Origin of the sequence: Enterococcus sp., from assembly GCF_032555305.1 — a bacterium.
GTDB lineage: Bacteria > Bacillota > Bacilli > Lactobacillales > Enterococcaceae > Enterococcus_A.
Genome location: NZ_JAWGOQ010000027.1, coordinates 1 through 57,671, shown reverse-complemented (window position 1 = coordinate 57,671; position 57,671 = coordinate 1). Strand labels below are relative to the sequence as shown.

General features: G+C 40.8%; 59 protein-coding genes, 4 tRNA genes and 1 other annotated feature (1 of these 64 running past the window's edge). Of the genes, 56 read left to right on the top strand and 7 right to left on the bottom strand.

What is annotated here, in order from left to right; genetic code table 11:
- The 7 genes from E6139_RS17405 to E6139_RS17375 all read left to right on the top strand — a co-directional run.
- A protein-coding gene (locus E6139_RS17405; protein WP_316404676.1) for a beta-galactosidase crosses the window boundary here: on the top strand, positions 1-1,373 show its 3' portion. The gene continues 406 nt to the left of window position 1, outside the view; only the last 1,373 of its 1,779 coding nucleotides appear in the window; its start codon lies beyond the left edge, outside the window; it ends in the stop codon at positions 1,371-1,373.
- Positions 1,374-1,375: 2 nt separating this feature from the next.
- On the top strand, positions 1,376-1,855 hold the full coding sequence (locus E6139_RS17400; RefSeq protein ID WP_316404674.1) for a PTS system mannose/fructose/N-acetylgalactosamine-transporter subunit IIB: 480 nt from the start codon (positions 1,376-1,378) through the stop codon (positions 1,853-1,855).
- Positions 1,856-1,867: 12 nt separating this feature from the next.
- Entirely contained in the window at positions 1,868-2,764 is an 897-nt protein-coding gene (locus tag E6139_RS17395) for a PTS mannose/fructose/sorbose/N-acetylgalactosamine transporter subunit IIC (RefSeq protein ID WP_216410372.1), read from the top strand.
- Positions 2,751-3,560: a PTS system mannose/fructose/sorbose family transporter subunit IID gene (locus E6139_RS17390; protein WP_316404671.1), complete on the top strand. Its 810-nt coding sequence runs from the start codon at positions 2,751-2,753 to the stop codon at positions 3,558-3,560. Before E6139_RS17395 ends, E6139_RS17390 begins: the two co-directional genes overlap by 14 nt.
- 46 nt (positions 3,561-3,606) lie before the next feature.
- A complete protein-coding gene (locus tag E6139_RS17385) occupies positions 3,607-4,011 on the top strand; it encodes a PTS fructose transporter subunit IIA (protein ID WP_316404669.1) in 405 nt (134 codons plus the stop codon).
- Between the two features lie 125 nt (positions 4,012-4,136).
- The gene (locus tag E6139_RS17380) at positions 4,137-4,730 is read left to right on the top strand and encodes a helix-turn-helix transcriptional regulator (protein ID WP_316404667.1); all 594 of its coding nucleotides are present in this window, start codon (positions 4,137-4,139) and stop codon (positions 4,728-4,730) included.
- 106 nt (positions 4,731-4,836) lie between these two features.
- Positions 4,837-5,514 carry a phosphatase PAP2 family protein gene (locus tag E6139_RS17375; protein ID WP_316404665.1) on the top strand — a complete coding sequence of 226 codons (678 nt, stop codon included), beginning with the start codon at positions 4,837-4,839 and terminating at the stop codon, positions 5,512-5,514.
- 2 nt (positions 5,515-5,516) lie between these two features.
- On the opposite strand, the gene E6139_RS17370 is transcribed toward E6139_RS17375, so the two are convergent.
- A tRNA-Thr gene (locus E6139_RS17370) sits at positions 5,517-5,589 on the bottom strand.
- Positions 5,590-5,688: 99 nt separating this feature from the next.
- The gene (locus E6139_RS17365; protein WP_316404663.1) at positions 5,689-6,858 is read right to left on the bottom strand and encodes a serine hydrolase domain-containing protein; all 1,170 of its coding nucleotides are present in this window, start codon (positions 6,856-6,858) and stop codon (positions 5,689-5,691) included.
- 120 nt (positions 6,859-6,978) lie between these two features.
- On the opposite strand from E6139_RS17365, the gene E6139_RS17360 reads away from it, so the two are divergent.
- The 6 genes from E6139_RS17360 to E6139_RS17335 all read left to right on the top strand — a co-directional run bounded on the left by E6139_RS17360 (position 6,979) and on the right by E6139_RS17335 (position 12,526).
- Positions 6,979-7,052, top strand: a tRNA-Asn gene (locus tag E6139_RS17360).
- A 484-nt stretch (positions 7,053-7,536) separates the two neighbouring features.
- Positions 7,537-8,508 (top strand): acyltransferase family protein, encoded by a 972-nt coding sequence (locus E6139_RS17355; RefSeq protein ID WP_316404662.1) that lies wholly within the window; start codon positions 7,537-7,539, stop codon positions 8,506-8,508.
- Between the two features lie 56 nt (positions 8,509-8,564).
- The gene (locus tag E6139_RS17350; protein ID WP_316404661.1) at positions 8,565-9,893 is read left to right on the top strand and encodes a C1 family peptidase; all 1,329 of its coding nucleotides are present in this window, start codon (positions 8,565-8,567) and stop codon (positions 9,891-9,893) included.
- A gap of 263 nt (positions 9,894-10,156) precedes the next feature.
- The gene (locus tag E6139_RS17345) at positions 10,157-10,942 is read left to right on the top strand and encodes a tyrosine-protein phosphatase (protein ID WP_316404659.1); all 786 of its coding nucleotides are present in this window, start codon (positions 10,157-10,159) and stop codon (positions 10,940-10,942) included.
- Between the two features lie 12 nt (positions 10,943-10,954).
- Positions 10,955-11,788 (top strand): fructosamine kinase family protein, encoded by an 834-nt coding sequence (locus E6139_RS17340; RefSeq protein WP_316404658.1) that lies wholly within the window; start codon positions 10,955-10,957, stop codon positions 11,786-11,788.
- The gene (locus E6139_RS17335; RefSeq protein ID WP_316404657.1) at positions 11,789-12,526 is read left to right on the top strand and encodes an acyl-[acyl-carrier-protein] thioesterase; all 738 of its coding nucleotides are present in this window, start codon (positions 11,789-11,791) and stop codon (positions 12,524-12,526) included.
- Positions 12,527-12,589: 63 nt separating this feature from the next.
- On the opposite strand, the gene E6139_RS17330 is transcribed toward E6139_RS17335, so the two are convergent.
- The gene (locus E6139_RS17330) at positions 12,590-13,564 is read right to left on the bottom strand and encodes an asparaginase (protein WP_316404656.1); all 975 of its coding nucleotides are present in this window, start codon (positions 13,562-13,564) and stop codon (positions 12,590-12,592) included.
- A gap of 89 nt (positions 13,565-13,653) precedes the next feature.
- Here E6139_RS17330 and E6139_RS17325 point away from each other — a divergent pair, with 89 nt between their 5' ends.
- The 3 genes from E6139_RS17325 to E6139_RS17315 are packed head-to-tail and all read left to right on the top strand — an operon-like array spanning position 13,654 to position 15,861.
- The gene (locus tag E6139_RS17325; protein ID WP_316404654.1) at positions 13,654-14,484 is read left to right on the top strand and encodes a DUF72 domain-containing protein; all 831 of its coding nucleotides are present in this window, start codon (positions 13,654-13,656) and stop codon (positions 14,482-14,484) included.
- Between the two features lie 13 nt (positions 14,485-14,497).
- Positions 14,498-15,334: a Cof-type HAD-IIB family hydrolase gene (locus tag E6139_RS17320; protein WP_316404653.1), complete on the top strand. Its 837-nt coding sequence runs from the start codon at positions 14,498-14,500 to the stop codon at positions 15,332-15,334.
- Positions 15,335-15,348: 14 nt separating this feature from the next.
- Complete coding sequence (locus E6139_RS17315) at positions 15,349-15,861, top strand: HAD family hydrolase (RefSeq protein WP_316404652.1); 513 nt, start codon at positions 15,349-15,351, stop codon at positions 15,859-15,861.
- Between the two features lie 26 nt (positions 15,862-15,887).
- Here E6139_RS17315 and E6139_RS17310 read toward each other — a convergent pair whose 3' ends face one another.
- Positions 15,888-17,240, bottom strand: a complete 1,353-nt coding sequence (locus tag E6139_RS17310) for an aspartate kinase (protein ID WP_316404651.1) — start codon at positions 17,238-17,240, stop codon at positions 15,888-15,890.
- Positions 17,241-17,556: 316 nt separating this feature from the next.
- On the opposite strand from E6139_RS17310, the gene E6139_RS17305 reads away from it, so the two are divergent.
- From E6139_RS17305 to E6139_RS17265, 9 genes are all read left to right on the top strand, one after another.
- Complete coding sequence (locus tag E6139_RS17305) at positions 17,557-19,278, top strand: septation ring formation regulator EzrA (RefSeq protein WP_316404650.1); 1,722 nt, start codon at positions 17,557-17,559, stop codon at positions 19,276-19,278.
- A 272-nt stretch (positions 19,279-19,550) separates the two neighbouring features.
- Positions 19,551-20,693 (top strand): cysteine desulfurase family protein, encoded by a 1,143-nt coding sequence (locus tag E6139_RS17300; protein ID WP_316404649.1) that lies wholly within the window; start codon positions 19,551-19,553, stop codon positions 20,691-20,693.
- A gap of 12 nt (positions 20,694-20,705) precedes the next feature.
- Complete coding sequence (gene thiI, locus E6139_RS17295; protein ID WP_316404647.1) at positions 20,706-21,914, top strand: tRNA uracil 4-sulfurtransferase ThiI; 1,209 nt, start codon at positions 20,706-20,708, stop codon at positions 21,912-21,914.
- Between the two features lie 259 nt (positions 21,915-22,173).
- Entirely contained in the window at positions 22,174-22,809 is a 636-nt protein-coding gene (locus E6139_RS17290) for a redox-sensing transcriptional repressor Rex (protein WP_316404646.1), read from the top strand.
- A 33-nt stretch (positions 22,810-22,842) separates the two neighbouring features.
- Positions 22,843-23,053: a binding site (T-box leader), on the top strand.
- Between the two features lie 371 nt (positions 23,054-23,424).
- Entirely contained in the window at positions 23,425-26,064 is a 2,640-nt protein-coding gene (locus tag E6139_RS17285; RefSeq protein WP_316404645.1) for a valine--tRNA ligase, read from the top strand.
- Between the two features lie 180 nt (positions 26,065-26,244).
- A complete protein-coding gene (locus E6139_RS17280) occupies positions 26,245-27,573 on the top strand; it encodes a folylpolyglutamate synthase/dihydrofolate synthase family protein (protein WP_316404644.1) in 1,329 nt (442 codons plus the stop codon).
- Entirely contained in the window at positions 27,560-28,219 is a 660-nt protein-coding gene (locus E6139_RS17275; RefSeq protein WP_316404643.1) for an HAD family phosphatase, read from the top strand. Before E6139_RS17280 ends, E6139_RS17275 begins: the two co-directional genes overlap by 14 nt.
- Positions 28,220-28,270: 51 nt before the next feature.
- On the top strand, positions 28,271-28,960 hold the full coding sequence (radC, locus tag E6139_RS17270) for a RadC family protein (protein WP_316404641.1): 690 nt from the start codon (positions 28,271-28,273) through the stop codon (positions 28,958-28,960).
- A gap of 155 nt (positions 28,961-29,115) precedes the next feature.
- Complete coding sequence (locus tag E6139_RS17265) at positions 29,116-29,316, top strand: cold-shock protein (protein ID WP_010781607.1); 201 nt, start codon at positions 29,116-29,118, stop codon at positions 29,314-29,316.
- A 77-nt stretch (positions 29,317-29,393) separates the two neighbouring features.
- Here E6139_RS17265 and E6139_RS17260 read toward each other — a convergent pair whose 3' ends face one another.
- The 3 genes from E6139_RS17260 to E6139_RS17250 all read right to left on the bottom strand — a co-directional run bounded on the left by E6139_RS17260 (position 29,394) and on the right by E6139_RS17250 (position 32,028).
- On the bottom strand, positions 29,394-29,897 hold the full coding sequence (locus E6139_RS17260) for a TetR/AcrR family transcriptional regulator (protein WP_316404639.1): 504 nt from the start codon (positions 29,895-29,897) through the stop codon (positions 29,394-29,396).
- A gap of 240 nt (positions 29,898-30,137) precedes the next feature.
- A complete protein-coding gene (gene rnjA, locus E6139_RS17255) occupies positions 30,138-31,814 on the bottom strand; it encodes a ribonuclease J1 (protein ID WP_316404637.1) in 1,677 nt (558 codons plus the stop codon).
- A 1-nt stretch (position 31,815) separates the two neighbouring features.
- Complete coding sequence (locus tag E6139_RS17250) at positions 31,816-32,028, bottom strand: DNA-directed RNA polymerase subunit epsilon (RefSeq protein ID WP_010746765.1); 213 nt, start codon at positions 32,026-32,028, stop codon at positions 31,816-31,818.
- Positions 32,029-32,386: 358 nt separating this feature from the next.
- Here E6139_RS17250 and E6139_RS17245 point away from each other — a divergent pair, with 358 nt between their 5' ends.
- From E6139_RS17245 to E6139_RS17095, 31 genes are all read left to right on the top strand, one after another.
- A complete protein-coding gene (locus E6139_RS17245) occupies positions 32,387-34,117 on the top strand; it encodes an ABC transporter ATP-binding protein (RefSeq protein ID WP_316404635.1) in 1,731 nt (576 codons plus the stop codon).
- The gene (locus E6139_RS17240) at positions 34,114-35,874 is read left to right on the top strand and encodes an ABC transporter ATP-binding protein (protein WP_316404634.1); all 1,761 of its coding nucleotides are present in this window, start codon (positions 34,114-34,116) and stop codon (positions 35,872-35,874) included. Before E6139_RS17245 ends, E6139_RS17240 begins: the two co-directional genes overlap by 4 nt.
- A 248-nt stretch (positions 35,875-36,122) precedes the next feature.
- A complete protein-coding gene (locus E6139_RS17235) occupies positions 36,123-36,635 on the top strand; it encodes a gamma carbonic anhydrase family protein (RefSeq protein WP_316404632.1) in 513 nt (170 codons plus the stop codon).
- Positions 36,622-36,957 (top strand): hypothetical protein, encoded by a 336-nt coding sequence (locus E6139_RS17230; RefSeq protein ID WP_316404630.1) that lies wholly within the window; start codon positions 36,622-36,624, stop codon positions 36,955-36,957. Before E6139_RS17235 ends, E6139_RS17230 begins: the two co-directional genes overlap by 14 nt.
- 66 nt (positions 36,958-37,023) lie before the next feature.
- Complete coding sequence (locus E6139_RS17225) at positions 37,024-37,290, top strand: (4Fe-4S)-binding protein (RefSeq protein ID WP_316404628.1); 267 nt, start codon at positions 37,024-37,026, stop codon at positions 37,288-37,290.
- A gap of 28 nt (positions 37,291-37,318) precedes the next feature.
- The gene (locus tag E6139_RS17220; protein ID WP_410470549.1) at positions 37,319-37,594 is read left to right on the top strand and encodes a GNAT family N-acetyltransferase; all 276 of its coding nucleotides are present in this window, start codon (positions 37,319-37,321) and stop codon (positions 37,592-37,594) included.
- Positions 37,595-37,675: 81 nt separating this feature from the next.
- The gene (gene secG, locus E6139_RS17215) at positions 37,676-37,912 is read left to right on the top strand and encodes a preprotein translocase subunit SecG (RefSeq protein WP_010746758.1); all 237 of its coding nucleotides are present in this window, start codon (positions 37,676-37,678) and stop codon (positions 37,910-37,912) included.
- Between the two features lie 136 nt (positions 37,913-38,048).
- Positions 38,049-38,813, top strand: coding sequence for an alpha/beta hydrolase (locus tag E6139_RS17210; RefSeq protein ID WP_316404625.1), 765 nt, complete (start codon positions 38,049-38,051; stop codon positions 38,811-38,813).
- Positions 38,794-41,169, top strand: a complete 2,376-nt coding sequence (gene rnr / locus E6139_RS17205; protein ID WP_316404624.1) for a ribonuclease R — start codon at positions 38,794-38,796, stop codon at positions 41,167-41,169. The genes E6139_RS17210 and rnr overlap by 20 nt, the downstream gene beginning before the upstream one ends.
- A gap of 1 nt (position 41,170) precedes the next feature.
- Positions 41,171-41,635 carry an SsrA-binding protein SmpB gene (gene smpB, locus E6139_RS17200; RefSeq protein WP_316404622.1) on the top strand — a complete coding sequence of 155 codons (465 nt, stop codon included), beginning with the start codon at positions 41,171-41,173 and terminating at the stop codon, positions 41,633-41,635.
- Positions 41,636-41,923: 288 nt separating this feature from the next.
- Positions 41,924-42,637 (top strand): F0F1 ATP synthase subunit A, encoded by a 714-nt coding sequence (gene atpB / locus E6139_RS17195; protein ID WP_316404620.1) that lies wholly within the window; start codon positions 41,924-41,926, stop codon positions 42,635-42,637.
- Positions 42,638-42,675: 38 nt separating this feature from the next.
- On the top strand, positions 42,676-42,888 hold the full coding sequence (gene atpE, locus E6139_RS17190) for an ATP synthase F0 subunit C (RefSeq protein ID WP_010743272.1): 213 nt from the start codon (positions 42,676-42,678) through the stop codon (positions 42,886-42,888).
- A 96-nt stretch (positions 42,889-42,984) separates the two neighbouring features.
- Entirely contained in the window at positions 42,985-43,506 is a 522-nt protein-coding gene (atpF, locus tag E6139_RS17185; RefSeq protein WP_316404618.1) for a F0F1 ATP synthase subunit B, read from the top strand.
- Positions 43,496-44,041, top strand: coding sequence for an ATP synthase F1 subunit delta (gene atpH, locus E6139_RS17180; protein WP_316404616.1), 546 nt, complete (start codon positions 43,496-43,498; stop codon positions 44,039-44,041). The genes atpF and atpH overlap by 11 nt, the downstream gene beginning before the upstream one ends.
- Positions 44,042-44,060: 19 nt before the next feature.
- Complete coding sequence (gene atpA, locus E6139_RS17175; RefSeq protein WP_316404614.1) at positions 44,061-45,587, top strand: F0F1 ATP synthase subunit alpha; 1,527 nt, start codon at positions 44,061-44,063, stop codon at positions 45,585-45,587.
- A gap of 15 nt (positions 45,588-45,602) precedes the next feature.
- The gene (locus E6139_RS17170) at positions 45,603-46,508 is read left to right on the top strand and encodes a F0F1 ATP synthase subunit gamma (protein ID WP_316404700.1); all 906 of its coding nucleotides are present in this window, start codon (positions 45,603-45,605) and stop codon (positions 46,506-46,508) included.
- A gap of 22 nt (positions 46,509-46,530) precedes the next feature.
- Entirely contained in the window at positions 46,531-47,931 is a 1,401-nt protein-coding gene (gene atpD / locus E6139_RS17165) for a F0F1 ATP synthase subunit beta (RefSeq protein WP_316404612.1), read from the top strand.
- Positions 47,932-47,944: 13 nt separating this feature from the next.
- On the top strand, positions 47,945-48,379 hold the full coding sequence (locus E6139_RS17160) for a F0F1 ATP synthase subunit epsilon (RefSeq protein WP_010746747.1): 435 nt from the start codon (positions 47,945-47,947) through the stop codon (positions 48,377-48,379).
- A 356-nt stretch (positions 48,380-48,735) separates the two neighbouring features.
- Positions 48,736-48,969 carry a DUF1146 family protein gene (locus E6139_RS17155; protein ID WP_316404610.1) on the top strand — a complete coding sequence of 78 codons (234 nt, stop codon included), beginning with the start codon at positions 48,736-48,738 and terminating at the stop codon, positions 48,967-48,969.
- A gap of 47 nt (positions 48,970-49,016) precedes the next feature.
- Complete coding sequence (gene murA / locus E6139_RS17150; protein WP_316404609.1) at positions 49,017-50,318, top strand: UDP-N-acetylglucosamine 1-carboxyvinyltransferase; 1,302 nt, start codon at positions 49,017-49,019, stop codon at positions 50,316-50,318.
- Between the two features lie 150 nt (positions 50,319-50,468).
- Positions 50,469-50,645, top strand: coding sequence for a DNA-directed RNA polymerase subunit beta (locus tag E6139_RS17145; protein WP_316404607.1), 177 nt, complete (start codon positions 50,469-50,471; stop codon positions 50,643-50,645).
- A 163-nt stretch (positions 50,646-50,808) separates the two neighbouring features.
- Positions 50,809-51,099: a membrane protein insertion efficiency factor YidD gene (gene yidD / locus E6139_RS17140; RefSeq protein ID WP_316404699.1), complete on the top strand. Its 291-nt coding sequence runs from the start codon at positions 50,809-50,811 to the stop codon at positions 51,097-51,099.
- A 464-nt stretch (positions 51,100-51,563) separates the two neighbouring features.
- Entirely contained in the window at positions 51,564-52,727 is a 1,164-nt protein-coding gene (locus tag E6139_RS17135) for an ABC transporter substrate-binding protein (RefSeq protein ID WP_316404606.1), read from the top strand.
- Positions 52,728-52,838: 111 nt separating this feature from the next.
- Positions 52,839-53,717 carry a branched-chain amino acid ABC transporter permease gene (locus tag E6139_RS17130; protein WP_316404605.1) on the top strand — a complete coding sequence of 293 codons (879 nt, stop codon included), beginning with the start codon at positions 52,839-52,841 and terminating at the stop codon, positions 53,715-53,717.
- A gap of 9 nt (positions 53,718-53,726) precedes the next feature.
- Positions 53,727-54,701 (top strand): branched-chain amino acid ABC transporter permease, encoded by a 975-nt coding sequence (locus E6139_RS17125; RefSeq protein ID WP_316404603.1) that lies wholly within the window; start codon positions 53,727-53,729, stop codon positions 54,699-54,701.
- Positions 54,682-55,458 carry an ABC transporter ATP-binding protein gene (locus tag E6139_RS17120; protein ID WP_316404601.1) on the top strand — a complete coding sequence of 259 codons (777 nt, stop codon included), beginning with the start codon at positions 54,682-54,684 and terminating at the stop codon, positions 55,456-55,458. Before E6139_RS17125 ends, E6139_RS17120 begins: the two co-directional genes overlap by 20 nt.
- Positions 55,458-56,159, top strand: a complete 702-nt coding sequence (locus E6139_RS17115) for an ABC transporter ATP-binding protein (protein ID WP_316404599.1) — start codon at positions 55,458-55,460, stop codon at positions 56,157-56,159. Before E6139_RS17120 ends, E6139_RS17115 begins: the two co-directional genes overlap by 1 nt.
- A 3-nt stretch (positions 56,160-56,162) precedes the next feature.
- Positions 56,163-56,807 (top strand): CBS and ACT domain-containing protein, encoded by a 645-nt coding sequence (locus E6139_RS17110; RefSeq protein ID WP_316404598.1) that lies wholly within the window; start codon positions 56,163-56,165, stop codon positions 56,805-56,807.
- Between the two features lie 76 nt (positions 56,808-56,883).
- Positions 56,884-57,114, top strand: a complete 231-nt coding sequence (locus tag E6139_RS17105; RefSeq protein WP_316404596.1) for a DUF2969 domain-containing protein — start codon at positions 56,884-56,886, stop codon at positions 57,112-57,114.
- 82 nt (positions 57,115-57,196) lie between these two features.
- Positions 57,197-57,280 (top strand) — tRNA-Tyr (locus E6139_RS17100).
- Between the two features lies 1 nt (position 57,281).
- A tRNA-Gln gene (locus E6139_RS17095) sits at positions 57,282-57,353 on the top strand.
- Positions 57,354-57,671 lie beyond the last annotated feature (318 nt).

Below are 57,671 nucleotides of genomic sequence, written 5' to 3'. Positions count from 1 at the left end.
AAATCGTACCTCACCAGCTTTCCAATGGCGGAAATATCCTGATGATCCAAATTGAAAATGAATATGGGTCTTACGGAGAAGAGAAAGATTATCTACGTTCAGTCCGTGACTTGATGATTGAGAGAGGAATCACGGTGCCATTCTTTACTTCAGATGGTCCTTGGCGCGCAACACTGAGGGCTGGCAGCATGATCGAAGAAGATATTTTAGTCACTGGAAATTTTGGTTCTAAAGCAAAGGAAAATTTTGCATCCATGCAAAGCTACTTCGATGAGTACGACAAGAAATGGCCGTTGATGTGTATGGAATTTTGGGATGGCTGGTTCAACCGCTGGAAGGAACCAATCATTAAGCGTGATGCACAAGAACTAGCGGAGGCAGTCAGAGAAGTCTTAATTCAGGGCAGTATCAACTTATACATGTTTCACGGGGGAACGAATTTTGGTTTTATGAATGGCTGTTCTGCTCGCGGAGTGATCGATCTGCCGCAGATCACCTCTTATGATTATGGCGCGCCATTAGACGAACAAGGGAATCCAACTGAGAAGTATTATGCGTTACAAAAGATGGTTCACGAAACCTTTCCTGAGCTTCAGCAAATGGAGCCACTGATTAAGCAAACGATCGAAAAGAAAAGCATTCCCTTAACCGACAAAGTAAGTCTTTTCGCAACGTTAGATACTATCAGCAAACCGATTCAATCACAGTATCCTCAAACGATGGAGGAATTAGGACAAAATACTGGTTACTTACTTTATCGCACAATGATTGAAAAGGACGCAGACGAAGAACGATTCAGAATAATTGACGGTCGTGACCGTAGCCAGTTCTTTTTAAATGGGGAGCTGAAAGCGACACAATATCAGACGGAAATCGGAGAAGACATCAGAGTTCCGCTGAAACAGCCGAACAATCAAATCGATATTTTGATTGAAAACATGGGTAGAGTCAATTACGGACACAAATTGTTCGCTGATACGCAGAAAAAAGGTATCCGCACTGGAGTGATGGCAGATCTGCATTTTATTACCAATTGGGAACAATACAATTTACCGCTGGACTCCTGTGAAAAGGTAGATTATTCAAAAGAATGGCAACCAAATCAGCCAAGTTTTTATCGCTATGAATTCATATTGGATGAAATTGAGGATACTTTCATTGATTTAGCAAAATTTGGTAAAGGAGTCGTCTTCATTAACCAAACAAATATCGGGCGTTTCTGGGAAGTAGGCCCGACGCTTTCACTGTATATTCCAAAAGGATTATTACAAGAGGGCTCAAATGAAATCGTTATCTTTGAGACCGAAGGCATGTATCAACCTGAGATAAGTTTAATAAAAGAACCACTATATAAAGAAATGGAAGAGGGATAAACATGAGCATTATCGGAGTAAGAATTGATGGACGTTTGATTCACGGACAGGTAGCAAATTTATGGACAACGAAATTGAACATTTCACGCATTATGGTGGTTGACGATGATGTCGCACAAAACGACATTGAAAAAAGTGGACTGAAACTAGCGACACCTGCTGGAGTGAAACTGAGTGTTTTGCCAATAGAAAAAGCTGCAAACAATATTTTAGCTGGCAAGTATGATTCGCAACGTTTACTAATCATTGCCCGCAAACCTGACCGTCTATTGAAACTAGTTGAATTAGGTGTGCCAATTGAAGAAATCAATGTTGGAAATATGTCGCAAACAGATGAGACACGTTCAATAACTAAATCAATTAATGTCGTTGATCAAGACGTGGAAGTATTTAATCAATTAAACGCCAAAGGAGTACGTTTGATCGCACAAATGGTTCCAAGTGATAAAGCAGAAGACTTTATGAGTTTATTAGCGAAATAGGAGGATAAATAAATGGATATCTTATGGTGGCAGATCTTATTATTAACATTATATGCAGGGTATCAAATTTTAGATGAGTTACAAATTTATTCATCACTTAGTGCACCAGTGTTTGCCGGATTGTTTGCCGGTCTAGTGATGGGGGATTTAAAAGCCGGACTTATTATTGGTGGTAGTATGCAATTGACCGTACTTGGTGTTGGTACTTTTGGTGGGGCGTCAAAAATTGATGCCAACTCAGGAACAATCTTAGCAACAGCTTTTTCTGTGGCTTTAGGAATGAATCCAGAGCAAGCAATCGCGGCAATTGCAGTTCCAGTTGCCAGCTTGATGATCCAATTAGATATTTTGGCTCGTTTTGCCAATACGTATTTTGCACATCGAATTGATAAATTAGTCGAAGACATGAATTATAAAGGGATTGAACGAAACTTCTTAATGGGTGCCATTCCTTGGTCATTTTCTCGTATGATTCCCGTTTTTCTAGCGTTAGCATTTGGTGGCGGCTTGGTAGAAAAAGTTGTTGCTGTATTGAATGGTGATTTGAAGTGGTTAGGTGATGGATTATCTGTAGCCGGAGCAGTTTTACCAGCAGTTGGGTTTGCCATTCTATTACGCTACTTACCTGTGAAAAAACACTTCCCTTACTTGATTCTTGGATTCACGTTAACAGCGTTACTGGGAACAGTCTTTACTAATATGCAAGTTTTAGGAACGGGTGTTGCGGGAGTTGTGAAGAACTTCGAAGGAATCTTCAATTCACTTCCAATGCTAGCAATCGCATTAGTTGGATTTGCTTTAGCAGCAATTAGCTACAAAAATGGGCAGATGATACCAAATTCTCCAGCCCCTAAAGATGTTGCTTCGAATGATTCAGATGAAGGAGAGATTGAAGATGACGAAATCTAATTATAAGTTAACGAAGGAAGACTTTAAGCAGATCAATCGCAGAAGCTTGTTCACTTTCCAATTAGGCTGGAACTATGAACGGATGCAAGGATCTGGCTACCTTTATACAATCTTGCCACAATTACGCAAGATATATGGTGACGATACTCCTGAACTAAAAGAAGTGATGAAAACCCATACACAGTTCTTTAACACTTCAAACTTCTTCAATACAATTGTCACCGGGATTGACTTGGCGATCGAGGAAAAGGAAGGTATTGGCGGGAAAGATACTGTCTCAGGTCTAAAAGCGGGGTTGATGGGACCTTTTGCGGCGATTGGTGACTCGATCTTTGCAGCACTAATTCCGACGATTTTTGGAGCCTTAGCAGCCAATATGGCAATCAATGGGAACCCAACCGGGATTTTCATTTGGATCATCGCACAAATCGCGGTAATGATCTTCCGTTGGAAACAGTTGGAGTTTGCTTATCGTGAAGGGATCTCTTTGGTTACCACGATGCAACATCGTTTAACTGCCTTGACTGATGCTGCAACCCTGTTAGGGGTCTTCATGGTGGGAGCATTGGTTGCTACTATGATCAATGTGAAATTATCTTGGGCACCAAGTATTGGTGATGTGACGCTGAATATGCAAAACAACCTTGATATGATTTTACCGCGTTTGTTGCCAGCGGGTATTGTAGCTGCAATTTATTGGATGCTTGGTAAAAAGAACATGACTTCTACTAAAGCGATCTTTATTGTATTAGTAGTCTGTGTTGCACTGTCAGCTTTAGGTGTGATTTCTAAATAGAATGCAGGGTAAAATATAGATATTCGAATGAACGAGGAGCGAATCAATGAGTAAACAATTAGTTTTAGTGAGTCATGGACTCTTCTGTGAGGAATTAAAAAAGAGCACCGAAATGATCATGGGGCCGCAGGAAAGTATTCATACAGTCAGTTTGCTTCCTTCAGAATCAGCGGAGGATTTTCGAGTAAAATTTGAAGCAGTTATCGCTGAGCTGGATGATTATATTGTACTTGCAGATCTGATGGGCGGCACTCCATGTAATGTAGTGTCTCGTATGATCCTAGAAGGTCAGGCAATTGATTTATACGCAGGAATGAATATGCCGATGGTGATTGATTTCATCAATAGCGAATTGATCGGTTCAGAGCTTGCATTAGTCGAAGCTGCCACAAGCAATATTTGTCATGTGAATGAGCGAATCAGCAACGACGACGATGACGAGGATGAATAAATTCGAACGAAACTATCGTTAAACGAGTAAGCCAGGGAAATTATTCTCTGGCTTTTTCTGTCTGCAAAAGTTTCTTTCTATTATGGTATGATTTATATAAATTTCGTTTATTTAGGAGAATCAATGTGGATTTTAACGAGAAATTGAAGCAATTACGCCAAAATAAAAAATGGACTCAAGAAGAATTAGCTGGAAAACTATTCATCTCAAGAACCGCAATCTCGAAATGGGAGTCAGGACGAGGATTTCCTAGTATTGAATCGTTGAAAGCAATCTCTCAGGTTTTTGAGATTTCGATCGATGAGCTGCTTTCCAATAGCGAATTGATCTCTATTGCGGAAAAAGATAAAGCGCAGCAGCAAAAAAGATTTCAACATCTGTTAATGGGAATTTTAGATTGTATGGTGGGTTTATTGCTCCTTTTACCTATTTTTGGGAAAGCCCAAGGGGAACGGATCACATTTGTTAACATGTGGCAGTTGTCTCCTGAAACGTTGACCTTGAAGATCATTCTTTCATTTTTTGTTATTTTAACTATGCTGTATGGAATTTATGAATTGATTGTTTCTAGACGAGAGCAGCGAATTGTAATAACTATTTCGCTAATCTCAACCTTATTCGGCATCCTCCTTTTTATTATGACAAGGCATCCTTATCCGGCTGCTTATCTATTAATGATCTTGGCAATCAAGGGTGTATTCCTATTAAATAGCCATTGACACGCATCGTCACCTCTCTGTGACGATGCGCTTCTTTTTGTCTGTAAGGGTCTCTGATACTTTGAGTTTGGATAGATTCCAAATAGATGAGTTAGGAGAGAGGATTATGAAAGAGAAGACGAGACAATTAAAAACACCGATAGGATTATTTTTACTGTTTATTTTATACACGATTTGTTTGACCCTGATCGATGTACAGAAAGTTGGGCCACGAAATTCGGAGATAGGATTCGCGACAATGAATCAATATCTGTTAAAAAAAATCGGAGTTAGTTCATTTTGGTATCAAGTGACAGAAGTATTGGGGTTTTTTCCATTACTGATGATGGGATATTTTGCTTTACGCGGCTTTTTGCAGTTATGTGGGCGAAGGAAACTTACGCTGGTTGATCGAGAAATTCTCAATTTAGGATTTCTTTATGCTGGGGTTGCTGTTTTTTATATTCTTTTTGAAAAAGTCGTCATTAATTATCGGCCAATTTTAGTGGAGGGGCAATTAGAGGCCTCTTATCCATCCAGCCATACCTTTCTTGCGATCACGGTATTACTGTCAGCTTTTTATGTTTTGAAAAAAGATGAGGGGAGATTCAAACGAATAATCGCTTATGTGAGCCTGATAGGAATGTTTGGGATCATTATTGGAAGAATTTTGTCTGGCGCACATTGGGTAACCGATGTTTTTGGCGGTATTCTATTGGGGCTGTCACTTGTCAACTTCTATACAGCAGCCAGTAAAAGCCATGTTAAGCACAAAAAAAGAACGTTGATTTCTCAACGTTCCTAGGAAGCCACCTGTCGGGCTTGAACCGACGACCTCTTCCTTACCATGGAAACGCTCTACCAGCTGAGCTAAGGCGGCATAGTTATTTAACACAAGATATAGAATAGCGAAGTAAGGACTATTTGTCAACTGCTTTGGCAGAAAAAAAACAGGTATTCAATCGTCTGAAAGCTTTATTTATAACAAAGTCGTCGCTGGTTCATAAGCGACGACTTTGTTGTATAAATTGGAAGCAAGATCATTGTATCCTTTTGCTTGATTCCATACGTTTGATAGCAAGATAATCCCGCTTTGACCATCTTTAGAAAAATCAGCAACTGTTTCAAAGCGTGCTTTAACACCTCGTGCATGGTAGCTAAGTGACATGTTATAAATTCCGCTAGCGTATTTTTCACCCGGATAAGTATGCCACAATTCCGTTCGCTCTTGATCAGTCAAAAATTGATTATTAAAGAGATTCTGAAAATAGTGATATAAATCTTCAGCTGACATAAAAACATTTCCTGTCCCAAACTCATCGGCATAAGAAGATACGGTTGTTGGTGCGTAGATCGGTCCAATAGCACTCTGTGAGTAGGAGAGGGCTTGCTCTTTATTAGTTTCTGAATAAAAACTGGTCTCATTTAACTTCATTGGTTTTTTTAGCAGTTTTTCAAAGAGTGAGTTATAGTCATTTTGATATACTTTTTCTAAAATTCCTGCCAGTAAAACATAATTAACTGGCTGATAAGAATAACCAGCGTTCGGTGCCACGGTTGTTTGGCGAATCGTCTCAGACAGAATCTCTTTTGTATTGGTTGTATTTAAAGCAGCCACTTTTTTTTCGTTGACACGCAGGCCAGAGCTCATATTCAGCATGTCTTTAATAGAAATATTGTTACTGTTAGGAATCTGTGGGAAAAAGGAGCTGAGTTTTTCGTCTAAGGCTAGTTTGCCAGCTTTGACAGCCTGCATAATCAAATAAGCCGTTTGACCTTTTTGGACTGAGCCGATACAGTATTGAGTATTGATCGTATTATGAATTCTTTTTGCCTGATCCTTCCAGCCATATGCCTTATTTAAAATGATTTGGCCGTTTTTAAAAACCAGAGCTGTTCCGCTGAAATTTTTTTCGACTAAAGCTTGTTCAATGCTGGCTGATAAACTATTTTTTGGTTCAGTAGGCTGAGAATTTACAATTGTTTTTTGCGCCAAGTTTTCTGTTTGCGCTGCCTTTTCAGACGCAAGATGTTCTTTTCGGACGTAATCAACGTAGACTCCGCTTAGTATTAGGATAAGTATCAGCAGGAGTGATATAGTGAATTTTAGTTTGATTTTTTTTCTTCTTTTCCGATGGCGTCTTGGCATAAAGATTCTCCTAGCTTGTACTAAAGTACTTTCACTTTTAAAGCTCAAAAAAATGCTCATAAATATGCAAAATTAGGATTGCATCATGAAATAAAAATTGATATTATAGTAAAGTATTCTTCCGGCATAGCTCAGTTGGTAGTAGCGCATGACTGTTAATCATGATGTCGTAGGTTCGAGTCCTACTGCCGGAGTTCTCAGAGACGATCAATCGATCGTCTCTATTTTTTTACACCTAAAAAGTGAATTTTTTATGAATAAAAAGCTTAATTATGAGGTAAATATTGAGGAAAGCGTGACCTTTTTTTTAAACTAGTTCAATCCCTTTGAACCCTTCAAAAATCCTCGTTATACTGACTAGTGAGGATGTTCGTTCAACTTTGCCAGTTCTTCTTTACGCTTTGTCAGTTCTACTTCCTGCTTTAGTAGGTTAGTAGAATGATATGTCTTCGAAAGTCCAGATAAATTCTTTTAAGAATTTATCTACATAATTTTAGAGAAGACTAGCGTATTTAGAAGAATAGTATGCGCACGAGAATCTTACGAATTAAAAATTCGTACTTATTTACGAGTTAGCTCGTAAAATAGCAGGGAAACGCATTAGTTGAATGGTATACAGCATTCGAATCGAATGATTTTTTCTATGGAAATTCATTCTTTATTACGAGGAGGAGAACGATGGAAAAACGCGATGCCTTTTTTGACAACGCAAAACTTTTCTTGATGATCTTAGTTGTGTTTGGTCATTTTCTGCAGCCGTTTGCAAATGACCATCCCATATATAACGATTTATACTACTTTATTTTTACCTTTCACATGCCGGCATTTATCCTAATTTCGGGGTACTTCGCCAAAAGCGGTCCCAAACCCATTATGAGTTTAGTAAAAAAGCTGCTGCTTCCATATATCTTTTTCCAACTACTTTATTCCGGCTATTACACGCTGATTGGTCTGCAGGATTCTTTTAGTTTCGATCTAGGAATTCCGCAATGGTCGCTATGGTTCTTATTAAGTCTGTTCTGTTGGAATGTTCTCTTACACTTGATCAATAAGTATTCTGTAAAAAAAGTCCTGATCGGCAGTGTGATCGTGGCATTGTTAGTCGGTTATTTTCCGGTCTTTGATCGCTACTTGGCGATCCAACGGACGCTAACGTTTTTCCCATACTTTATGGTAGGATATGCAGTTCCGAAAAGTTGGATTGAAAAGTTAAAAAGTTATCCTAAAAAATGGGTCGCGTTGTTCCTATTTGGTGGACTGTTCTTATTTATCCAAGGAAATGATTTCATTAACAAGTATTGGGTATTTGGCTCCAAGCCCTACGAAGATTACTTGAATCATCCGTTGCTTGGTGGACCACAGCGTTTGATCTTTATGGCAGCAGGTCTGATTGGGATCGTTGCGTTCTTACTATTGGTTCCAAAAGAACGTCACTTTTTCTCTAGTTGGGGGAAGAATACGTTGACCGTTTACCTACTTCACGGTTTTCTAGTAAAGGGACTTCGAGCCTTAGATCTAGATTTTGAAATCAGTTCGTTAGAAGTCCTTTTATTATTTATTGGCAGTATGCTGCTGACTGTACTATTATCAAGCAAACGTGTCGGACAGTGGATAAAAAAAGGGAAACAAGTTTTACAGCCGAGCTTGTAAACTAATTGTCTCTTTGCCCTATTAAGCGTAAAATGAAGGGCAAGGAGGCTAAATTTATGTCAAAAATTACTAATGAACGAACTCAAGCTTTTCACGAAGCTTTTGAAAAAAATTCTAAACAAGTCGCACTGCAACGAGGCGTAGTGAAAAACGGTATTCGGGCCTCTGCAGAGAATGTGCAGACACATGTTGAAAATACCCCAGTTTTTTCTATCGATCTTGCAACAGGGAAAGTAGCGAATCAAAAACAATCGGGGCGTTGCTGGATGTTTGCAGCACTTAACATCTTCCGTCATAAAATGTTGACATCATTCCAATTGAAGGACTTTGAGCTTTCTCAAAACTATACGTTCTTTTGGGATAAATACGAAAAGGCAAATTACTTCTATGAAAATATTTTAAATACGGCAGAGCAGCCAACGACAAGTCGCGAAGTGGCCTTTTTACTGCAGGTACCACAACAAGATGGCGGCCAATGGGATATGATTGTTTCACTTTTTCAAAAATATGGTGTCGTTCCGAAAAGTGTAATGCCAGAAAGCAGCAATAGTTCAAATTCACGTGATTTAAACAATTACTTAAATAAACTATTACGGAAACACGCTGTCTTATTGCGCCAGATGGTGGCGGAAGAAGCGACCGAAGAAGAAATTCAAGCAAATCGCGAAGCCATGCTACAAGAGGTTTACAATCTTTTAGCAATCTCATTGGGAACACCTCCAACTGAATTTGATTTCGAATATCGCGATGAAGAAAAGAATTATCATTTGGATCGAAACTTAACACCGCAAAGCTTTTATGAAAAATACGTCGGTGTTGACTTGGATGAGTATGTCAGTATCATAAATGCGCCAACTGAAGACAAGCCCTTCATGAAGTCTTATACGGTCGACATGTTAGGCAATGTCGTCGGTGGTAAACAAGTTAAATATTTGAATCTTGAAATGGATGAATTCAAAGAATTAGCTGTAAAGCAGCTGGAACAAGGTGAATCCGTCTGGTTCGGCTGCGATGTTGGTCAATCATCGACTCGAGACAGTGGGATCATGGCTTTAGATGCGTATGATGTGGAAGATCTGTTTGATGTTGATTTGACGATGACTAAGGCAGAACGGTTAGACTATGGAGAAAGTTTGATGACTCACGCGATGGTTTTGACTGGTGTTGATCTAATTGATGGTCAAGCGAAAAAATGGAAAGTCGAAAACAGCTGGGGTGAAAAGGTTGGCGAGAAAGGCTTCTTTGTTATGAGTGATGAATGGATGGACGAGTATACTTATCAGATCGTCGTTCGTAAAGAATTTTTATCAGAAGAACAATTAGCCGCTTTTGAAGCAGAACCAACTGTTTTAGCTCCCTGGGACCCTATGGGGGCGTTGGCGTAATCTAGTCAGAAATATAATAGTATAGTAGCGAAAAGAAATTTTAGATAGCCGTTGTTATCTAAGATTTCTTTTTTATCGAATAAGGAGCAATGGTAAAATAACCTGTTCTCCATTGTTTTGTTGCTTGTAACAAAAGCGTTTTCTTTTTGGTTATGCTATACTTTTAGCAAAAAGGATGTCAGTTCAACTTTTTATAAGTTGCTCATTAAGAAAAACAGTATTCAAGACTGGGTACTCAAAAAATGAAAAAGGAGGTTGGTTGGATGTCTAAACATTTAGCTGTTCGGCACGCAGAAAATATGCGGGAATTGGGTGGTTATAAAACGAAGGATGGCCGGAAAATCGCTCATCACAAATTGATTCGTTCGGCAGGAATCAATCATATCGATACGCAAGATAAAAAATATTTAAGCGAATATGGAATCAAAAAGGTCGTTGATTTTCGTTCAATCGAGGAACGGGATTCTCAACCGGATCAAGAAATTCCAGAAGCAAAGAATATTTTCTTGCCAATTTTTCCAGTTGAGGAAACAAAAACTGCTTCAGCTTCACCTAAAAAGATGATGCGCCGGATGCAGAACGGGGAAGATGCGTATAAGCAAATGGTCGAGGTTTATAAACACTTTGTGATTGACGATCATGTACGGGGGCAATACCGCAAATTTTTTGATTTGGTGCTTGATAATTCAGGTGAGAAGGAAAGCTTACTCTTCCATTGTACAGCTGGGAAAGATCGGACAGGTTTCGGAGCGATGCTTTTATTAAGCAGCTTAGATGTGAATCAAACAACGATCACAAAAGACTATTTGGCAACAAATCGTTACTTAAAGAAAGCTGTCGAGGAAATGTATCAAAAAGCTGTAAATGCCGGTGTTCCAGCAGAATCCTTGACTGGAATCGAAGACATGATGTCAGCTAAAAAAGCTTATTTACAAACCAGCTTCAAGCTAATCAAGGAACATTACGGCACGATGATGAACTTCATTCATGAAGGAATCGGCGTGACCAAACAAGAAATTGAAGATCTGAAAAAAATATATTTGTTGTAAGGAGCTGACGAGATGGATGGATTGCTAAAGCATTTACAGTTACAATCGAAGGCAGTACCGATCGGCGGCGGAGATATTAACCAGGCGTATCGGGTGACAGATGGAAAACAGGATTTCTTCTTGAAATATCATCCCCAGATGTCCGCAGATTTTTTTCAAGCAGAGGTTGATGGTTTGGCGGAATTAAGTACGACGGTGCGCGTACCCAAAGTTTATCAACATGGGAGCTTTGAGGACGAGGCATTTCTGCTGCTGGAATGGATCGAACCTGGCGAGGGAGACCAAAAAGATTTGGCACACGAACTGAGCAAGCTTCATCAGATCAAAGCAAATCAATTTGGGTATAAGAGAAACAATTTCATGGGTCTGCTTCCTCAGATCAATAAGCGTTCGAATGATTGGTGGAATTTTTATTTTACCAATCGTTTAGAGGTTCAGATTAAGATCGCGAACGGTCGAAATCATTGGACCACACGTCGAGAAAAAAATTATCAGTTATTTAAAGAGTGGGTTTATAAAAAATGGGGTACAATGTCATTTGAACCAACCTTGTTACACGGTGATTTTTGGAGTGGCAATACTTTTTTTGATACCCATGGACAACCTGTGTTTATCGATCCAGCAGTCTCTTACGGACATCGAGAAATGGATCTTGCTATGTCGCAGCTTTTTGGCGGTTTTCGTCAGGAATTTATCGACAGCTATCAAGAAATATCACCGATGCGAACAGGTTGGCAAGATCGACTAACGATCTATCAACTCTATTATCTACTAGTCCACCTGAATATGTTCGGTGAGAGCTATGGAGATGCGGTAGATCGTGTCTTAGCTTTAGGAGGAAAGTAATTGGGAAAAAGATACACCTTGCATCACGAGGTCGCATATTACGAGTGCGACATCAATCAAAATATGACATTTCCTGCGCTGTTGAGTGTTGCTATCAAAGCCTCATCGGATCAAAGTGATGAGTTGGAGCGGGGAACTGAGTATCTTAATAGTTTAGGGATTACATGGGTGATCACGCAAACGGAAGTAATGATCAATCGATTACCGCAGGTTGGCGAAAAGATTACGATCGTGACTGAACCAACAGAATTCAATCGTTATTTCTGTTACCGCAGCTTTTGGGTCTACGATGCCAACGAGTCTGAATTAGTGAAGATCGATATGTCCTTTGTCTTGATGGATATTGAAAATCGGAAAATGAGCAGTGTTGACGCGGAACTGATGGCACCTTATGAATCACCGCAGGTCAAAAAAATTCGCCGCTGGCCAAAAATTGAAAAAGTCGAAGGGGAACAGCATCAATTGTATCACGTACGCTATTACGATCTCGACAGTAATCATCACGTCAACAACGCGATGTATTTCAACTGGCTGATTGATGTGCTTGGGTATGATTTTATGACACGGCATGAACCTACTTATGTGAATGTGAAGTTTGATAAAGAGGTATTATATGGCAATGATATCGAGAGCTTCTATGAAGTTGTCGAGGATGACGAAGTCAAGACTCGACACGAGATCCGTCTTGGGGATCAGCTTGCGTGCGAAGCCAATATTTTATGGCAAAAAAGAAGTTGAATCGAAATTTTTTCGATCCAGCTTCTTTTTATTTGTTTGAATTCAATTTCTGTATGCAGAGTTTTATTCTTCCATAAATTGTTTCAATTCTTCTTTTGAAAGCTGAGCATTCAATGCAATCAACAATTTTAAACGCGCTTTTTGACTATTGATCCCGTTACAAAAGATTACACCATGCTGGGCCAATTCGACTCCGCCGCCGTGATAATCGTATACTGGTTCAGCGATCCCGTTGAAACAACGGGAAACCAATACGATGGGCAGCCCTTTTTCCAATAAATGATAAAATGGCGGCAACGTTTGCGGCGGCATATTTCCTGCTCCCAAGGCTTCGACTACTAGACCATCGACAGTGATACCTTGATCAAGTATTTCAAAGAAATCTCCCTGCATGCCAGCAAATACCTTAACGATTGGGATCATGGCATCGAAGCTGTCGATATCATACCGAGTTGTTTTAGGCAGCTCTTGTTTGAAAAGAATCTTTGATTTGGTTACTAAACCGATCGGTCCTAATGTTGGCGTTCTAAAGGTTGCCACATTGGTTGTGTGTGTTTTGGTCACATAACGAGCACTGTGGACTTCATCGTTCATAACGACGAGAACACCTTTGTCAACAGCATTTTCAGATGCGGCTACTCGGATGGCACATTCAAAGTTGTAGAGGCCGTCACTGCCCAGTTCATTGATGGAACGCATCGCGCCCGTTAAAATAATAGGCATTAAATCGCCAATTGTAATTTCTAGAAAATATGCTGTTTCCTCCAAAGTATCGGTTCCATGAGTGATGACGACACTGTCCAAACCTTCTTGTTTTGCTGCTTTGATCCGCTCCTTTAACTGGAACATTGTCTCAACAGTGATGTGGGGAGAAGGCAGGTTTGAAAAATCTTCCACGATCAATTCGATATCAGCGGGCAAACGTAATTCTTGTCCGGCTGCTAGTAATGGATTTTTTTTATCTGGTCGCACCGCACCGTCGGCATCTTGACTCATTGAGATCGTTCCGCCTGTATGTAAAATTAGAATCCGTTTCATCTTCATTACTCCATTCGTTATTAGCGCATTGTAGCTAATTTTTTGCTATGCTTATTGTATACTATGAAGCAGGAGGAGGCTAGGATACTATGATTCGAATTGGATTAACTTCTTTTAATGAACATAGCAGTTTGACTGGTAAAAAGACCTCTTCTCTATATGAGTATGCTGGTTATTTACCACTGGTAGAATTAGATACGAACTATTACGGTATTACTAGGAAAAGTTCTGTTGAAAACTGGCTGACACAAGTTCCAGAGGATTTTCGTTTTGTGGTGAAGCTATACGGCGGATTCACTGGTCAAGCCAAATGGCAGGATAGCTATTCCTCAATGGTGGAGATGCAGAAGCATTTTTTGGAAACTATGCAGCCAATGATCGAAAGTAAAAAGTTATTTTGCTTTTTAGCGCAATTTCCGGCACAATTTAAGTGTACGAAAGAAAACGTTGCTTATTTAGAAACACTGCGGGAATTGTTTGATGATTTGCCGCTGGCGATCGAGTTGCGAGATTATAGCTGGTATGCTAAAGAATTTGTCGAAAAAACTAAGCAACTAATGAAATCTTTGAATTTCAGTTTAGTAATGGTAGATGAACCGCAATTGCCAGATACAGTGCCGTTAGATACCACAGTGACAAATAAGAATTTCAGCCTTTTTCGTTTTCATGGAAGGAATCAGGCTTATTGGAATGACCGAACAGGCGACTGGCGTAAGAAACGAACACTGTATCGCTACAATGAAGCTGAGTTGAAGATATTAGGTGAAAAAATCCAGCGAGTTGCAAAAGAAACTGCTGAGGTCGGTGTCATTTTTAACAATAATTCCGGTGGGGATGCTGCGGATAACGCGATGCAGTTGAAAAAAATTTTAGCGTTGGATTATGAAGGATTAAATCCAAGTCAAATGGATCTATTTTAAATGAGGGAGACACATGATAAAAGCCATTTTTTTTGATATTGATGGAACCTTGATTACAGGTGATTCAAAAATATTAGATAGTACACGTGAAGCGATTCGTTTAGCCCAAAAGCAGGGGATTTTTTGCGGTGTTGCAACGGGTCGAGGCCCGGTGAAAATCGAAGAACGGATCGAACAAGTACCTCTGGATGTCTTTGTTATGTACAACGGACAGATGGTGTACACAAAGGAAAAGGATATTTATCTGCGTCCTTTTTCAGCTGAGACATTGCAGCGGATCGTTAATTTTGCGGATGATGAGCATCGCCAAATTATTTTTGGCGGGCGGCAACGAGTTGATGGCAGTCATTTGATGAAATGGTCGCAAAATTCTTTGCTGAAAAAAATTGCTGGCTGGATGCCTAGGTGGTTTCCTGTCAGACCGACACGCAGATTATTACAGTCCTTTAGTCCGAATCGTCAAAAAGGACGATATAAAAAGCTATCGATTTTACAGGAACCCATCTATCAATGTGTTCTTTTTAGTGCGGAAAACGAAGCCCAACGCTTACAGGAATTATTGCCGGACTGTTCCTTCCAGCGTTCCAACCCCTATTCTGTTGATATTGTTCCTAAAAATGGTTCGAAGTATCATGGAATCTTGGAATTTACTAAAGCTGCCGGAATCGCTCCAGAAGAGGTAATGGCCTTTGGTGATCATTACAATGACATTGAGATGATCCAGAAAGTCGGGATTGGAGTGGCGATGGGAAATGGGTTGCCTGAGGTCAAAGAACAGGCTGATTATGTGACCGCAACGAATGAAAAAGACGGCATTTACCAAGCATTAAAGCATTTTGAGATTATTTAATGGAGCGAATGACAATGAATGAACCTTACCAAATGGCACGCGAATTTCATGAGACGTTTTCACCGGCTCCTCCAGAGCAGCCAACAGCATTTTCCAAGGAACGCGGAAGTTTTCGTGCGGGTTTTAAGGCTGAAGAAATTGTGGAATTCTTATATGGAGTAGCTGAAGGTGATGAAGCGGAGTTTAATGATTTAGTGGAAAAACTCCACGAAAGCGTGGATCAGGCGAAGAAAAAAGTTTTAGCAAAAGGTGAAGAAATAGCTGATCCGCTGATTACAGAAGTCGATGCATTGACGGATTTGCTCTATTTTACTTATGGATCATTTGCGCTGATCGGTGTTGACCCTCAACCGATTTTTGAGATTGTTCATCGCGCAAATATGGGCAAGCTGTTTCCAGATGGCAAGCCCCGGTACCATCCTGTAACAAATAAGGTGATGAAGCCGGAAGACTGGCAAGACAAGTATGCTCCCGAGCCTTTAATCAAAGACGAAATAGATAAGCAAAAAGGAAAAGCCGCAGAGTAACGGCTTTTCCTTTTTAATACAATGTTTTAATCGAAAAAGGTGTAATACAGTGATCGTACAGCCAAACGTTCTTGTTCGCTGCGGATTGCGAAGATGATACTGCGTTCATCTGCACCTTGAGAAATCATTCGCAGGTTCACATTTTTGCGAGCTAGAGCCGCGGTACTGTCAGAAGTAGTGCCAGGTCTTTCACGCATTCCCTCACCTACGAGTGCGACCACTGAAAGGCCATGCTCGATTGACAACTGGTCAGGCTTGATCTTTTCTTCGATTTGTTTCATTAATTCTGCCTCGATATCCCGAGTCAATTGACGTTCACGTAAAATAATTGAGATATCATCGATTCCTGACGGCATATGTTCAAAACATATATTTAAATCCTCCAGTATTTGCAGAATCCGCCGAACGATCCCAACTTCTCGGTTCAACAGGTATTTGCCAACAGTTATTCCACAGAAGCCGCCGTCGCTGGCAACGCCTACGACTTCATTACGGTTTTCATTATCAAATGATTTTTTGATCAATGTCCCTTGGCAGTCCGGATTATTCGTATTTTTGATGATTACTGGTATCTGTGCCTTGAAGGCTGGCATCAGCGCTTCATCATGAAAGACAGTAAAACCGGCATAAGTCAATTCACGAATCTCACGATAGGTCGCGTATTCGATCAGTTCAGGATCGTGAATATATTTAGGACTGGCTGCGAAAATACCGTCCACATCCGTAAAGTTTTCGTACATATCGACCTGTAGCCCAGCTGCTACGATTGAACCGGTAATGTCTGAACCGCCTCGAGAAAAGGTACAAAGATGTCCATCAGTTGTATAGCCGAAGAACCCAGGGATAATTAATATTTCATCAGAATCGCGCCATTTATAGATCTTCTCATAGGATTCCTCTAAGATCCGGGCGTTTTGTGGTTCATTAGAAACAGTGATGCCGAGCTCTTTTGGATTGATGTAGCGGGCGTTTGTCCCGCTCTTGCAGAAACATGCAGCAACTAATTGCGCGTTCAAGTTTTCTCCGCTTGCTAAAAAGCTGTCTAAGGCATATGGATCCGCTTCATCATAATTTTCTTGAAGCTGCCGTAATTCAGCACTAAAGTTTTTTTCAATATTGTCATCGACCTGAAACTCTGCCGCAATCTCAGTATAACGAGCCACGATTTCACGGATCAATTCGTCAGTTTCATGTTTGTAGACAACAGCATTATAAAATTGAATCAATAAGTCGGTGACTTTTTTGTCTTTATTGGTTCGCTTTCCTGGAGCAGAAACCACCACGAAACGACGATCAGGGTCGTCAGTAACGATCGATAAGACTTTTTTTAGTTGTTCAGCCGAAGCTACCGAGCTTCCGCCAAATTTGATCACTTTCACTTTAATCACCTCTTATTTTAATGTGGCTTTAATATTATCTGAAAAGTCGTGCAATTTCAAGGGGATTCGGCGCATTCCCGAATAGAAAATTTAATAAAATTACAATTTTCTTAAATTTATAGTAATTGAAGCGGTCTCTAAAAAATGCTAGTATGAGGAGTGACTGTGCGGTAAACATTTCGTAGCGATTTGGAAACTAGCTAGTGAAGAGGAAAGTCTTTTGTGTTATAATCTACGTTAGATGTTTTCGCCAAAAAACAGATAATAGTGAACCATTAAATAAACTGAATCTTGATAGTTGAAAGGAAAATCATACATGGGAAGTAATGTAATCATAGGGATCGTTATCGGCTTAGTCATTTTGGCTGCCGTTTTATACTTGATTGGTTATCTGATGAAGAAAAAAAATCAAGAACGCTTAAAAGAACTTGATAAAAGGAAAGAAGCGTTATTCGATCTTCCTGTCGTGGAAGAAGTCGATGAAGTGAAAAAAATGCACCTTGTCGGCCAAAGTCAGAATACTTTCCGTGAATGGAACCAAAAATGGACAGATGTCTCGACGAAATCTTTCGCTGAATTGGAAAGCCAAATTTTTGAAGTTGAGAGTCAAAATGAAACCTTCCGTTTTATGAAAGGCAAATCAGCGATCGAAAGTGCTGAGCGCACGATGAGTGAGATGGAAGAAGAAGTTGAAGGTATTCGTGTCGGATTGAAGGAATTACGTGAGACAGAAGAACGCAACTCATTAGCCGTCCAACAGGCCTTAGATGTTTTTGAGGAATTGAAAAAGGATCTTAAGGAAAAGAAAGACAGCTTTGGACCTGCTTTGCCAGAGATTCAAAAACAAGTTAAAAATGTCGAAATCGAATTTACTCAATTTGTAACCTTGAATACTTCAGGTGATCCAATCGAAGCACGTGAAGTATTAGATGATGCAGAAAAGCATACTTACGAAGTGCAAGAAACAATGCAAAAAGTTCCTGAGATTTATGAAGATTTAGAAAAAACCTTCCCAAGCCAAATCGAAGAATTAGAGAAGACTTACAAGAAAATGATGGTAGACAATTTTGTTTTACCAGAAGATGATTTTGAAGAACGCTTAGATAAAGTTAAAAAACATGTTGAGCGTTCCCTAGAGGATCTAGAGAAAATCGAGCTTGGAACAGTTGAAACTGCCAACAAAGAAACGGCTGAGTTGATTGATGATTTGTATGCAGTATTAGAAAAAGAGTTTGAAGCGAAAAAATATGTTTTGACGAATCGCAAGACGATTGGAGAATATATCACCCATGCTTCTCACAACAACCATCAATTGATGGTTGAACTGGATCACACTTCTCAAAGCTACGCACTAAACAACAATGAATTAGGTCGTGCTCGCGGGTTCCAAACGGAGATCGAGGAGTTAGAACGTCGCAACCGCAACATGGAACCACAGATCGACAAACACGAACTCGCTTTTTCGGAAGTTCAAGTCTTTTACAAAGATGCATTTAAAGTCTTAGACGATATTGAAACAAAACAAGTAGAGATCGATGATGACTTGCATGATTTACGCAAAGGTGAAAAAGAAGCCTCTGAAAAAATCGAGAAATATGAATTCCGTTTACGTAACTTGAAACGTTATGTAGAGCAGCAACGTTTGCCTGGTTTGCCAGGTGATTACTTAGAGTTCTTCTTTGTGGCAACGGATCGTGTGGAAGAGTTAAGCAAATCATTGAATAAGATCCGCATTAACATGCAGGATATCAATAAATTAGTCAGCCTTTGTGATGAAGACATGGAGATGTTGGATCAAAAGACTTATGATTTAGTCGATGCAGCAGCATTAACAGAACAAATGATGCAATATGCGAATCGTTACCGTCATACCCATCCTGAGATCAAGGCTGCGATCGAAAACAGTTTAGAATTGTTCAATAAAGAATATCGTTACCAAGATGCATTGGATGAAATCGGTACGGCTTTAGAGCGAGTTGAGCCAGGGGCGTTCAAACGAATCGAAGATTTCTATTTTAATAACCGAGATTTAGTATAAGTCGAGCGATATGCTCGGCTTTTTCTTTTGCTAGTTGCTGTAATTGTAGTTTATATGAGTGTGAGCGCACTCTATTTTTTTGTGGTATTCGAAACATACTATATAACGAAATGGTATACACTGGGAAGAACCCTTCTCCTAAATGAGTTCATAGAAAGTAGCAAGTTATTAGTAGTGATAGTTTATGAAACTCTTCTTATTTGTAAGGATTACTTGAAGTGTAATAGCATTCTCGCTATAATAGGAAAGAATTTTTGAAGGAAGGTCAGAGAATGATTTATTTTGATAACAGTGCGACGACGGCAATTTATCCATCAGCACTTGATACATATGTAAAAACCAGTCAACGCATCATGGGGAATCCCTCAAGCTTGCATGACTTAGGAACACAAGCGAACCGCTTACTGCAGCAAGCGCGGAAACAGATCGCAGAATTATTGGATGTGCAAGCCGATGAAATCTTTTTTACCAGCGGCGGTACAGAAGGCGATAACTGGGTGATAAAAGGTACAGCCATTGCAAAGCGGGAGTATGGAAACCATATCATCATTTCTAGTGTAGAACATCCAGCAGTCAGTCGCACGGCAGCCCAGTTGAAAGAACTTGGTTTTGAAGTCAGCGTTGCGCCCGTGGACAGTAACGGCTTTGTCCAAGTCGATAAATTGGCCGAGTTGATTCGTCCTGAAACGATCTTGGTTTCTGTTATGGGAGTCAATAATGAGATGGGAGCAATCCAACCGATTGAAGCTATCGGTGAAGTTTTGGAAAACTATCCAACCATTCACTTTCACGTAGATGCTGTACAGGCGATTGGAAAAGTGGAACAAGCAAAATGGTTAACGCCTCGAGTCGATTTTGCGACGTTTTCCGCTCATAAGTTCCATGGGCCGCGCGGCGTCGGCTTTATCTATTGGAAAGCTGGCAAAAAGTTGGCACCACTATTAACTGGCGGCGGACAGGAAAACGGACAACGGGCAACAACCGAAAATCTTCCAGCGATCGTTGCTATGAGTCGGGCGTTGCGGCTGCACATCGAGAAAAAAGCCGAACGCCCAAACCATACGGCAGTCATTCGCCAATATTTAAAGGAAGCTTTAGCGACCTATGATAAAGTAACAATCTTCTCTGGTGACGAAAACTTTGCCCCTCATATTTTAACTTTTGGGATCAAAGGAATACGGGGAGAAGTATTAGTTCACGCTTTAGAGGAAAAACAGATTTTCGTCTCAACTACGAGTGCTTGTTCTAGTCGAAAAAAAGTGGACAGTTCAACGCTGCACTCGATGAATGTACCTCATGAAATCGCGACAACAGCTGTGCGTGTCAGCTTAGATGAAGCGAATACGATGGCAGAGGCAGAGCAATTTATGGTGGTATTCAATCATCTTTACGAAAGATTTTCGAAAATTAATTAAAGGAGAATGATCGTGCAATATACAGAAATTATGGTGCGTTACGGTGAACTATCGACGAAAGGCAAAAATCGTCGTAGCTTTATCATGCGTTTAGCACAAAATGTACGTGGGGCATTAGCAGAGTTTCCTAATCTAAAGATTCAAGCGGATCGTGATCGGATGCATATTTTACTAAATGGCGAAGACAGCAGCTTAGTTTTACCGAAACTAAAAAAAGTTTTTGGAATTCAAACTTTTTCACCGAGTATTCGAGTGGAAAAAAATCTGGATGCCTTAAAACAGATGACGCAGCAAATTATGAAAGAAATTTATACAGGAAAAGAAACGTTTAAAATCACGGCAAAACGCAGTGACCATAGCTTTGAGTTAGATAGTCATGGTATCCAGCAATTTCTAGGGGATGCAGTGATGGATGTTTGCCCAGAAATCCAGGCCCAGATGAAACGTCCAGATATCAATCTACGCGTTGAGATTCGCCGTGACAGTGCCTATCTGTCTTATGAAACAATCAAGGGTGCCGGTGGATTGCCTGTTGGCACGAGCGGACGCGGAATGCTGATGCTGTCTGGCGGGATCGATTCTCCGGTGGCTGGCTATTTAGCGATGAAACGAGGAGTGGAGATCGAAGCGGTTCACTTTGCGAGCCCTCCTTATACTAGTGAACAAGCGTTACAAAAAGCGAAAGACCTAACAGAAAAATTGACACCCTATGTGGGTGGCATTCAATTTATCGAAGTACCTTTCACAGAGATTCAAGAGGAAATCAAAGCCCATAGTCCGCAAGGCTATTGGATGACATTGACACGTCGGATGATGCTGCGTTTGACAGATGCGATTCGTGAAATGCGCCATGGGTTAGTGATCATTAATGGAGAGTCACTTGGGCAAGTAGCATCACAAACCTTACATAGTATGGTAGCTATCAATGAGGTGACAACAACGCCGATCATTCGTCCAGTTGTAACGATGGATAAAACCGAAATTATCGAATTGGCCGAAAAAATCGATACCTTTGAGTTAGCAATTCAGCCCTTTGAAGATTGCTGTACAATTTTTGCGCCACCTCAACCGAAGACGCGGCCAAAACTAGAAAAAGTTTTGGAACTAGAAGAGCGCTTCGACATCGAAGGATTGATGGCTCGTTGCTTAGCTGGATTGAAGATTGAAGAAATCACTCCTGCTAAGGTAGAAAAGAATACAGAATTTGCAGACTTTTTATAGAAATTTGAGCGAGAAAGGACACTTTCTTGCTCTTTTTTTGCAAAAGATTGTTATTGCTTTTTTTACATGTTAGAATTATTTATGTGAAGTGTTTAACAAAGAGTGTGTCAAACTAATTAGAAAAAATTATTACACTAAAACGAACAAGGATGCCAGTTTCCCTTCCTACTTTAGCAGGTTAGAGGAATGGTATACGGCGTGAGAATCAACCTAATTTTTGAAAAAAATTATTACATTAAAACGAACAAGGAGTACGATCATGGAACGGATCATTCAAAAGCCACAGTTATCGAAAGCAACAACTAAAAGATTATCTTTGTATTTGCGTTGTTTGAAAGGATTAGAAAAAAATGGGGTTACCCGCATCAAATCTTCCGAGCTTAGTAAAATGACTCAAGTCGGGTCTGCGACGATTCGTCGTGATTTCTCTCACTTTGGTGAACTTGGGCGCAGTGGATACGGTTATGATGTCAATGACTTGATTAAGGTTTTTAGTGATATGCTGGAAACAAAGGAAGAAAAAAGGATCGCTTTAATTGGTTGCGGTAATTTAGGGCAAGCACTTTTGAACAACAACTTTCGCCGCAATGAAAATTTGAATATTGTTTGTGCTTTTGATAATGATCCCGAAAAGGTCGGCAAAGAACTTTGTGGTTATCATATCTATTCGATTGATGAAATAAATGATGTGTTAGCTAAAGAAAATATCACGGTTGCGATTTCAACTGTCCCGAGTCAAAATGCTCAAGAGGCGATTGATCAAGTGGTGGCTAACGGCATTACAGCTATTTTAAATTTTGCTCCAGATCCGTTGAAAGTACCTGAGAATGTCCATGTTCATTATATTGATTTGACCTCAGAATTGCAGACATTGATTTACTTTGACAGACAGTAGGGCTTTACAAGTTTCTGACTTCATTGTAGAATGAGTCAGACGATGATCAAGAGGAGTACATGAGCAACAAAGTAGTAGAGAGAAGATGCCTGGCTGAAACATTTTCACTTTGACTCATGGAAGGTAGCTTGGGAGTTCTGCGATCTGAAGTAAGTAGGAACGCACGGCACATGACCGTTATACATGTTTGAGCGGCAGATTATTTCTGCAATTTAGGTGGTACCGCGTATTTTACGTCCTAGAACACAATTGTGTTTTAGGGCTTTTTTGCGAGTCAGGCTTTTTGCAGTTTGTCATGCTTGAAACTTAATAATAGTTTTTTACAAATTAGTGTACAGCCAATTTAGCCTGATCGTATGCGTACGAAGATAGATTCATTTTTCAGTTTTTTTGGAAAATGATTTCATCTACTATGAGCTAGCTGTCAGTTCTGTTTTTGTACTTTGAGTCGACTGCGGGCTTTATCGTGACTAAAAAAATCGTATGCGATGACAATCAAGGTTATTTCTCGAAATTTTCGAAAAATAGTCTTTTGTGCAGGAATTTGCCCCGATTTGTTTCATCTAAAGAAAATTTGTATCGAAGTTTTATTCATTAATTTTAGGAGGAACCAATATGACTGAAAATTTACCAACAAAGTTCAATCCGCAAGAAGTTGAAGCGGGACGCTACCAAAAATGGCTAGATCAAGATTTATTCAAACCATCAGAGGATAAACAAGCTAAACCTTATTCGATTGTTATTCCGCCACCAAACGTAACTGGAAAACTACACTTAGGCCATGCATGGGATACAACGTTACAAGATATGATCATCCGTCAAAAACGGATGCAGGGCTTTGACACTTTATGGCTACCTGGGATGGACCACGCGGGTATCGCAACACAAGCAAAAGTTGAAGAAAAATTAAGAGAACAAGGTATTTCCCGTTATGATCTTGGTCGTGAAAAATTTGTCGATCAAGTTTGGGAATGGAAAGAAGAATACGCTGGACATATTCGTGAGCAATGGGCGAAGCTAGGTTTATCTCTTGATTATAGCCGTGAACGCTTCACGCTTGATGATGGATTGTCTGATGCGGTTCGCAAAGTTTTTGTTTCTTTATACGAAAAAGATTTGATCTATCGTGGAGAATACATCATCAACTGGGACCCGCAAGCAAAAACGGCGTTATCTGATATTGAAGTGATCCATAAAGATTTAGAGGGTGCCTTTTATCATGTTTCTTACCCGTTAACTGACGGCAGCGGCGTGTTGGAAATTGCGACAACTCGTCCAGAAACCATGCTAGGGGATACTGCAATTGCTGTACATCCTGATGATGAGCGTTATCAAGATTTAGTCGGTAAAACAGTGATTTTACCATTAGTTGAAAAAGAGATTCCGATTATTGCGGATAGTTATGTAGAACGTGAATTTGGAACAGGGGCGGTAAAAATTACACCAGCCCATGACCCGAATGATTTTGAGGTTGGTAATCGTCATAACTTACCGCGGGTCAATGTAATGAACGCAGATGGAAGTATGAATGAACTAGCCGGCAAATATGCAGGAATGGATCGTTTTGAAGCGCGTAAAGCGATTGTTGCCGATTTGAAAGAAATCGGTCGTCTGATCAAGGTTGAAAAAATGGTTCACAGCGTTGGGCATTCAGAACGTACTGGCGTTGTTGTAGAACCGCGTTTATCGACTCAATGGTTTGTTAAGATGGGGCCGCTAGCTGATCAAGCAGTAAAAAATCAAGATACGGATAACGCGGTGGAATTCTTCCCGCCACGTTTCAACAACACATTTATGACCTGGATGGAAAATGTTCACGATTGGGTAATCTCTCGTCAATTATGGTGGGGCCATCGTATTCCAGCTTGGTATCATAAAGAAACCGGCGAAATGTATGTGGGCATGGAAGCTCCTGTTGACAGTGAAAATTGGGAGCAGGATCCAGATGTATTGGACACATGGTTCAGTTCGGCGTTGTGGCCATTTTCTACAATGGGCTGGCCGGATGAAGACAGCGAAGACTACAAACGCTATTTCCCAACCAGCACGTTAGTTACTGGTTACGATATTATCTTCTTCTGGGTTAGCCGAATGATCTTCCAAAGCTTGGAATTTACAGATGAACGTCCATTTAAAAATGTTTTGATTCACGGTTTGATCCGTGACGAGCAAGGTCGCAAGATGAGTAAATCATTAGGCAATGGGATTGATCCTATGGATGTCATTGAAAAATACGGCGCCGACGCATTACGCTGGTTCTTATCAACCGGTTCTGCACCTGGTCAAGACGTGCGTTTCAGTTATGAAAAAATGGACGCTGCTTGGAACTTTATTAATAAAATCTGGAATGCCTCTCGTTTCGTAATCATGAATGTTGAAGGCTTTACAGCTGAGGATATTGACTTCTCTGGTGAGAAAACAGTGGCAGATCGTTGGATCTTGACGCGCTTGAATGAAACCATTGAAAAAGTGACGAACCTATTTGATCAATTCGAGTTTGGTGAAGCTGGGCGTCAATTGTACAACTTCATGTGGGATGACTTCTGTGACTGGTACATTGAAATGAGTAAAGAAATTCTTTATGGGGAAGATGAAGCGGCTCAACAAACGACAAAGAGTATCTTAGTTTATGTATTGGACCAAACCTTGCGCCTATTACATCCGATCATGCCATTTGTGACAGAAGAAATTTGGGCGAAGATTCCTCATACTGGCGAATCATTAGTTGTTGCAGATTATCCAGTGGTTCATCCAGAAAACAATGATGAAACAGCTGCAAAAGGAATGGAAGTTTTGAAAGAGCTGATTCGTTCGGTTCGGAATATTCGGGCTGAAGTAAATACGCCGCTTTCAAAACCGATCACTTTATTGATTAAAACGAATGATGCAAAAGTCGATGAATTCTTAATCGAAAACACCAGCTACATCGAACGCTTCTGTAATCCAGAAAAATTGGTGATTGCAAGCGACATTACAGCACCTGATTTGGCGATGTCTGCTGTATTGACTGGTGCAGAGATCTATCTGCCATTAGCTGGCTTGATCAACATTGAAGAAGAGATCAAACGTCTTGAAAAAGAATTAGCAAAATGGAACGGCGAAGTGAAACGCGTTCAAGGGAAATTAGCAAATGAACGCTTCGTGGCAAATGCACCTGAGAACGTAGTAGCTGAAGAACGGGCGAAAGAAAAAGATTATTTAGAAAAACAAGCGGCTGTCCAAGAACGGATCGAAAGCTTGCGGACAATCTCTTAAAATATTCAAACGAAATAATGGATGTGACTTTACCATGGTCGCGTCCATTTTTTTGACGAGTATGAGAAATGAGAGTAGTAATAGTTAAGAGTTTTTCGTTTTTTAAAAGATTTAGTCTGTGCTGCACAATCTTTCTTTGAGAAATTTTGCTATACTAGAGGCATGCAAAAAATGAGATAAATGAGGCGAATAATGTTGACGATAAAAGAAGCAGTCGCTTGGATCCATAGTCGGAAAAAATTTGGGTCACGCCCAGGTTTAGATCGTATCCAAGCTTTATTGAATAAAGTACAGAATCCTGAAAAAAAAGTTCCAGTGATCCATATTGCCGGAACAAATGGGAAAGGGTCGACGGTTGCCTATTTACGCAGTATCTTAATCGAAGCGGGTGTTACTGTCGGCAGTTTTACATCTCCTTATGTTGAAGAGTTCAACGAGCGAATCGCGATTGATGGAAAGCCGATCCCAGACAGTCAATTGATTCATTACGTAGAAAAATATCAGCCGATCGTTGACGAACTTGACCAAGACCCAGAAATCAGCGGCATCACAGAATTTGAGATTCTGACGGCGATCATGCTGGATTATTTTGCAACAGAGCAGGTCGACGTTGCGATCGTTGAAGTTGGTTTAGGTGGCTTGCTGGATTCAACCAATGTGGTCGAACCAATCTTGACTGCGATCACAACAATTGGCTACGATCATATGGATGTTTTAGGCGATACCTTAAATGAAATTGCACAGCAAAAGGCCGGAATTATAAAACAAAATACTCCTGTAGTTACAGGAAAAATTACCAAGGGACCACTAATCGAGATCGTTGAGAAAGCGGCTGCTGAAACAGCTAAAATCTACCGTTATGGCGAAGAGTATCAAGTAGATTATTTGCGCCCTGATGCAAATTGGGGTGAATTGTTCAGCTTTACGGATTCAGCAGGGAAGCTCTCTTCATTGAAGGTTCCGCTATTAGGCCGTCATCAGGTAGAAAATGCCGGAGTTGCGATTGAATTATATCATCTATACTGTGAGCAAAAGGGCTTGCCTTTTGAAGAAAAAACCATTCAGAAGGGATTAGCGAAAGCGCAATGGCCCGCTCGGATGGAAAAAATTAGCGAAGAACCATTGATCGTGATGGATGGAGCGCATAACGGGCACGCCATCAAACGCTTAGTAGAAAATATGAAACGTGAATTCCGCGACTATAATATAAAGATTCTTTTTTCCGCGTTGGAAACGAAGGATGTCGATAAGATGTTAGCGATGCTATCAGAAATTCCCAACGCGCACATTTACTTAACAACCTTTGAATATCCGAAGGCGCTGAATCTAAGTCGCTTTGATCATTTAGACAGCCGCTTTGAGGTTGTCTCTCTATGGCAATTTGGTCTTGGAGAGCTGTTGGAGGATATGGGGGCAGATGATTTACTATTAATTACGGGATCATTGTACTTCGTTTCTGAAGTACGTCAATTATTATTAACCTTAGGAGGTACAGATGAAAAAAGTTAAGGGAATCATTTTCGATATGGACGGCTTGCTGTTTGACACGGAATCAATTTATTGTGAAGCAAATTTAGTGGTAGCGGAGAAATACAATCTGCCTTTCACTAAAGAGATTTATGCGAAATACATTGGTATCTCAGATGAAGAGGTCTGGGCAGATATGCATAAGATCTTTGCGGATCATGGTGAAGAGACGGTTCAAAAGTTTATCGACGAGAGCTGGGGCATGGCTCACGACCGCTTCAAAACCGGCGAAGTCGACTTGAAACCGGGAGTTCATGAGCTGTTAGCGTATCTAGAGGATAATAATATTCCGCGGGTATTAGCCTCCAGCAATGTACGTCCTGTGATTGAGATTTTATTAGAGCATGCGGGGATTCGTGACAAATTCTCTGATATTATTTCAGCTGAAGATGTAAAATTTGCGAAACCAGATCCAGAGATCTTTGTGATTGCAGCGGATCGTTTAGGAATTAATCCTGCGGATGGTTTAGTGTTAGAGGATTCAAAAAATGGGATTCTAGCCGCTGAAGGGGCAGGTGTTCCAGTAGTAATGGTACCAGATATTTTACCGCCGACTGAAGATTTGAAGGAAAAGACAGAAGCCGTTTTCACCTCTCTGCATGAAGTGATCAACTATTTAGAAGCATAAAAAAGCAACTCCTTTGCGTACTTTAGATAAAAGCAGCAAAGGAGTTTTTTTATGGAGAAAAGTTTGTTATTACAGGAGCTGCCTGAAAGCTCATGGCCACGGGAACGCTTACTAAGAGAAGGCGAAAAACATTTATCAGATCAAGAATTATTGGCAATTATTTTGCGAAGTGGAACACGACAGCAAAATGTCATGGAGCTGGCCGGCAGCATCTTACGGGAATACCCGGCATTGTATGATTTAAAACACGCGACATTACAGGAGCTTCAGCAATTTAAAGGAATCGGTGAGACTAGGGCGATTGAATTAAAGGCGATGATGGAATTCGGGTATCGGATCAATCGAGCTTTGCAGCCAAAGATGGGGAAAATCCAATCGAGTCTTTCATTGGGACAGTTTCTGATCACAGAATTGAAGGATTATCAACAGGAGCATTTAGTAGCCTTCTTCTTGAATACTAAAAATGAAATCATTTTGCAAAAAACAATCTTTATCGGATCATTGAACCAATCGATCGCACATCCACGTGAAATATTTCGGGAAGCGGTGCGGATCAGTGCAGCACGAGTGGTCCTAGGGCATAACCATCCATCGGGAAATCCGACGCCTTCGCAAAATGATTTAGATTTTACTGAGCGTGTTCGGGAGTGCGGAGCGATGATGGGAATTGAGTTATTAGACCATATTATTGTCGGAGAAACCAAATATTTCAGTTTACGTGAAGAAAAGTACTTAAAGTAGCAATTGAAAACCCTTGCGCATAGAATAACTACAGTGGTAAACTATTATTGTAATTTTGTTTGAGTTGCGAGTTGGTATACATATGTTTTCCTTTTCGTAAGCTGGCAATGTTACACATACTTAATAAGTGCTTAGGCACGAGGAGGATTTTATTCATGGAAAACGGAACAGTAAAATGGTTTAACGCAGAAAAAGGTTTTGGCTTCATCACTCGTGAAGATGGCAGCGATGTATTCGTACACTTCTCAGCTATCCAAGGCGACGGCTTCAAAACATTAGAAGAAGGACAAGCAGTAACTTTCGATGTTGAAGAAAGCGATCGCGGACCTCAAGCAGCTAACGTGAATAAGCAATAATATGACAAAGCCTTAGAGATTTTTCTCTAAGGCTTTTTTAGTGGAATCAAAGTGTAGCAGTTTTTTTCCGCAGATGATCAGTCCGTCATTGATAATTGGAAAAAGCGATCTTCTTCCAAATTGTCGGTATGATTGGCATTATTAATAGCCAGAGCCGCTTTTCCGATGCAGTATTGCCAAAAGAAATCAAAAAGTAGCCCTTTGTTCTTTTCAGATTGAATCGCGGCAAAGCTTTCTCTCGTTACTTGCTTGACTAATTGAATTGTGTCAGAATCCTGAAGGAAAAAGCGATGAAACTCATCTGGATAATCCATCGCGTAATTTGTGATCGCCGTTGATAGTGCTTGCAGCGTTTTTGGTTCCTGATCCTCTAAAAAATCAGTGTATTTCACTAAGATCCGATTGGTCAAAACGGACTTCAGTTCAGCCAGATTGGTAAATTCACGATAGATCGGTTGAGTCGAGCAAGCGATGTGTTGTGCGATATTACGGGCATGAAATTTTTTGAAGCCTTCATTGATAATCAGCTGATAAGCGCCGTCGATGATGTGGCTTCGTTGAACGCGTTGTGTTCTTACCATAATTTATCTTCCTTTATTCTAGATTAAATAAATCATAAAATAACTAAAGTTAGTTATTATTTATTTCTAACTAACCTTCATTGTGCAAATAAACGGATTAATTGTCAATCGATTTTTTGAGAATTTCAGAAAAATAATATTTTTTTTTGCAAAAAAATCGCTAGTTATTTTCATTAATCAAAAATAATAGGGATTTTATCCAAAAAAACATCTATCTGAGGAATCAGATAGATGTTTTGCTTAATTATCAGGTGTCATGATCATTGGTAAGATCATTGGATGACGTTCCGTTTGATCAAAGAGGAATGGTTGCAGAGCGGCGACCATTGCATTTTTTAGTTTTGCTTCGGTACAGCCTGCTTCATTCAATGCTTCTCGCAATGCGTGGAATAAAATCCGTTGGCCTTCATTGATCATTTCACCAGATTCACGCATATAGACAAATCCGCGAGATAAAATGTCTGGACCAGCTAGGATTTCTTTCTTCTCGATATCGACAGTTGCTACAGAAAGGACCAAGCCTTCTTCCGAAAGAATTCGGCGATCACGCAAAACGACATTTCCGATATCGCCGATTCCACTGCCGTCGACATAGACGTCGCTGGCATTAAAATGACCAGCACGGCGCGCACTATCAGCGGTTAAAGCAAGCATATCGCCATTTTCCATAATGAAGCAATTTTCTTCAGGAACACCGGTATCTTGTGCCAAACCTGTATGGATCTTCAACATACGAAATTCCCCATGGATCGGAACAAAGTATTTCGGTTTCATCAAGCGCAGCATTAACTTTTGTTCCTGTTGACTTCCGTGTCCAGAAGTGTGGATGTTATTGACTTTCCCATGAATCACTTCTGCACCGGCTTCAGAGAGCAAGTTGATCAGATGATTGACACTGGTTGTATTTCCAGGGATCGGCGAACTTGAGAAGATCACGGTATCATCTGGTTGAATTTGGATTTGACGGTGGGTACCATTCGCAATCCGAGAAAGGGCAGCCATTGGTTCACCCTGTGATCCGGTACATAAAATCATCAATTCGTTTGCAGGCAAATTGTTGATTTCATGAGCATCTACGAATGTTCCATCTGGAACAGTGATGTAGCCCAATTTTTGACCGTTGACGATCGCATTCTCCATGCTACGTCCAAATACCGCGATTTTCCGTCCAGTGGCAACAGCGGCCGAAGCAGCTTGCTGCAAACGAGAAATGTTGGATGCGAAGGTCGCGAAAATGATCCGTCCTTCAACTTTTTCAACAATCCGCAAGATCGATTGGCCAATCGTTTGCTCAGATTTAGTGAATGTCGGCACTTCCGCGTTGGTACTATCAGAAAGTAAACACAGCACGCCTTCTTCACCAAGTTTAGCCATCCGGTGTAAGTTCGCTGGCTGACCAACAGGAGTAAAGTCGAATTTGAAGTCGCCAGTTTCCACGATGTTGCCAGAAGGAGTTTTAACGACAACACCTAATGGATCGGGAATACTGTGAGTGGTACGGAAAAAGCTAACGGATGTTTTGCGGAAACGAATGACCGAGTCTTCATCAATCTCGTGCAGCTCTGCATCCCGCAATAAACCGTGCTCATCCAATTTGTTTTTGATCAGGGCTAATGCTAAAGCTCCTGCATAAACTGGGATATTGGCTTGTTTCAGTAAGTAAGGGACACCGCCGATATGATCTTCGTGTCCGTGTGTGATGACTAACGCTTTGACTTTGTTGATGTTTTGGACAACATAACTAAAATCGGGAATGACATAATCAATACCTAAAAGATCATCTTCCGGAAATTTTATTCCGGCATCAATGATGATGATCTCGTCTTGGAATTGAACCCCATACATATTTTTTCCGATTTCGCCCAATCCACCAATGGCAAAGACACCAGTTTCATTGTTTTTTAGCGAAAGTTTCATGCTAGAACTCCATTAACTTGAAGTCGGCATTTTCTTTTTCATATTCTAAATGATTGCCTTCTAAAAGTTGGATGTATTCCACGTTATATGGGGTGTTCTCGCGTAATAGGTTGTGAACCATTTCTTCATTCTCTGCTTCCACATACAATGATTGTGTTTGCTCACGTTTTGGGTTCCGTTCTTTGGTTTCTTGATAATAAACTTTGTAAATCATGAATCTATCTCCTTTATTTGCTTTATAGCAATTTTTTCCACGACAAAATGAGGGGCTGCTGCCGCCTATTTTTTTATACTCAACGTCTTAGCCTGTGCGAAAGCGTTGAGAAGAAGCCTCGTCTTTGCTTCTTGCTTGAAAAAACAATTTCACCGTTCTTTGGGTTGTTCTTACAACAATTACCTGTAGTTTATCACAGAATAAATAAGAAGTATAGAAACTAGGAAGTGAAATGAGGATTCCTTAGAAAATTTCTGAAAGTCTAAAAAACAAAAATAAAAAAACAAATTAGGAAGCAGGCAGAAGTAAATAATTTATGCTATATTGGAGTCATTACGGTATAGAGAGAGGCGAGAAAATGAAGTTGATGTTGCGGTATACATTGCGTTACAAAAAGCTATTATTGTTTGATTTCATCAGTGTTTTTGGATTTATCTTGATTGAGTTGGGGCTGCCAACGATTTTGGCGATGATGATTGACAAGGGGATTGGAAATAACGATTTCACTTATGTGCAGAAGATGGGGATCTTAATGATTGCGATCACTGTGGTTGGGATCATTATGAGTATTTCATTGCGTTACTTCAGTTCTCAAATTACCTCTCGAATGGTCGCGGCGATTCGCGATGATCTTTTTGAAAAGGTTCAAACTTTTTCTCATTCGGAGTATGAACAGATCGGTGTCCCATCACTGATTACCAGAGCAACAAATGATGCCTATCAAATTATGCTGTTTATGCAAAATATCTTGACTACAGGCTTTATGACCCCAATGATGTTTGGGATGAGTTTATATCTGATTATACGAACTAGTCCTGGTTTAGGAATGTATGTTTTGTTAGCATTGCCGATATTATTATTAGCGGTTATCTTAATCGCAAAATATTCAGAACCACTATCTACCAAACAGCAAAACAATTTGGATGATATCAATGGGATCTTACGAGAAAATCTTTCAGGCTTGCGTGTGATTCGTGCCTTTGTTAATGAGAAGTTTGAAGAGCTGCGGTTTCGTGTAGTGAACGACGCTTATACGAATAGTTCGAAAAGTCTATTTCATTTGATGGCCGTTGCACAGCCGGGCTTTTTCTTTCTATTTAATATTGTCATGGTCCTGATCATTTGGAACGGGACCATTCAGATTGATCAGGGATCTCTGGAAGTCGGAACGTTGATCGCCTTCATTGAGTATATCTTCCATGCGCTGTTTTCTTTCATGTTGTTTGCGACAGTCTTTATGATGTATCCGCGGGCGAATGTTTCAGCGGAACGGATTCAAGAGGTATTTGATATGGATCCATTAATCAAGGATAATCCTGAAAAAAAAGCAGTACCAACGGAAAAAAGTTCATTGGAATTTCGGAATGTGACCTTTGCTTATCCCGGTCATTCAGAAAGCCCAGTAATTCGCAATGTCAGCTTTACAGCAAAGCCTGGTGAAACGGTGGCATTTATCGGGAGTACGGGTTCGGGAAAATCAACGTTGATCCAATTGATTCCTCGCTTCTATGATGTGACAGAAGGACAGGTTTTGGTCGACGGACTTGATGTGCGAGACTATCGCTTAAAGGATCTGCGAGAAAAAATCGGATATATCCCGCAAAAGGCTCAACTTTTTACAGGTACAATCGAGGAAAATTTGCGCTACGGGAAAAAGGATGCCACACAGGCTGAGATGGAGCAGGCGGCTGAAATTGCACAGGCTGCAGAATTTATCTCGCAAAAGCCGAATGGCTATCAGGAAGAATTAGCAGAGGGCGGAAGTAACTTCTCTGGTGGACAGAAGCAACGATTGGCGATTGCCCGGGCGGTAATTCGTCGTCCAGAGATTTATATTTTTGATGACAGCTTTTCTGCATTGGACTATCAAACAGATGCGAAGCTGCGAGCTCGGTTGAAGAAAGAAACAACTGAATCTGCCGTGCTGATCGTCGCTCAGCGAGTAGGAACGATTATGCACGCGGATAAAATCGTTGTTTTAAATGAAGGAGACGTCGTGGGTATCGGAACGCACCATGAGCTGTTGGAAAAATGTCCGATTTATTACGATATTGCTGCTTCGCAATTATCGAAGGAGGAATTGGCATGAGAAAAAGCATTTCTTCTTTAAAACGTTTAATGCATTATATTAATCCATACAAAAAATCTTTTATTATTGTGCTGATACTCGCGGTGGCAACCTTAGTTTTAGGAACATGGATGCCTTATCTAACAGGTCTGCCAACTACGGAAGTCAGTAAAAATATCGCACAAGGTGAAGGAATCAATTTCGACTATGTTTTCAAGTGGTTGATTGTGATCGTGATTGTCGGCATTGCTTATTGCGGCACCCAGCTCGGAACAGGCTGGTTGATGGCTAACGTTGTACAATCAGCGATGCGAGATTTGCGGGAGGATATTGAAGCCAAAATTAATCGTTTGCCGGTATCGTATTTTGACCGCAATCAACAGGGAAATATTTTGTCTCGTGTGACGAATGACGTGGATGCAGTCAGCAATGCGATGCAGCAGGCGATCATCAAATCAATCAATGCGGTTTTAGGGATTTTATTAGCAGTCGCGATGATGTTCTATATCAATCCAATGATGGCTTTGATATCAATGATCATGATTCCACTATCAATTATCATCACGCGAAAAATCGTCCAAGTTTCGCAAAAGGATTTCCAGGGAATGCAGAACTCACTGGGAGAATTGAACGGGTATGTACAAGAAAATATGACGGGCTTCAGTGTTCTGAAGCTGTACGGACGAGAAAAAGAAACATTAGCCGGCTTCAGCGCGGTTAATCACGAATTGCGTCGTTTTGGCTTTCGGGCAGCGTTTGTTTCAAGCTTGATGCAGCCGTTGGTTCAGTTGACTGCTTACGCAACATACATTGCGATGGCAATCTTAGGTAGCTGGAACGTGATTCATGGTGTGATTTTGGTCGGTCAGCTGCAGGCCTTCATTCAATATATTTGGCAAGTTAGTCAGCCAATGGGAGAAATCACTCAGTTGTCCTCAATGATCCAAAGTGCTTCAGCATCTGCTAAACGGGTGTTTGAAATCTTGGATGAACCCGAAGAAGTATTAAATGAAAAGGATCTGCCATTACCAGAACCAGTACAGGGAAATGTGGTCTTTGATCATGTTCAATTCAGTTATGATCCAAAGAAACCATTGATCGAGGATTTAAGCTTTGAAGTCAAGGCTGGGGAAACCGTGGCGATCGTTGGTCCTACGGGCGCTGGTAAAACAACCTTGATCAATTTATTGATGCGCTTTTATGATATTAATAGTGGCAGAATTTTGATCGATGGAGTAAATACCCAAGAAATGAATCGTTCGGATGTCCGCTCTTTGTTTGGTATGGTTTTACAGGATGCATGGTTGTACGAAGGGACGATCGGCGATAATATCCGCTTTGGACGTTTAGACGCAACCGATTATGAAGTTGTTGATGCCGCGAAGACTGCGAATGTCGACCACTTTATTCGAACAATGCCGGGTGGTTATGAGATGGAGATCAATTCTGAAGGCGACAATGTTTCTCTCGGTCAGAAGCAGTTACTGACGATTGCCCGGGCAATTATTTCCGATCCTAAGATCCTGATTTTAGATGAAGCCACTAGTTCGGTAGATACACGGCTAGAAGGTCTGATTCAAAAGGCGATGGATCGTGTCATGGAAGGACGCACCAGCTTCGTGATTGCCCACCGTTTATCTACGATTCGTGACGCCGATCATATCTTAGTTATGAAAAACGGGCAAATCATCGAACATGGTACTCACAATGAATTATTAGCGCAAGGCGGATTCTACGAACAGCTATACAATAGTCAATTTATGGAAGAAGCGGAATAAAGGATTTAAGGCGGCACTAGCTAGTGCTGCCTTTTTGAGTATCACTTTTTTTGATTTGTATTCTGCAAGGAGACTGATCATAAGGGTACAGAAAAAAACTGCCTCGCAGAATTGTAAGCATATGAAAAATGATTTTATTCAATCGGAACAAGCTAATAAGGAAGAGACACTCGATAAATGCTATACTCATAGGTGAGAGTTTAAAATGAGATACTATCAAAATAGCAGATTTTAGTGAGGTATAGAAGATGGCAAATTTTATTGCAGATAGCGCGGACGTCTATGGTGATGTCGCATTGGGCGAAGGCTCAACGATTTGGTTTCAAAGTGTTTTACGAGGAGATAGCAATACGATCTCGATTGGGAAAATGACAAATGTTCAGGATGGGACGATCGTTCACGTAGATCATGATGCACCAACCGTGGTTGAAGATTATGTGACGATTGGTCATGCTTGCATTATCCATGGCTGCACTATCCATTCAGGTGCGTTGATCGGTATGGGAACAACCGTTTTGAATCATGCGGAAATCGGAGAAAATAGCTTGATCGGTGCTGGTTCGCTGGTGACAGAGGGGACAATTATTCCTGCCAACTCGTTAGCTTTTGGTTCCCCAGCTCGTGTGATTCGTCCATTGACACCAGAAGAAATCGAAAAAAATCGAGGAAATGCCCAGCATTATTATGAGTTAGGACAAGCCTATCTAAAAAATGAGATTCCTCGTATTCAAGCAAAGGGAGCGGCACATGAAGGAGACTAGTTTTTTATTGCTGCAGGCTCAGTTAAGAGCGCTATTTCCAGAGGATGGCTTAAATCAATTGGCAATATACGAAGATCAGGGAGAACACTTTTTGATTTTTTCTAATCGTGGCTTACATGTGCTGGAGGAAGATGAATTAACCAAAGCACCGAGAAATGTGTATTACACGGCGGACAGCTTAAAACCATTTTCGATCCGCCAACAAGCCGGAGTATTTGAATTAGTGATAGAAACAGTAGGTGGGCGATGCTTTATCTTAGCCTTTCCAGACCAAGCGGATGCTCATCAAGCCATGCAAACGCTAATGGGATTATTAACCTAATAAGACGCTTTAGTGTAATTTTTTCTTGATTCCCATTATAATCTTAGTTAAAGGAAGTGATAGAAAATGGACGGAAGTAAATTTGATCAAGAGCCGGTTAACGAAGAAGAATTAGTGGCCCAAGGTTATCGCAAATATCATGGTGAGGGCGTTGATATTTATTACAACAAAGATATTTGCGCACACATTGGAAATTGTGTAAGAGGAAATCCAGAAATTTTTGAGGTGGGTCGCAGACCGTGGATCATCCCTGATAATGGCAGCGTTGAAAATGCCAGCTATGTCGTGGATACATGCCCAAGCGGCGCCTTGAAATATATCATCAAAAAGTAAATAAATTTTAACGAACAGGAGAATCATAATGGAAATCAAAGAAGAAAAAGAACGTTTTGTCTTATTAAATGATGCAAATGAAGAGGCTGGAGAAATGACTTGGTCGAATGCGGGTCCAGAAATCATGATTATTGACCACACCTTTGTTGATCCAACTTATCGCGGTCAAGGCTTAGCAGAAAAATTGGTCGCTGCTGGTGTAGAAAAAGCTCGTAATGAAGGGAAAAAGATTATTCCGCTTTGCCCATTCGCTAAAAAAGAGTTTGAGGAAAAATCAGAATATGCAGATGTTTTAAGAAAATAAGTTTGGAACTTCCCTAGTCAAACGACTTCAATTGTGCTAAAGTAAAAAATGAGGTAGTTTGGAAATAAGGAGGGTCAGCTTTTGTATAATTTTATTTTGGGCGTTATCTTAGTTTTATCGGTGATCATCGTCATTACGATCATGATGCAACCTAGCAAACAAAATAGTGCTGCAAGTGCTTTTACTGGCGGCGCAGATCAATTGTTCGGAAAGCAAAAAGCACGCGGCTTTGAAGCTGTGATGCAACGATCAACCGCCGTTTTAGGTGCGATTTGGATGATTTTGCTCTTCGTATTAATGTTTTTATCAAGCAAATAAAAACCGGCCTCTCACTTGAGAGGTCTTTTTTATTTTGTATTTACACTAAATCAAGTACACTTGAAGATAGAGTAGATAGGACGATTTTGTTAATATTAGAAGGAAAATGAAAGAAAATGTTTAGGAGTGAAAGATCATGGTCCAAATGCCTGAATCGCTGTTTTTACCTCATGGGAGACGAGCGGTTTTATTACTGCATGCTTATTCTGGAAGCCCAAATGATGTACGGATGCTGGCACGCTCTTTAGAAAAACTTGATTATACGATTTACGCGCCTCTTTTTACCGGTCATGGGACAGCGGAACCACTGGACATCTTAGAAGAATCCTCTGAACAATGGTGGCAGGATAGTCAGCAAGCCGTAGCGTTTTTACAGGATAAGGGCTATCAGGATATTGCTGTTTTAGGTCTATCGATGGGAGGTACCTTTGCGACACGCCTGTTAAGTGCGATGCCAGAGAGTTTTATTGGTGGTGGCTTTTTCTGTTCACCGATCGCACCAGTAAAAACCAATGTGACGAAAAACTTCCTATTATATGCTAAACAAGTTTTGGAACGGAACGGCATGGAGGCAACGGAAGAAAAAATCGAAAGTTATCGCCCTTTGGTAGAAAAACAACTGGCAACGATAGAAAAGCTAGCTCAGATCGCTTATAACGATTTGGATAAAATCGACTGCCCCTTTTTCATGGCACAGGCGGGACAAGATGAAATGATCGAAGCAGAGGGTGTCTTCCAAACGGCAGCCCATTTGCAGCAGACATCCTTTACCTTGAACTGGTACCCAAAAAGTGGACACGTAATCACGGTGGGACCGGAACGAAGACAATTAGAACAAGACGTGGCAGATTTTTTAGCCGGTCTTGGCTGGAGAGAAAATAATGGAGAGAAAAACAATTAAAGAAGAAATACTGGCTGGATTGAAAGCAGCCAACAAAAAAAGCCTTTCAATGGAAGAGTTGGCAGAAGTTTTAGATATGCGTAAGAGTGATGACTTCAAACTTTTGGTCCAAACCGTGGCACAGATGGAACGAGAAAAATCAGTGGAGTTTAACAAAAAAGGCAAAATCAAATTGCCATTCCAACCAATCGAAATCGAAGGAATCTTTCGCCGTAATGAACGGGGATTTGGTTTTGTAACGATTGACCCAGAAGAACCGGATATCTTTATTCCAAAAGAAGCGACAAACTTCGCGATGGACGGTGACATCGTCATGATCGATATTCAAAAGACAGCAGATCTTTTTTCTGATCGTGGGGCGGAAGGTCGAGTCGTTTCTATCAAGGAACGAAAGATCCAACAAATCGTCGGTGAATTCACCGCCTTTGATGTTGATGAGATTGCGGAATCCGATTTATTCGGCTATGTGACACCGAAAGATAAGAAGAGCGCGCAATTTAAAATCTTTATTGCAGCAGAAGGAATTCAGCCTGTTGATGGCAGCATTGTCATCGTAGAGATCACACATTATCCGGAAAAGGGCTACGCTACGAGTTTGGAAGGTATGGTAACTAAAGTAGTGGGACATAAAAATGATCCCGGTATGGATATTTTATCGATCGTGATTGCTCAAGGTATCCCCACGCAATTTCCAGATGAGGTTCAGGCAGCCTCTGAACAAGTACCTGACAAAATCGCGGAATCCGATTTGGTTGGTCGACGTGATTTACGTGACCAACAGATTGTTACCATCGATGGTGCTGATGCCAAAGATTTAGATGACGCAGTAACGGTTCGCAAGCTGGATAATGGCAATTATTTCTTAGGCGTGCATATTGCGGATGTTTCTTATTATGTCACGGAAGAGAGTGTATTAAACAAAGAAGCGTTTGAGCGAGGGACAAGTGTTTATTTAACAGATCGGGTGATTCCGATGATTCCGCAACGATTATCAAACGGAATTTGTTCCTTAAATCCACAAGTGCCGCGCTTGACAATGAGCTGTGAAATGGAGATCGATCCAAGTGGAACGATTTTGCATCATGAAATTTTTCAAAGTGTTATCCAGACAAGCGAACGGATGACTTACAGCGCTGTGAATGAAATTTTGGAAGAGGGAAAAGCAGAAACAATCGAACGTTATCATGATTTAGTCCCAATGTTCCACTTAATGAAAGAATTACATCAAATTCTTGAGACACGTCGTAATCGCCGCGGAGCGATCAATTTTGAAGATCGTGAAGCCAAAATTATCGTTGATCCGGAAGGCCATCCGATGGATATTGAACTTCGGGAACGCGGCGTTGGTGAACGGTTGATTGAATCATTCATGTTAGCGGCGAATGAAACCGTGGCTGAACATTTCAATCGTTTGAAATTACCATTCATCTATCGAATCCATGAACAACCGAAGGAAGAAAAAATGCAGCGCTTCTTTGATTTTGCAGCAGCGTTGGGCATTTTAGTCAAAGGGACCAAGAATACCATCACACCGAAGGACTTACAACAGGTGATTCACGATGTGGAGGATAAACCTGAGGCAGCAGTAATCAACACGATGTTGCTTCGGAGTATGCAGCAGGCTCGTTACTCTGAAGACAACTATGGACATTATGGATTAGCCGCGGAATATTACACACACTTCACATCACCGATTCGTCGCTATCCCGATTTGATCGTCCATCGCTTGATTCGGACCTATAGTCAGGATCAAAGCGATGCAACGAAAGAAAAATGGGCGGAAAGTTTGCCTGAGATCGCTGATCACAGCTCTAAGATGGAACGACGTGCAGTGGAAGCTGAACGTGAAGTTGACAGTATGAAGAAAGCGGAGTACATGGCGGACAAAGTCGGGGAAGAATTTGACGGCATCATCAGTTCTGTAACGAAGTTCGGAATTTTTATTGAGTTGCCGAATACAGTCGAAGGCATGATTCACTTAAACGAATTAAAACAAGACTATTTCCACTTCATTGAAAATCAGTTAGCATTAGTAGGTGAGCGCACACGTCAAACCTTCAAGATTGGTCAAAAGGTTCGAGTAAAAGTGACAAAATCTGATCCCGAAACACGAGAAATTGACTTTGAACTGCTGGAAGCAGAAGAGATACCTGCATTGGAAGTGCCAGGAGGTAATCGTCGCAATCAAAGACGCAAACCAACTGGTGGACGCAAGAATAACAAAAATTCTGAAAAGAACTACGGTAAAAATTCTGATCGTCCGAAATCTGGCAAAGAGAAGAAAAAGAAAAAAGGCAAGAAGCCTTTTTATAAAGCAGTAGCTAAAAAGAAGAAACCAGGCAGAAAGAAGGGATAATATGCCAAAAGCTGAAGGCAAATTAGTGGCACAAAATAAAAAGGCCCGGCATGATTACACGATCATCGATACGATCGAAGCGGGTATCGTTTTGCAGGGAACGGAGATCAAGTCGATCCGCAATAGCCGGATCAACTTGAAGGATGGCTTTGCGCGGATTAGAAACGGCGAGGCTTTTTTATACAATGTCCATATCAGCCCATATGAGCAGGGCAATATTTTCAATCACGATCCTGTACGTACGCGAAAACTATTGATGCATAAAAAACAAATTACGCGATTGGCTAATGAGGTCAAAAATACCGGGATAACATTGGTTCCGCTAAAAGTCTATTTGAAAGATGGCTATGCAAAGGTTTTGATCGGTGTCGCTAAAGGGAAACACCAATACGACAAACGAGAAACTTTGAAGCGCAAAGATGTGGATCGGCAAATCAGCCGGACGCTAAAAAACTATTCTCGTTAGCAAAATATTCTTTTTCGCATATTTAGTGAGAATTTCTTTACTTCACAATGGATTTTGATACGATTAGTTACAATCTATAATAGCCATTTTACGGGCTAAACCAACGGCTAGAGGGGAATAAGCAGGGATTAAATAACGTTAGAGAAAATATCTCTGACTTATTCGAAAATTTTTAGGAAAATTCTTTGAAATTTTCTTTCTCTGGTGGTAACATACGATAGTATTTTGAGGAGCAGCGCTAAGCAGGCACGAGTTGAAGCGAGTCGCTGGGAAGAGAGGTGAACTGAATTGGATGAAAAATCTTGGGTTTTCCATATAGGTCCCGTATGGTTCGATGGTACGGTAACGACAATGATTATTTTGACATGTGTGATTGTCTTCTTCCTTGTTTTTGCGTTTACACGCAACCTATCATTGAAGCCCAAAGGAAAGCAAAACGCAATTGAGTGGGTCATTGATTTTACTACGAACATCGTTGGTGACAACATGCCTCGTAAAGAAGTCAGAAATTTTAGTTTGTTCTCATTTACGTTGTTCTTATTTATTTTTGTAGCAAACCAAATCGGACTAGTCACGAAAATCGTTACAGGTGATGAGGTGACTTATTGGAAAAGTCCGACAGCTAACCCCTTTGTAACAATGGGATTGGCATTACTCGTATTGGTCCTAGCCAATTACTTAGGAACTGAAAAACTCGGTTTTGGCGGGTACGTAAAAAATTCTTTCTTCACACCAAAAGGATTGTTTCCGATTAAATTGATGGAAGAATTTACGAACGTTATCACGTTAGGCTTACGTCTTTACGGGAACGTTTTTGCTGGTGAAGTATTGCTTTCACTAATCGCAAGCATGGTCACAAGCGCAGGCTGGTGGACCTTACCATTCGCTATTCCGCTTGAGATGATTTGGATTGCATTCTCACTATTTATCGGTAGTATCCAAGCATTTGTTTTCACTACTCTATCTATGGTTTATATCAGTCATAAAATCGAGGTAGAATAATTTAAAAAATTTAACACACTTTTAGGAGGAAATTTATTATGAACTTTATCGGTGCAGGAATCGCAATCATGGGAGCCGCAATCGGGGCTGGTTATGGTAACGGACAAGTAATCTCAAAAGCAATTGAATCTATGGCACGTCAACCAGAAATGTCAGGTCAAATTCGTTCAACAATGTTTATTGGTGTTGGTTTGATCGAAGCTGTGCCAATTCTAGGTGTTGTACTAGGTATGTTGATGGTTTTCCAATAAAAATTAACGCTTTTTCGTTGAATTTCGTCCAAGAGATGAACGACAGAGCCGTACAAAGGGTTCTGTAATGAGAAAGAACAGAAAGGAAGACCGAGTATGCTGAATCTAGTTGTTGCTGAGGCTGTCAATACAACGCTCGGTAATTTAGTCGTCGTTACGTTATCATTCGTGATTCTAATGGCGTTATTAAAGAAATTCGCGTGGGGTGCCGTTCAAGACATCCTGAAAAAACGTGAAGACAAGATCGCCAATGATCTAGATTCTGCCGAACAATCTCGGACTAAAGCAGCTGAGCTGGAAAAAGAACGTGAAGCTCAGTTAGCAAGTTCTCGTAGTGATGCGGCAGATATTATCAAAAATGCGAAAGAAAGCGGCGAGTTGAGCCGTCAAAACATCATCAAGGATACCAAAGAGGAAGTCACTCGTCTGAAAGATCGCGCGCAAGCGGAGATCAAAGATGAACGTGAAAACGCGTTGACTTCTGTTAAAGATGATGTGGCGGCATTATCCCTGCAAATCGCAGAGAAAATCTTGAGTAAAGAGCTCTCACAGGATGCTCATCAAGATTTGATCGACAACTACATGGATAAGTTGGGAAACACGAAACATGAAGCTTGATAAATACACAGTCGGTAAACGCTATGGCAAAGCTTTGTTTGAACTGGCGATCGAAAACGAAGCTGCCGATGCTGTTTATCAAGAGCTGTTGACTGTTCGGGAAATCTGTAAAGAAATTCCTGATCTTGGAAATATTTTGACCGATGTTCGCTTAGAAGGTGCAGAAAAGAAAGCCATCATGGATGCTTTTACCGGCGGCTTTGACGGCATGGTCAAAAATTTTCTATTAGTAGTTTTTGAATACAATCGCAGCGACGATCTGCCCTTTATGATCGAAGAATTTGAACGTCGTTACGATGCACGAAATAAAATCGCACATGGAACAGTCACTACGGCTGTACCGCTCTCTAAAGAAAAGAAACAAGAGCTTGAAGCAAAAGTCGCTGATGTTTTTGGCTACCAGAAGGCCACGTTAACCCCGATAGTTGATGAATCAATTCTCGGCGGTGTCATTGTTGAAGCCGATCATCAAGTGATCGACGGCAGCCTCGCCAGCCAATTAAATGGTCTACGAGCAGCACTTAGTAAAAAGTAGAGAAGAAGAGGTGAAATGAATGGCCATCAAAGCAGAAGAAATCAGTGCTTTAATCAAAGAACAGATTCAGAATTACGATAATAAGCTGTCTGTTGAGGAAATCGGAACAGTCACTTACGTTGGGGATGGGATCGCCCGTGCCCACGGTTTAGAAAATGCAATGAGCGGGGAATTATTAGAGTTCTCTAACGGCTCTTACGGAATGGCACAAAACTTAGAAAGCAATGATGTCGGTATCATCGTTCTAGGTGAATTTGAGTCCATTCGTGAAGGAGACAAAGTAAAACGTACCGGTAAGATCATGGAAGTGCCTGTTGGCGAAAACATGATCGGACGTGTTGTGAACCCACTTGGTCAACCAGTAGATGGAATGGGTCCAATTGAAACAACAAACACACGTCCAGTCGAAGCAATGGCTCCCGGCGTTATGCAACGTAAATCAGTATCAGAACCAATGCAAACAGGCTTAAAGGCCATCGATGCCCTAGTACCAATCGGACGGGGACAACGTGAATTAATCATTGGTGACCGTAAAACAGGTAAAACATCAATCGCGATTGATACGATCATCAACCAAAAAGGTCAAGATATGATCTGTATTTATGTCGCTATTGGACAAAAAGAGTCAACTGTCCGTTCGCAAGTTGAAACACTTCGTAAATTCGGCGCAATGGATTACACCATCGTCGTAACAGCAGGTGCTTCACAACCTGCACCGCTATTATTTATCGCGCCTTATGCTGGAACAGCAATGGGTGAAGAATTCATGTATAACGGCAAACACGTTTTGGTCGTCTTTGATGACTTGTCAAAACAAGCTGTTGCTTATCGTGAACTGTCATTACTATTACGTCGTCCGCCAGGTCGTGAAGCGTACCCAGGGGATGTCTTTTATTTGCACTCACGTCTATTAGAACGTGCGGCAAAACTTTCAGATGAATTAGGCGGCGGGTCATTGACGGCCTTGCCATTTGTTGAAACACAAGCTGGAGATATCTCAGCATATATTCCAACCAACGTAATCTCAATCACTGATGGACAAATTTTCTTGGAGAATGATTTGTTCTATGCGGGTATTCGTCCAGCCGTTGATGCTGGTTTATCCGTATCCCGGGTTGGTGGATCTGCACAAATTAAAGCAATGAAAAAGGTTGCCGGAACTCTGCGTTTAGACCTTGCAAGCTATCGTGAGCTAGAAGCCTTCACACAATTCGGTTCAGATTTGGATGCTGCAACACAAGCTAAATTGAATCGTGGACGTCGAACAGTTGAAGTGCTGAAGCAAAAATTACATGCACCGCTTCCTGTCGAAAAACAAGTTGTGATTCTTTATGCCTTGACTCATGGGGTACTCGATAGTATTCCTGTCAACAGTATTTTGGATTTTGAATCGCAATTATTCGAATATCTGGAAACAAATCATTCAGATATTTTTGCAACGATTCGCGACACGAAAGAACTGCCAGATACAGATAAATTAGATGGAGCGATCCAAGAATTCAAAGACATTTTTGACGCTTCTGCAGCGAACCAAGAAAAAGCATAATCGAGGTGAAAAAAGATCATGGCATCCTTAAATGAAATTAAAACACGGATTGCATCGACGAAAAAGACAAGTCAAATCACCAACGCTATGCAAATGGTTTCAGCATCTAAATTAACGAAATCAGAAGCTTACTCTGCAAAATTTCAGCTCTACGCTTCGAAAGTACGTGAAGTATTAACGCACTTGACAGCGAGCGAATTGACAGAGTTGGCGAATTCTGGTCGTGAGTTAGGCGGTATCAACTATCACAGCATGTTGCTGAATCGTCCAGTCAAAAAAACTGGTTATATCGTGATTACTTCTGATGGCGGCTTGGTTGGAGGCTATAACAGCTCGATCTTAAAACAAACCATGGCGATGCTTGAAGATGATCATGATTCTGCTGATGAATATGTTTTGTTAGCCATTGGTGGAACCGGAGCAGACTTTTTCAAAGCTCGCGGCGTTAAATTGGCTTATGAGTTACGCAATTTGTCTGATCAGCCAAGCTTTGATGAAGTGCGAAAAATCGTTTCGATGACGACCAGTATGTATGAAAATCAAGTTTTCGATGAACTATACGTTTGTTATAACCATCACGTGAACTCATTATCTAGTCAGTTTCGAGTTGAAAAAATGCTGCCGATCTCTGACTTGGATCCAAGTGAAGCACAAGAATATCGTGAAGAATATTTGTTTGAACCTTCAAAAGAAGCGATCCTCGATCAATTACTTCCGCAATATGCTGAAAGCTTGATCTATGGCGCGATTGTCGATGCTAAAACAGCAGAGCACGCAGCTGGGATGACAGCAATGAAGACAGCGACAGATAATGCTGGTGCGATCATTGATGATCTAACTATTTCATACAACCGGGCCCGTCAAGCGGCGATCACCCAAGAGATTACTGAAATTGTCGGCGGGGCTTCCGCATTAGAATAATTTCGAGATTGGAGGAAAAAACATGAGTTCAGGCAAGATTGTTCAAGTTATTGGTCCCGTTGTCGACGTGGAATTTTCTTTAGATCAATCCTTACCAGACATCAACAATGCGTTGATTGTTTATAAAAAAGATAAAACAAAAGTTGTTCTTGAAGTCGCTTTGGAACTTGGTGATGGTGTTATCCGCACGATCGCCATGGAAGCTACTGATGGTCTGCAACGTGGGATGGAAGTTGTCGATACCGGCAAATCTATTTCTGTTCCTGTAGGGAAAGATACTTTGGGTCGTGTGTTTAACGTATTAGGTGAAACGATCGATAAAGAAGCACCTTTTCCAGAAGATGCAGAGCGCAGCGGTATTCATAAAAAGGCTCCGACCTTTGAAGAACTTAGCACAAGTAATGAAATTTTAGAAACAGGGATCAAAGTTATCGACTTATTAGCACCTTATTTAAAAGGTGGGAAAGTCGGGCTTTTCGGTGGTGCCGGTGTTGGTAAAACCGTCTTGATCCAAGAATTGATTCATAATATTGCCCAAGAACACGGTGGGATTTCCGTATTTACCGGTGTTGGGGAACGTACTCGTGAAGGGAACGACCTATATTATGAAATGAAAGACTCTGGCGTTATCGAGAAAACAGCCATGGTATTTGGACAAATGAATGAGCCGCCAGGTGCGCGGATGCGTGTTGCCTTGACTGGTTTGACATTAGCTGAATACTTCCGTGATGAAGAAGGACAAGACGTGCTGTTGTTTATCGACAACATCTTCCGTTTCACGCAAGCTGGTTCAGAAGTTTCTGCCTTGCTAGGTCGTATGCCATCTGCCGTTGGGTATCAACCAACCTTGGCAACTGAAATGGGACAATTACAAGAACGAATCACTTCAACGAAAAAAGGTTCGATTACATCTATTCAAGCCATTTACGTACCAGCCGATGACTATTCTGACCCTGCGCCAGCAACAGCCTTCGCCCATTTGGACGCAACGACCAACTTGGAACGTAAATTAACAGAACAAGGGATTTACCCAGCCGTTGACCCATTGGCTTCATCTTCAAGTGCTTTGGCGCCTGAAATTGTTGGGGAAGAACATTATCGTGTAGCTACTGAAGTTCAACGTGTCTTACAACGTTACCGTGAATTACAAGATATCATCGCGATCTTAGGGATGGACGAATTGTCTGACCAAGAAAAAGTGATCGTTTCTCGTGCTCGTCGTATTCAATTCTTCTTATCACAAAACTTCAACGTTGCTGAACAATTTACTGGTCAGCCTGGTTCATATGTACCAGTTGAAAAAACTGTTGAGGGCTTCAAAGAGATTCTTGAAGGAAAATACGACGATCTTCCTGAAGATGCCTTCCGTAGTGTCGGTACAATCGAAGACGTAATCGAAAAAGCGAAAACTTTAGGCTACTAGAAAGAGGTGCCCGATGGAACAAGAAAAAAACAAAGTTCTACAAGTGAACGTTGTTACTCCAGATGGCAACGTCTATGATCATAATGCAACCATCGTCGTTGCTAAAACGGTCGCTGGTGAGATCGGTATTTTACCGAACCATGCCCCGATCATTGCGCCTCTTGCGATCGATGAAGTTCGTGTTCGTCGAACGGATTCTGATACACACGTGGACTGGATCGCAGTCAACGGTGGAATCATGGAAGTTCGGGACAACGTATTGACGATCATCGCTGATACGGCCGAACGTGAACGCGATATTGATGTCTCTCGTGCCGAAAGAGCAAAACAACGGGCGGAAGCGCGCATTCAAGAAGCCCGGGAAAAACAAGATACGGATCAATTGAGCCGTGCCGAGGTTGCCTTGCACCGCGCGATGAATCGGATCAAAGTTTCCAAACACCGTTAAAAAATTTATTAATGAGCTGTGTCGGTTTGTGGCTGACGCAGCTCTTTTTTTCGGAATTGTTCAATTTTTTATCCTCGGTTAGAATAAAGAAATCACTTGAAAACGGTCGTTTTTCAAGAATTTCAAATACCAAAAATAGCCACTGTTTTTTTGATATTTTGACCAAAAGAGCAGGGTGGAAATTTTTAAAGGTCTTTTTGTGTATAAAAAAGATTACTTTTGAACAGTAGGAAACAGAAAATAAATATTAAGTTTTTTAAAAGTTTCTGTATAGTCCTTTGGGCGATCAAAGTATTCTTCTTTATCTGATTCTATGATATAATCCAACTGTTGATTTTTTTGAAAGGAAACGAATTATGCAAGTTTATGGAATTGATGCAATCGTGAGAATCGTCTCGCATTTTTCCTTTATCTATTTAGCCTTTTGGGCTCTACGGTCATTGCGGATAGAGAATCTTTTTAAAGCATTCAAAGAAACTCAGGTTCGACTTGCGATCCTCATGTTAGCGATCGCCCTAGGTTTTACTTGCAGTACATTCTTCTTAGAAATCATTCTTTTGTGTAAAAATATCTTTTTGACATTTAGTTAAGGTACATATACGCGGAAAAGCGACTAGCATTTTTTGGAGGGAATACAATGGAAGAGATCATCGTTCGTGGTGGCAAACAATTAAAAGGAACAGTACATATCGAAGGCGCAAAAAATGCTGTGCTGCCAATTTTAGCTGCGACATTATTGGCTGAGGAAGGAACATCTACTTTAAGCAATGTTCCGATTTTATCTGATGTCTTTACCATGAATCAAGTGATTCGGTATTTGAATACAGATGTTGAATTTAATGAAGAAACGAAAGAAATTACAGTGGATGCGACACGTCAATTGAACGTGGAAGCTCCATATGAATACGTTAGTAAGATGCGTGCTTCAATCGTTGTAATGGGTCCTTTATTGGCTCGTAACGGTCATGCAAAAGTAGCAATGCCAGGTGGTTGTGCGATCGGCAAACGCCCAATCGATCTGCATTTAAAAGGATTCCAAGCTCTAGGCGCGAAGATTATCCAAAAAAATGGCTATATCGAAGCCATTGCTGATGAATTAGTTGGGGATACAATCTATCTAGATTTCCCAAGTGTCGGTGCAACACAAAACATCATGATGGCTGCTGTGAAGGCTAAAGGCACCACTGTGATTGAAAACGTTGCTCGCGAACCTGAAATCGTTGATTTAGCGAATTTCTTGAATAAAATGGGTGCCAGCATCCATGGTGCGGGTACTGAAACCATGCGTATTGAAGGTGTTGATCACCTGCATGCTGTTTCTCATCCAATCGTTCAGGACCGTATCGAAGCTGGAACATTTATGGTTGCTGCTGCGATGACAGAAGGAAACGTCTTGATCGACGGTGCGATCCCAGAACACAACCGTCCTTTGATCTCCAAATTGATTGAAATGGGCGTTAAGATCACAGAAGAAAATGATGGGTTACGTGTCATTGGTCCTAAAACATTAAAAGCGACTGATATCAAAACGATGCCTCATCCAGGTTTCCCAACAGATATGCAAGCACAAATGACAGCTATCCAATTAGTTGCCGATGGTGTCAGCACTACGACAGAAACTGTTTTTGAAAATCGTTTCCAGCATTTAGAAGAAATGCGCAGAATGAATGCACAAGTCAAAATTGACAACAATGTTGCATTGATCAAAGGTGCTTCAGAGCTTCAAGGAGCAGAAGTATATGCCACTGACCTGCGTGCTGCAGCAGCTTTGGTTTTAGCAGGCTTGCGAGCAAATGGCATTACACGTGTACGCAATTTGAAATACTTAGATCGCGGCTACTATCAATTCCATACGAAGTTGCAACGCTTGGGCGCAGACGTGGAACGTGTAGACAATGAAAGCAAAAAAACAGCTGACAAAACAACTGTTTTAGCATAAGATTTTGTTCTTCTTTTAACTGTTATTACGTCTGAGTGTAGAGGACTACAGTTAATTAAGAAGAACAACAGAGTTATGGACAATATGATGGTCATTTTGTTTTTAGTAAGATAAAGACAAATACCTCTGTGTGGGAATAGGAGTGGATTTATGAGTTCAGGTGAACATATTTTACGTAGTTTGATACGCATCGTAGCGATTTTACTTGCTGGTGTCATATTATTCATAGTCGGCAGTATGATTGGTTACGGCGCAATGGGCGGCGGAAATCCATTTAAAGTACTATTGCCAGGTGTTTGGCGTCATATTTTAGAGTTTGTTCATTAGTCATTGGACAAAATCTGACTGCGATTATTCATAAGGGGCTGCATCAATTTTTTGGTGCGGTCCCTTTTTCAAATTCTTGCTTTATTTTGCGCGATCAGTAGAATAGGATGAGGAAAAGGGTTTTAATCAATTGTTGATATCTTGAGGTGAGTGAATGAGTATTATCAGTAAAGGTCTTATTAGTCTGGTGCATGGGTATCAACGTTTTATCTCGCCGTTGACGCAGCCATCCTGTCGTTACTACCCAACATGCTCGAATTATATGATTAAGGCAGTCCAAGTTCATGGAGCCTTCAAAGGGTTTCTTATGGGCATTTCCCGAATTTTACGTTGTCATCCGTTTGCAAAGCCGGGCTTTGATTATGTGCCAGTAAAATTTTCATTGCGGAAAAATCGTGTAGATCATGAAGAACCAGATTATCAAAAAATGAGTGAAGAATCATTAGAGAGATAAAGGCAAAATTTCAAACTATTTAATTGAAAGAAAAATTTTGGTGGATGATCTTCGTTAGCGTTCCTGTCAAACAGTGCTCAAGAAGCTGAAATACGTTTGTGAAGTTATTGTATAGGTGTGGAAAAAATCATCTGCTTTTTCCTTCTTATATGAATAAGTGAAAGCCTACAGTAGGGAAATTGAGCGTATTTTCACTTTGAGTTATTGGCGGATTTGATCGTTGAGAGCACGGATAGTTAAATGAATATAGTTATTTTTAAGAAATCTTATTGACTATTTACTGGTTAATGAGATTTCTTTTTCGTTATTTGATAAGGCTTTCTCAGTACTGTAAGCGCTATAAATTGTTTGAGTATTGCCGAATTATTAAAATATTCAGAAAATTTAATTGACAGTGAGAGTTTTTTCCTATATATTCTTTATTATCTTAACAAATTATCATTATTTTATTAGGGGGTAACAGGATGAAGAAAAGAACAGTAGCTGTATTAGCAGCAGGGTTGTTCCTATTAGGCGCATGTGGGTCACCTAAAGCCAGTGATGGTGGTGGCGGAGGAGATGCCGATACAATCAAAATCGGCGGAAACTTTGAATTATCAGGAGCTGTAGCAGCTTATGGTGAGGCAGAAAATGAAGGTGTCAAATTAGCTGTTGAAGAAATCAATAAAGACGGCGGGATCGATGGCAAAAAGATCGAATACGTTTCGAAAGACAATAAGTCTGACAATAATGAAGCAGCTTCGGTTGCAGCGAACTTAACAACGAAAGATGAAGTAGTTGCAATTATTGGACCGGCAACCTCCGGAGCGACGAAAGCGACATTACCGAATTTGACAAAGGCGAAGGTTCCAGCAATCACTCCTTCTGGGACAGACGATGCTATCACTGTTCAAAAAGAGAAAGTGCAAGAATACATTTTCCGTTCTTGTTTCCAAGATAGTTCGCAAGGGGTCATTTTGGCAAAATATGCTGAGGACAACTTAAAAGCGGACAAAGCAGTAATCTTAGGGGATAACTCAAGTGACTATGCAATCGGATTGAAGAAAGCCTTCAAAGATACCTATAAAGGTGAAATTGTGGCAGAAGAGAACTTCACAGCGGGTGATAAAGACTTCCAAGCAATGTTAACGAAGATCAAAGATAAAGACTTCAACGTCATTTATGTTCCTGGTTATTATACAGAAGCTGGCTTGATCATTAAGCAAGCACGTGAAATGGGTATTGAGCAGCCAATCATTGGTGCAGACGGCTTTGGAGATGAAAAACTTGTAGAAACTGCCGGTGCTAGCAATGTCAAAAATGTTTACTACACTGGTCACTTCTCAACAAAAGCTCCAGCAACAGATAAGGTTGAGCCATTTGTAGAAGCATTTGAGAAGAAATACAACAAACAACCATCTTCATTCAACGCATTAGCATATGACTCTGTTTATATGATCAAACAAGCGATCGAAGAAGAAGGCAAAGCAACACCTGAAGCAATCAAAAAAGGATTAGCAAGCTTGAAAGACTTCGAAGGCGTTACTGGTAAGATCTCAATGGATAAAGAGCATAATCCTGTGAAACCTCTAGTTGTACTTGGTCTAACAGATGGAAAAGAATCTTCTGCTGAAACCGTTAATCAATAATTACTCGGGTAAAGCAGGCAAGGGGGTGTGCCAATGGTATTTGGTACACTCCTTTTTAAGAATTAAGGTCGTCTAGACCAATCTATTTATTTGAAAAGTGATGTGATAAAGATGGAAGTATTTATACAGCAAATCGTCAATGGGCTTTTCCTAGGTAGTGTTTATGCGCTGATGGCGCTGGGCTACACTATGGTTTATGGAATAATAAAATTGATTAACTTTGCCCATGGCGAGATTTATATGATCGGTTCGTTTATCGGCTATTTTTTGATTAATCAGTTCAATATGGGATTCTTCCCAGCATTAGTTTTGTCGATGGCTGGCAGTGCGATCTTAGGTGTTGTGATTGAATTCTTAGCTTACCGGCCGTTAAGAAATTCAACTCGAATCGCCGCATTGATCACGGCGATCGGTGTGTCTTACCTATTGCAGAATACAATGATCTATTTCTTCAGTTCGACGACAAGACCTTTTCCGCAGGTAATCAAAATGCAGGTCTTCAATATTGGTTTCTTACGGGTTACAAATATTCAGTTATTGATTTTAGGATTATCGCTGTTCTTGATGATCGCGTTAAATTTGATCGTTCAAAGAACCAAAATGGGTAAAGCGATGCGGGCTGTAAGTGTTGATACGGATGCTGCGCAGCTGATGGGGATTGATGTGAATCGGACAATCTCTTTTACCTTCGCTTTAGGATCAGCGCTAGCTGCGGCCGGCGGTATGATGATCGGGTTGTATTATAACTCGATTGATCCGATGATGGGCTATATTCCTGGTTTGAAATCATTTATCGCCGCGGTATTAGGCGGGATCGGAATTATTCCGGGAGCTGCAATTGGCGGGTTTGTAATCGGCTTGATCGAAACGATCACGACCGCGCTAGGTTTTTCTGATTTCAAAGATGCAGTGGTTTACGCGGTATTGATCTTGATTTTATTAGTTCGTCCAGCCGGCATCTTAGGCAAACATGTGAAAGAGAAAGTGTAGGTGAGTCAAATGAAAAAGAATTTGAAATACAATTTGATTTGGCTAGCCTTGATCGTGCTTGGGTATGCGGTACTGTACATCGCTTATTCAGCTGGGATGGTCAATCTATTTTTAGATAATATTTTAGTTCAGATCGGTATCAATGTGATTCTAGCAGTCGGATTGAACCTGATCATTGGTTTCTCTGGTCAGTTTTCATTAGGTCATGCTGGTTTTATGGCGATTGGTGCCTATGCAGCAGCACTTATTTCAATGAATACACCAACTTACGGCGGTTTTTTCTTAGGGATGGCTGTCGGTGTGATTATTGCAGGTCTCGTTGCTGTGGCGGTAGGTATCCCAACACTACGTTTGAGTGGTGACTATCTAGCCATCGCAACGTTGGGTGTAGCGGAAATTATTCGAATTTTATTGATTAATTTTAAGGAAATCACCAATGGTCCCTCAGGTTTGTTTGGGATCGAGCCTTTTGTTGATTGGCAGATGGTTTATGGCTTTATGGCGATTACTACGCTGTTTATCGTTAACTATATTCGTTCAGGTGCAGGGCGTGCAACGATGGCGATTCGTGAAGATGAGATTGCAGCAGAAGCGATGGGGGTCAATACAACCAAGTATAAGGTTATGGCCTTTACCTTTGGTGCTATGACAGCTAGTATCGCAGGTTCACTCTATGCAGGCTATTTGCAATCGATCGCACCGAAGGATTTTGCTTTTACGAAATCCGTTGATATCTTGATCCTAGTAGTATTAGGCGGGATTGGTAGTGTAACAGGTACCTTTATTGCGGCGATTCTTCTAGGAATCATCAATATGTATCTGCAAGATTTCGGAACATTACGAATGATTATTTACGCATTGGCATTGATTATCTTGATGATCTTTAAGCCTGGCGGATTGTTAGGAACGAAAGAGCTATCCGTCAAGAAAATTTTGAACAAGTTTAAAAAGGGAGATGACCAGAATGCCTCTGTTGGAAATTAAAGATTTAACCAAAAACTTTGGCGGTTTGGCGGCGGTCTCCAATGTCAATATCGCATTAGAAGAGAATCAATTAGTTGGTTTGATCGGGCCGAATGGTGCCGGGAAAACGACATTGTTTAACCTGATTACTGGCGTCTATGAACCAAGTGAAGGTGATGTTTTACTAGAAGTCGATGGACAGAATCAGCGTTTGAATGGAAGAAAGCCATACGCGATCGCTGACTTAGGCTTGAGCCGGACGTTTCAAAATATTCGTTTGTTCAAAGACCTCTCTGTTTTAGACAATGTCTTGATCGCTATGAATAGTAAAAATAAAGAGGGCTTCTTTTCCAGTGTTCTTCGCTTGCCGGCCTTCTATAATAAAGAGGAAGCCCTGAAGGAAGAAGCGGTGAAATTATTAACGATTTTTGATTTACAGGATAAAGCTGAGAACTTAGCCCGGAATTTGCCTTATGGGGAACAACGACGCTTAGAGATCGTGCGGGCTTTAGCAACAAAGCCGAAGATTCTTTTCTTGGATGAACCGGCAGCAGGGATGAATCCGCAGGAAACAGCGGCACTAACCATGCTGATCAGAAAGATCCAAAAGGAATTTGAGATCACGATTCTTTTGATTGAACATGATATGAGCTTAGTTATGGATGTTTGTGAGCGTATCTATGTTTTAGAATATGGCCGCATTTTAGCCGAAGGAAATCCAGAAGAAATCAAAAACAATCCAGAAGTGATCAAAGCCTATCTTGGAGGTGAGCTATAATGCTGAAAATTGAAAATCTTTCGGTTCATTACGGCATGATCCAAGCGGTACGTGATGTTAGCTTTGAAGTCAATCAAGGCGAGATCGTTTCGCTGATTGGAGCGAATGGTGCGGGAAAGACGACCATTTTACGTACAATCTCAGGGTTGAATCAGCCATCTAAAGGAACGATCACCTTTGAAGGGGAAGCGATCCAAAAGAAAGCGCCTAGAAAAATCGTTGCTCAAGGGATTTCCCAAGTGCCTGAAGGGCGCCATGTTTTCCCAGGACTGACAGTCTTGGAAAATCTGGAAATGGGTGCTTACCTGCGAAAAGACGGGGATATGCAAAAAGATTACGAACATGTCTACGAGAAGTTCCCGATCTTGAAGGAACGGTTGAATCAGGATGCTTCAACGCTCTCTGGTGGGGAACAGCAAATGTTGGCGATGGGTCGGGCTTTGATGTCTAAGCCGCGTTTATTGCTGCTAGATGAGCCGTCAATGGGGCTAGCACCAATCTTTATTCAAGAAATCTTTAATATCATCCAGGAGATTCAAAAACAAGGAACGACCGTTTTATTGATTGAACAGAACGCTAAAATGGCTCTTTCAGTTGCAGACCGAGGCTATGTATTGGAGACCGGAAAAGTGGTCCTATCAGGAACCGGTCAAGAATTGCTAGAAAGTGAAGAAGTGAAGAAAGCTTATCTAGGAGGATAAAACATGAGTGTAAAAGATTTTATGACAGCAGACTTAGTAACGGTCGCGCCAAAAACCAAGATTTTTGATGCCGTTGACTTAATGAAAAAATATGATATTCACCGCTTGCCAGTGGTTGAGAACGATCATTTAGTCGGTTTGATCACAGAGGGAACGATCCAAGAGGCTCTGCCTTCAAAAGCGACGAGCTTGAGTGTTCATGAAGTCAATTATTTATTGAACAAAACAGTCGTAGCAGATGTGATGATCAAGGATGTCAAAACGATCGCACCTGATGCGGAATTGGAAGACGGCATCTACTTGATGCGTCAAAACAAAATCAATGTGTTGCCAGTGCTAGAGGACGAAAAATTGGTGGGAATCATCACGAATAATGATATCTTCGATGCTTTCTTAAAATTGACGGGCTATCATGAAGGTGGCACCCGCGTTCAACTAAAAATCTTAGAAGATAAAAAGGGTGTCCTAGCCAGAGTCGCGAAAATATTAGCTGACAACGACTTCAGCATCTTGACGGTTATCGTTGATCATCAAACCAACGCAACGATTGTTGAGATCCAATTAGCCAGCAAAGAGACAGAAAAAATCAAACAGCTTCTGACAGACAATGGCTACGAAGTTTTGCGAGCCGCGATAACGCAACCTTAACTTTAGCGACAACTGAGTGATCAGTTGTCCTTTTCTTTTGTTGTATGATAAACTTATTCAGGACGGAGGGGAAGACATGTCTAAAAAGAACAAAGATATCCAGGTTCAGGTCAAAGAAGAAGAGCGCCTGATCAATGGAGAAAAACAAATTGTCACGCAATTAGTGATCGGCAAAAAAATGATTGGCGAGATTATTCCTGAAAATAAAAATTTTCAAGCCTTTAATGACGGGGTTTTACTAGGGAATTTCAAGACTTTAGATGATGGTATTGAAGCCCTAATTCGCAACTGGAATTTACATGAATAATTTTTGAAAAAAGTACTTGCATTTTTTTTGAAGATTAGGTATTATAACTGAGTCGGGTTTTTAAATAATAAAAAACCTAGCTGGAGGAGTAGCGAAGTGGCTAAACGCGACGGACTGTAAATCCGTTCCTTAGGGTTCAGTGGTTCGAATCCACTCTCCTCCACCATTGGGGTATAGCCAAGCGGTAAGGCAAGGGACTTTGACTCCCTCATGCGTTGGTTCGAATCCAGCTACCCCAGTCGTTCAGTGAGTTGCAGATGCAGCTCACTTTTTTTGTTTTTAACAGTTGGAGCTGTAAGAAGAAGCTTCAAATATAGCAGGATTCGCAAGGGCATTCAGTTTTTCTGCTGAAGGCTCTTTTTTTGTAACTAACTAGGGTCAAAATTGTCAGATACGGACTGTCAAATCATCAATAAATCACTGCTTAAAGGCTATAAAACAACAATTTGGACTCTTGATACGTGTTTATCTGATAGCTTTTGCAGGATTTTAAAATACCAGTTTGAAATACTGTCTGGTGGAGTAGTTTATTGAAAGTAAAAAATTAATAAACCAAA

What these genes read in the sequence shown, in the direction of transcription:
- E6139_RS17330 (WP_316404656.1), bottom strand. Translation starts at nt 13,564, where the DNA reads ATGAAACGGATTCTAATTTTACATACAGGCGGAACGATCTCAATGAGT.
- E6139_RS17305 (WP_316404650.1), top strand. Translation starts at nt 17,557, where the DNA reads ATGGGAAGTAATGTAATCATAGGGATCGTTATCGGCTTAGTCATTTTG.
- E6139_RS17135 (WP_316404606.1), top strand. Translation starts at nt 51,564, where the DNA reads ATGAAGAAAAGAACAGTAGCTGTATTAGCAGCAGGGTTGTTCCTATTA.
- E6139_RS17290 (WP_316404646.1), top strand. Translation starts at nt 22,174, where the DNA reads ATGGAACGGATCATTCAAAAGCCACAGTTATCGAAAGCAACAACTAAA.
- E6139_RS17230 (WP_316404630.1), top strand. Translation starts at nt 36,622, where the DNA reads ATGAAGGAGACTAGTTTTTTATTGCTGCAGGCTCAGTTAAGAGCGCTA.
- smpB (WP_316404622.1), top strand. Translation starts at nt 41,171, where the DNA reads ATGCCAAAAGCTGAAGGCAAATTAGTGGCACAAAATAAAAAGGCCCGG.
- E6139_RS17340 (WP_316404658.1), top strand. Translation starts at nt 10,955, where the DNA reads ATGGATGGATTGCTAAAGCATTTACAGTTACAATCGAAGGCAGTACCG.
- rnjA (WP_316404637.1), bottom strand. Translation starts at nt 31,814, where the DNA reads ATGAAACTTTCGCTAAAAAACAATGAAACTGGTGTCTTTGCCATTGGT.
- E6139_RS17210 (WP_316404625.1), top strand. Translation starts at nt 38,049, where the DNA reads ATGGTCCAAATGCCTGAATCGCTGTTTTTACCTCATGGGAGACGAGCG.
- E6139_RS17105 (WP_316404596.1), top strand. Translation starts at nt 56,884, where the DNA reads ATGTCTAAAAAGAACAAAGATATCCAGGTTCAGGTCAAAGAAGAAGAG.
- E6139_RS17225 (WP_316404628.1), top strand. Translation starts at nt 37,024, where the DNA reads ATGGACGGAAGTAAATTTGATCAAGAGCCGGTTAACGAAGAAGAATTA.
- murA (WP_316404609.1), top strand. Translation starts at nt 49,017, where the DNA reads ATGGAAGAGATCATCGTTCGTGGTGGCAAACAATTAAAAGGAACAGTA.
- atpH (WP_316404616.1), top strand. Translation starts at nt 43,496, where the DNA reads ATGAAGCTTGATAAATACACAGTCGGTAAACGCTATGGCAAAGCTTTG.
- E6139_RS17345 (WP_316404659.1), top strand. Translation starts at nt 10,157, where the DNA reads ATGTCTAAACATTTAGCTGTTCGGCACGCAGAAAATATGCGGGAATTG.
- E6139_RS17275 (WP_316404643.1), top strand. Translation starts at nt 27,560, where the DNA reads ATGAAAAAAGTTAAGGGAATCATTTTCGATATGGACGGCTTGCTGTTT.
- atpF (WP_316404618.1), top strand. Translation starts at nt 42,985, where the DNA reads ATGCTGAATCTAGTTGTTGCTGAGGCTGTCAATACAACGCTCGGTAAT.
- E6139_RS17250 (WP_010746765.1), bottom strand. Translation starts at nt 32,028, where the DNA reads ATGATTTACAAAGTTTATTATCAAGAAACCAAAGAACGGAACCCAAAA.
- E6139_RS17390 (WP_316404671.1), top strand. Translation starts at nt 2,751, where the DNA reads ATGACGAAATCTAATTATAAGTTAACGAAGGAAGACTTTAAGCAGATC.
- E6139_RS17110 (WP_316404598.1), top strand. Translation starts at nt 56,163, where the DNA reads ATGAGTGTAAAAGATTTTATGACAGCAGACTTAGTAACGGTCGCGCCA.
- E6139_RS17130 (WP_316404605.1), top strand. Translation starts at nt 52,839, where the DNA reads ATGGAAGTATTTATACAGCAAATCGTCAATGGGCTTTTCCTAGGTAGT.
- E6139_RS17300 (WP_316404649.1), top strand. Translation starts at nt 19,551, where the DNA reads ATGATTTATTTTGATAACAGTGCGACGACGGCAATTTATCCATCAGCA.
- radC (WP_316404641.1), top strand. Translation starts at nt 28,271, where the DNA reads ATGGAGAAAAGTTTGTTATTACAGGAGCTGCCTGAAAGCTCATGGCCA.
- E6139_RS17320 (WP_316404653.1), top strand. Translation starts at nt 14,498, where the DNA reads ATGATAAAAGCCATTTTTTTTGATATTGATGGAACCTTGATTACAGGT.
- E6139_RS17235 (WP_316404632.1), top strand. Translation starts at nt 36,123, where the DNA reads ATGGCAAATTTTATTGCAGATAGCGCGGACGTCTATGGTGATGTCGCA.
- atpE (WP_010743272.1), top strand. Translation starts at nt 42,676, where the DNA reads ATGAACTTTATCGGTGCAGGAATCGCAATCATGGGAGCCGCAATCGGG.
- E6139_RS17240 (WP_316404634.1), top strand. Translation starts at nt 34,114, where the DNA reads ATGAGAAAAAGCATTTCTTCTTTAAAACGTTTAATGCATTATATTAAT.
- E6139_RS17265 (WP_010781607.1), top strand. Translation starts at nt 29,116, where the DNA reads ATGGAAAACGGAACAGTAAAATGGTTTAACGCAGAAAAAGGTTTTGGC.
- atpA (WP_316404614.1), top strand. Translation starts at nt 44,061, where the DNA reads ATGGCCATCAAAGCAGAAGAAATCAGTGCTTTAATCAAAGAACAGATT.
- E6139_RS17280 (WP_316404644.1), top strand. Translation starts at nt 26,245, where the DNA reads ATGAGGCGAATAATGTTGACGATAAAAGAAGCAGTCGCTTGGATCCAT.
- E6139_RS17365 (WP_316404663.1), bottom strand. Translation starts at nt 6,858, where the DNA reads ATGCCAAGACGCCATCGGAAAAGAAGAAAAAAAATCAAACTAAAATTC.
- E6139_RS17115 (WP_316404599.1), top strand. Translation starts at nt 55,458, where the DNA reads ATGCTGAAAATTGAAAATCTTTCGGTTCATTACGGCATGATCCAAGCG.
- E6139_RS17385 (WP_316404669.1), top strand. Translation starts at nt 3,607, where the DNA reads ATGAGTAAACAATTAGTTTTAGTGAGTCATGGACTCTTCTGTGAGGAA.
- atpD (WP_316404612.1), top strand. Translation starts at nt 46,531, where the DNA reads ATGAGTTCAGGCAAGATTGTTCAAGTTATTGGTCCCGTTGTCGACGTG.
- E6139_RS17375 (WP_316404665.1), top strand. Translation starts at nt 4,837, where the DNA reads ATGAAAGAGAAGACGAGACAATTAAAAACACCGATAGGATTATTTTTA.
- E6139_RS17260 (WP_316404639.1), bottom strand. Translation starts at nt 29,897, where the DNA reads ATGGTAAGAACACAACGCGTTCAACGAAGCCACATCATCGACGGCGCT.
- rnr (WP_316404624.1), top strand. Translation starts at nt 38,794, where the DNA reads ATGGAGAGAAAAACAATTAAAGAAGAAATACTGGCTGGATTGAAAGCA.
- E6139_RS17245 (WP_316404635.1), top strand. Translation starts at nt 32,387, where the DNA reads ATGAAGTTGATGTTGCGGTATACATTGCGTTACAAAAAGCTATTATTG.
- E6139_RS17120 (WP_316404601.1), top strand. Translation starts at nt 54,682, where the DNA reads ATGCCTCTGTTGGAAATTAAAGATTTAACCAAAAACTTTGGCGGTTTG.
- E6139_RS17395 (WP_216410372.1), top strand. Translation starts at nt 1,868, where the DNA reads ATGGATATCTTATGGTGGCAGATCTTATTATTAACATTATATGCAGGG.
- E6139_RS17125 (WP_316404603.1), top strand. Translation starts at nt 53,727, where the DNA reads ATGAAAAAGAATTTGAAATACAATTTGATTTGGCTAGCCTTGATCGTG.
- E6139_RS17355 (WP_316404662.1), top strand. Translation starts at nt 7,537, where the DNA reads ATGGAAAAACGCGATGCCTTTTTTGACAACGCAAAACTTTTCTTGATG.
- E6139_RS17350 (WP_316404661.1), top strand. Translation starts at nt 8,565, where the DNA reads ATGTCAAAAATTACTAATGAACGAACTCAAGCTTTTCACGAAGCTTTT.
- E6139_RS17155 (WP_316404610.1), top strand. Translation starts at nt 48,736, where the DNA reads ATGCAAGTTTATGGAATTGATGCAATCGTGAGAATCGTCTCGCATTTT.
- E6139_RS17220 (WP_410470549.1), top strand. Translation starts at nt 37,319, where the DNA reads ATGGAAATCAAAGAAGAAAAAGAACGTTTTGTCTTATTAAATGATGCA.
- E6139_RS17145 (WP_316404607.1), top strand. Translation starts at nt 50,469, where the DNA reads ATGAGTTCAGGTGAACATATTTTACGTAGTTTGATACGCATCGTAGCG.
- E6139_RS17285 (WP_316404645.1), top strand. Translation starts at nt 23,425, where the DNA reads ATGACTGAAAATTTACCAACAAAGTTCAATCCGCAAGAAGTTGAAGCG.
- E6139_RS17325 (WP_316404654.1), top strand. Translation starts at nt 13,654, where the DNA reads ATGATTCGAATTGGATTAACTTCTTTTAATGAACATAGCAGTTTGACT.
- E6139_RS17400 (WP_316404674.1), top strand. Translation starts at nt 1,376, where the DNA reads ATGAGCATTATCGGAGTAAGAATTGATGGACGTTTGATTCACGGACAG.
- E6139_RS17315 (WP_316404652.1), top strand. Translation starts at nt 15,349, where the DNA reads ATGAATGAACCTTACCAAATGGCACGCGAATTTCATGAGACGTTTTCA.
- E6139_RS17160 (WP_010746747.1), top strand. Translation starts at nt 47,945, where the DNA reads ATGGAACAAGAAAAAAACAAAGTTCTACAAGTGAACGTTGTTACTCCA.